At 51.8% G+C, this 57,671-nt stretch carries 50 protein-coding genes, 2 tRNA genes, 1 other RNA gene, 2 pseudogenes and 1 riboswitch (2 of these 56 running past the window's edge); of the genes and pseudogenes, 40 read left to right on the top strand and 15 right to left on the bottom strand.

Features of this window, described 5'->3' with window-relative positions:
* The 4 genes from purU to IB196_RS10095 all read left to right on the top strand — a co-directional run.
* Nucleotides 1-724 carry the 3' portion of a formyltetrahydrofolate deformylase gene (gene purU / locus IB196_RS10110; protein WP_005126391.1) on the top strand. It extends 119 nt beyond the left edge of the window, so the window shows 724 of its 843 coding nt (coding positions 120-843); its start codon lies off the left edge, out of view; its stop codon occupies nucleotides 722-724.
* Nucleotides 725-881: 157 nt separating this feature from the next.
* Nucleotides 882-966: transfer RNA gene (locus IB196_RS10105), tRNA-Tyr, on the top strand.
* Between the two features lie 43 nt (nucleotides 967-1,009).
* Nucleotides 1,010-1,141: non-coding RNA, RtT sRNA (locus tag IB196_RS10100), on the top strand.
* Between the two features lie 34 nt (nucleotides 1,142-1,175).
* A tRNA-Tyr gene (locus IB196_RS10095) sits at nucleotides 1,176-1,260 on the top strand.
* Between the two features lie 210 nt (nucleotides 1,261-1,470).
* Here the strand turns inward: IB196_RS10095 and narI are convergent.
* The 5 genes from narI to IB196_RS10070 all read right to left on the bottom strand — a co-directional run bounded on the left by narI (nucleotide 1,471) and on the right by IB196_RS10070 (nucleotide 10,040).
* Nucleotides 1,471-2,148 (bottom strand): respiratory nitrate reductase subunit gamma, encoded by a 678-nt coding sequence (gene narI / locus IB196_RS10090; protein WP_040233221.1) that lies wholly within the window; start codon nucleotides 2,146-2,148, stop codon nucleotides 1,471-1,473.
* Complete coding sequence (gene narJ, locus IB196_RS10085) at nucleotides 2,148-2,858, bottom strand: nitrate reductase molybdenum cofactor assembly chaperone (RefSeq protein WP_005126387.1); 711 nt, start codon at nucleotides 2,856-2,858, stop codon at nucleotides 2,148-2,150. The genes narI and narJ overlap by 1 nt, the downstream gene beginning before the upstream one ends.
* Entirely contained in the window at nucleotides 2,855-4,393 is a 1,539-nt protein-coding gene (gene narH / locus IB196_RS10080; RefSeq protein ID WP_040233224.1) for a nitrate reductase subunit beta, read from the bottom strand. The genes narJ and narH overlap by 4 nt, the downstream gene beginning before the upstream one ends.
* A complete protein-coding gene (locus IB196_RS10075; protein WP_188231662.1) occupies nucleotides 4,390-8,133 on the bottom strand; it encodes a nitrate reductase subunit alpha in 3,744 nt (1,247 codons plus the stop codon). Before IB196_RS10075 ends, narH begins: the two co-directional genes overlap by 4 nt.
* 515 nt (nucleotides 8,134-8,648) lie before the next feature.
* The gene (locus IB196_RS10070; protein WP_005126378.1) at nucleotides 8,649-10,040 is read right to left on the bottom strand and encodes a NarK family nitrate/nitrite MFS transporter; all 1,392 of its coding nucleotides are present in this window, start codon (nucleotides 10,038-10,040) and stop codon (nucleotides 8,649-8,651) included.
* Nucleotides 10,041-10,379: 339 nt separating this feature from the next.
* On the opposite strand from IB196_RS10070, the gene narX reads away from it, so the two are divergent.
* Nucleotides 10,380-12,176 (top strand): nitrate/nitrite two-component system sensor histidine kinase NarX, encoded by a 1,797-nt coding sequence (gene narX, locus IB196_RS10065; RefSeq protein WP_040233228.1) that lies wholly within the window; start codon nucleotides 10,380-10,382, stop codon nucleotides 12,174-12,176.
* Nucleotides 12,169-12,819, top strand: a complete 651-nt coding sequence (gene narL / locus IB196_RS10060; protein WP_005126375.1) for a two-component system response regulator NarL — start codon at nucleotides 12,169-12,171, stop codon at nucleotides 12,817-12,819. The genes narX and narL overlap by 8 nt, the downstream gene beginning before the upstream one ends.
* 11 nt (nucleotides 12,820-12,830) lie before the next feature.
* Here narL and IB196_RS10055 read toward each other — a convergent pair whose 3' ends face one another.
* Nucleotides 12,831-14,216 (bottom strand): YchO/YchP family invasin, encoded by a 1,386-nt coding sequence (locus tag IB196_RS10055; protein WP_188231663.1) that lies wholly within the window; start codon nucleotides 14,214-14,216, stop codon nucleotides 12,831-12,833.
* 175 nt (nucleotides 14,217-14,391) lie between these two features.
* Between IB196_RS10055 and IB196_RS10050 the strand changes: the two genes are divergently transcribed.
* Nucleotides 14,392-14,745: a DsrE/DsrF/TusD sulfur relay family protein gene (locus IB196_RS10050; RefSeq protein WP_005126372.1), complete on the top strand. Its 354-nt coding sequence runs from the start codon at nucleotides 14,392-14,394 to the stop codon at nucleotides 14,743-14,745.
* A gap of 263 nt (nucleotides 14,746-15,008) precedes the next feature.
* On the top strand, nucleotides 15,009-15,254 hold the full coding sequence (locus tag IB196_RS10045; RefSeq protein WP_003020763.1) for a DUF1883 domain-containing protein: 246 nt from the start codon (nucleotides 15,009-15,011) through the stop codon (nucleotides 15,252-15,254).
* Between the two features lie 60 nt (nucleotides 15,255-15,314).
* Here the strand turns inward: IB196_RS10045 and IB196_RS10040 are convergent, their stop codons facing one another.
* A complete protein-coding gene (locus tag IB196_RS10040; RefSeq protein WP_188231664.1) occupies nucleotides 15,315-16,010 on the bottom strand; it encodes a gamma-glutamylcyclotransferase in 696 nt (231 codons plus the stop codon).
* 403 nt (nucleotides 16,011-16,413) lie between these two features.
* Between IB196_RS10040 and chaA the strand changes: the two genes are divergently transcribed.
* A complete protein-coding gene (gene chaA, locus IB196_RS10035; protein WP_188231665.1) occupies nucleotides 16,414-17,514 on the top strand; it encodes a sodium-potassium/proton antiporter ChaA in 1,101 nt (366 codons plus the stop codon).
* Nucleotides 17,515-17,612: 98 nt separating this feature from the next.
* On the opposite strand, the gene kdsA is transcribed toward chaA, so the two are convergent.
* The 6 genes from kdsA to hemA are packed head-to-tail and all read right to left on the bottom strand — an operon-like array spanning nucleotide 17,613 to nucleotide 22,918.
* Nucleotides 17,613-18,467 carry a 3-deoxy-8-phosphooctulonate synthase gene (gene kdsA / locus IB196_RS10030; protein WP_003020772.1) on the bottom strand — a complete coding sequence of 285 codons (855 nt, stop codon included), beginning with the start codon at nucleotides 18,465-18,467 and terminating at the stop codon, nucleotides 17,613-17,615.
* Between the two features lie 35 nt (nucleotides 18,468-18,502).
* The gene (gene sirB1, locus IB196_RS10025; RefSeq protein WP_005126366.1) at nucleotides 18,503-19,312 is read right to left on the bottom strand and encodes an invasion regulator SirB1; all 810 of its coding nucleotides are present in this window, start codon (nucleotides 19,310-19,312) and stop codon (nucleotides 18,503-18,505) included.
* A 3-nt stretch (nucleotides 19,313-19,315) separates the two neighbouring features.
* Entirely contained in the window at nucleotides 19,316-19,708 is a 393-nt protein-coding gene (gene sirB2, locus IB196_RS10020; protein WP_040233231.1) for an invasion regulator SirB2, read from the bottom strand.
* The gene (prmC, locus tag IB196_RS10015; RefSeq protein ID WP_005126364.1) at nucleotides 19,705-20,538 is read right to left on the bottom strand and encodes a peptide chain release factor N(5)-glutamine methyltransferase; all 834 of its coding nucleotides are present in this window, start codon (nucleotides 20,536-20,538) and stop codon (nucleotides 19,705-19,707) included. The genes sirB2 and prmC overlap by 4 nt, the downstream gene beginning before the upstream one ends.
* The gene (prfA, locus tag IB196_RS10010; protein WP_005126363.1) at nucleotides 20,538-21,620 is read right to left on the bottom strand and encodes a peptide chain release factor 1; all 1,083 of its coding nucleotides are present in this window, start codon (nucleotides 21,618-21,620) and stop codon (nucleotides 20,538-20,540) included. Before prfA ends, prmC begins: the two co-directional genes overlap by 1 nt.
* Nucleotides 21,621-21,661: 41 nt before the next feature.
* Entirely contained in the window at nucleotides 21,662-22,918 is a 1,257-nt protein-coding gene (gene hemA / locus IB196_RS10005; protein WP_040233235.1) for a glutamyl-tRNA reductase, read from the bottom strand.
* A 304-nt stretch (nucleotides 22,919-23,222) separates the two neighbouring features.
* Here hemA and lolB point away from each other — a divergent pair, with 304 nt between their 5' ends.
* From lolB to IB196_RS09945, 12 genes are all read left to right on the top strand, one after another.
* Entirely contained in the window at nucleotides 23,223-23,846 is a 624-nt protein-coding gene (lolB, locus tag IB196_RS10000) for a lipoprotein insertase outer membrane protein LolB (protein ID WP_005126359.1), read from the top strand.
* Entirely contained in the window at nucleotides 23,843-24,694 is an 852-nt protein-coding gene (gene ispE / locus IB196_RS09995; RefSeq protein WP_005126358.1) for a 4-(cytidine 5'-diphospho)-2-C-methyl-D-erythritol kinase, read from the top strand. Before lolB ends, ispE begins: the two co-directional genes overlap by 4 nt.
* A 264-nt stretch (nucleotides 24,695-24,958) precedes the next feature.
* Entirely contained in the window at nucleotides 24,959-25,906 is a 948-nt protein-coding gene (gene prs, locus IB196_RS09990) for a ribose-phosphate diphosphokinase (RefSeq protein ID WP_001518537.1), read from the top strand.
* Nucleotides 25,907-26,057: 151 nt separating this feature from the next.
* Nucleotides 26,058-27,710, top strand: coding sequence for a C4-dicarboxylic acid transporter DauA (dauA, locus tag IB196_RS09985; protein ID WP_040233237.1), 1,653 nt, complete (start codon nucleotides 26,058-26,060; stop codon nucleotides 27,708-27,710).
* A 108-nt stretch (nucleotides 27,711-27,818) separates the two neighbouring features.
* On the top strand, nucleotides 27,819-28,334 hold the full coding sequence (locus IB196_RS09980) for a GNAT family N-acetyltransferase (RefSeq protein ID WP_005126340.1): 516 nt from the start codon (nucleotides 27,819-27,821) through the stop codon (nucleotides 28,332-28,334).
* Between the two features lie 241 nt (nucleotides 28,335-28,575).
* A riboswitch (cobalamin riboswitch) is annotated at nucleotides 28,576-28,806 on the top strand.
* Nucleotides 28,807-29,016: 210 nt separating this feature from the next.
* Nucleotides 29,017-30,069: an ABC transporter substrate-binding protein gene (locus IB196_RS09975; RefSeq protein WP_040233263.1), complete on the top strand. Its 1,053-nt coding sequence runs from the start codon at nucleotides 29,017-29,019 to the stop codon at nucleotides 30,067-30,069.
* A 65-nt stretch (nucleotides 30,070-30,134) separates the two neighbouring features.
* The gene (locus IB196_RS09970; RefSeq protein WP_149692012.1) at nucleotides 30,135-31,199 is read left to right on the top strand and encodes an iron ABC transporter permease; all 1,065 of its coding nucleotides are present in this window, start codon (nucleotides 30,135-30,137) and stop codon (nucleotides 31,197-31,199) included.
* The gene (locus tag IB196_RS09965) at nucleotides 31,196-31,975 is read left to right on the top strand and encodes an ABC transporter ATP-binding protein (RefSeq protein ID WP_005122340.1); all 780 of its coding nucleotides are present in this window, start codon (nucleotides 31,196-31,198) and stop codon (nucleotides 31,973-31,975) included. The genes IB196_RS09970 and IB196_RS09965 overlap by 4 nt, the downstream gene beginning before the upstream one ends.
* An 18-nt stretch (nucleotides 31,976-31,993) precedes the next feature.
* Nucleotides 31,994-32,434 (top strand): pseudoazurin, encoded by a 441-nt coding sequence (locus IB196_RS09960; RefSeq protein WP_005122339.1) that lies wholly within the window; start codon nucleotides 31,994-31,996, stop codon nucleotides 32,432-32,434.
* Between the two features lie 24 nt (nucleotides 32,435-32,458).
* Nucleotides 32,459-33,010, top strand: coding sequence for a ubiquinol-cytochrome c reductase iron-sulfur subunit (gene petA / locus IB196_RS09955; RefSeq protein ID WP_005122337.1), 552 nt, complete (start codon nucleotides 32,459-32,461; stop codon nucleotides 33,008-33,010).
* A gap of 1 nt (nucleotide 33,011) precedes the next feature.
* Nucleotides 33,012-34,184 (top strand): cytochrome b N-terminal domain-containing protein, encoded by a 1,173-nt coding sequence (locus tag IB196_RS09950; protein ID WP_188231666.1) that lies wholly within the window; start codon nucleotides 33,012-33,014, stop codon nucleotides 34,182-34,184.
* Between the two features lie 4 nt (nucleotides 34,185-34,188).
* Nucleotides 34,189-34,998, top strand: coding sequence for a cytochrome c1 (locus tag IB196_RS09945; protein ID WP_005122331.1), 810 nt, complete (start codon nucleotides 34,189-34,191; stop codon nucleotides 34,996-34,998).
* A gap of 46 nt (nucleotides 34,999-35,044) precedes the next feature.
* Here IB196_RS09945 and ychH read toward each other — a convergent pair whose 3' ends face one another.
* Entirely contained in the window at nucleotides 35,045-35,323 is a 279-nt protein-coding gene (gene ychH, locus IB196_RS09940) for a stress-induced protein YchH (protein ID WP_005122329.1), read from the bottom strand.
* A gap of 274 nt (nucleotides 35,324-35,597) precedes the next feature.
* Between ychH and pth the strand changes: the two genes are divergently transcribed.
* A complete protein-coding gene (pth, locus tag IB196_RS09935; protein WP_003020814.1) occupies nucleotides 35,598-36,182 on the top strand; it encodes an aminoacyl-tRNA hydrolase in 585 nt (194 codons plus the stop codon).
* A gap of 115 nt (nucleotides 36,183-36,297) precedes the next feature.
* On the top strand, nucleotides 36,298-37,392 hold the full coding sequence (ychF, locus tag IB196_RS09930; RefSeq protein ID WP_005122324.1) for a redox-regulated ATPase YchF: 1,095 nt from the start codon (nucleotides 36,298-36,300) through the stop codon (nucleotides 37,390-37,392).
* 81 nt (nucleotides 37,393-37,473) lie between these two features.
* Here the strand turns inward: ychF and IB196_RS09925 are convergent.
* Nucleotides 37,474-37,833, bottom strand: a pseudogene (locus IB196_RS09925) (transposase); the annotation flags it as partial.
* Between the two features lie 307 nt (nucleotides 37,834-38,140).
* On the opposite strand from IB196_RS09925, the gene IB196_RS09920 reads away from it, so the two are divergent.
* The 17 genes and pseudogenes from IB196_RS09920 to IB196_RS09840 form a co-directional block, all read left to right on the top strand.
* Nucleotides 38,141-39,049 carry a WYL domain-containing protein gene (locus IB196_RS09920; RefSeq protein WP_052463783.1) on the top strand — a complete coding sequence of 303 codons (909 nt, stop codon included), beginning with the start codon at nucleotides 38,141-38,143 and terminating at the stop codon, nucleotides 39,047-39,049.
* 3 nt (nucleotides 39,050-39,052) lie between these two features.
* On the top strand, nucleotides 39,053-40,630 hold the full coding sequence (locus IB196_RS09915) for a hypothetical protein (protein WP_005122312.1): 1,578 nt from the start codon (nucleotides 39,053-39,055) through the stop codon (nucleotides 40,628-40,630).
* 16 nt (nucleotides 40,631-40,646) lie between these two features.
* Entirely contained in the window at nucleotides 40,647-41,219 is a 573-nt protein-coding gene (locus tag IB196_RS09910; RefSeq protein ID WP_188231667.1) for a hypothetical protein, read from the top strand.
* Nucleotides 41,220-41,231: 12 nt separating this feature from the next.
* A complete protein-coding gene (locus tag IB196_RS09905; RefSeq protein WP_005122305.1) occupies nucleotides 41,232-42,260 on the top strand; it encodes a hypothetical protein in 1,029 nt (342 codons plus the stop codon).
* Between the two features lie 50 nt (nucleotides 42,261-42,310).
* The gene (locus IB196_RS09900) at nucleotides 42,311-42,598 is read left to right on the top strand and encodes a YkgJ family cysteine cluster protein (RefSeq protein ID WP_072041497.1); all 288 of its coding nucleotides are present in this window, start codon (nucleotides 42,311-42,313) and stop codon (nucleotides 42,596-42,598) included.
* Between the two features lie 127 nt (nucleotides 42,599-42,725).
* A pseudogene (locus IB196_RS09895) lies at nucleotides 42,726-42,854 on the top strand (spore coat protein U); the annotation flags it as partial.
* Between the two features lie 322 nt (nucleotides 42,855-43,176).
* Entirely contained in the window at nucleotides 43,177-44,451 is a 1,275-nt protein-coding gene (locus tag IB196_RS09890) for a Glu/Leu/Phe/Val dehydrogenase (protein WP_005122303.1), read from the top strand.
* Between the two features lie 396 nt (nucleotides 44,452-44,847).
* Nucleotides 44,848-46,707, top strand: a complete 1,860-nt coding sequence (locus IB196_RS09885) for an STY4199 family HEPN domain-containing protein (RefSeq protein ID WP_182290395.1) — start codon at nucleotides 44,848-44,850, stop codon at nucleotides 46,705-46,707.
* A 38-nt stretch (nucleotides 46,708-46,745) separates the two neighbouring features.
* Nucleotides 46,746-48,857: a hypothetical protein gene (locus IB196_RS09880; protein ID WP_182290393.1), complete on the top strand. Its 2,112-nt coding sequence runs from the start codon at nucleotides 46,746-46,748 to the stop codon at nucleotides 48,855-48,857.
* Nucleotides 48,858-49,133: 276 nt separating this feature from the next.
* Nucleotides 49,134-50,204 carry a dihydroxyacetone kinase subunit DhaK gene (gene dhaK / locus IB196_RS09875; RefSeq protein WP_005122294.1) on the top strand — a complete coding sequence of 357 codons (1,071 nt, stop codon included), beginning with the start codon at nucleotides 49,134-49,136 and terminating at the stop codon, nucleotides 50,202-50,204.
* Between the two features lie 11 nt (nucleotides 50,205-50,215).
* Entirely contained in the window at nucleotides 50,216-50,848 is a 633-nt protein-coding gene (gene dhaL / locus IB196_RS09870; RefSeq protein WP_188231712.1) for a dihydroxyacetone kinase subunit DhaL, read from the top strand.
* Nucleotides 50,849-50,858: 10 nt separating this feature from the next.
* Nucleotides 50,859-52,289 (top strand): dihydroxyacetone kinase phosphoryl donor subunit DhaM, encoded by a 1,431-nt coding sequence (dhaM, locus tag IB196_RS09865; protein WP_188231668.1) that lies wholly within the window; start codon nucleotides 50,859-50,861, stop codon nucleotides 52,287-52,289.
* A 172-nt stretch (nucleotides 52,290-52,461) separates the two neighbouring features.
* The gene (locus IB196_RS09860; protein WP_040232316.1) at nucleotides 52,462-54,174 is read left to right on the top strand and encodes an alpha,alpha-trehalase; all 1,713 of its coding nucleotides are present in this window, start codon (nucleotides 52,462-52,464) and stop codon (nucleotides 54,172-54,174) included.
* Between the two features lie 208 nt (nucleotides 54,175-54,382).
* A complete protein-coding gene (locus IB196_RS09855; protein ID WP_040232317.1) occupies nucleotides 54,383-55,405 on the top strand; it encodes an ABC transporter substrate-binding protein in 1,023 nt (340 codons plus the stop codon).
* On the top strand, nucleotides 55,405-56,391 hold the full coding sequence (locus IB196_RS09850; protein ID WP_040232319.1) for an iron ABC transporter permease: 987 nt from the start codon (nucleotides 55,405-55,407) through the stop codon (nucleotides 56,389-56,391). Before IB196_RS09855 ends, IB196_RS09850 begins: the two co-directional genes overlap by 1 nt.
* On the top strand, nucleotides 56,388-57,149 hold the full coding sequence (locus tag IB196_RS09845) for an ABC transporter ATP-binding protein (RefSeq protein WP_188231669.1): 762 nt from the start codon (nucleotides 56,388-56,390) through the stop codon (nucleotides 57,147-57,149). The genes IB196_RS09850 and IB196_RS09845 overlap by 4 nt, the downstream gene beginning before the upstream one ends.
* Nucleotides 57,150-57,158: 9 nt before the next feature.
* On the top strand, nucleotides 57,159-57,671 hold the 5' portion of the coding sequence (locus tag IB196_RS09840) for a class I SAM-dependent methyltransferase (protein ID WP_005122277.1). It continues 300 nt past the right edge of the window; the window shows 513 of its 813 coding nt (coding positions 1-513); it begins with the start codon at nucleotides 57,159-57,161; the stop codon falls past the right edge of the window.

The following is a 57,671-nucleotide window of genomic DNA, read 5'->3' as shown; positions in this document are numbered from 1 at the left end:
CGTGGACCATCGTACCGGGCGTTTTTTCATGCGTACCGAGCTGGAAGGCATTTTTAACGATGTCACACTGCTGACCGATCTGGACAGCGCGCTACCAGAAGGTTCCATTCGCGAGCTTACGCCAGCGGGACGCCGCCGCATCGTTATTTTAGTCACCAAAGAAGCCCACTGTTTGGGCGATCTGTTAATGAAGGCCAATTACGGCGGACTGGATGTTGAAATTGCCGCGGTTATCGGCAACCACGACACGCTACGTTCCCTGGTTGAGCGTTTTGATATTCCTTTTGAGCTGGTCAGCCATGAAGGTTTAACACGTGATGAGCATGACCAGAAAATGGCGGATGCCATCGACGCACATCAGCCAGACTATGTCGTGCTGGCAAAATATATGCGTGTCCTGACGCCGACATTTGTTTCTCGCTTCCCAAATAAGATCATCAATATTCACCACTCATTCCTGCCCGCCTTTATTGGCGCGCGCCCGTACCATCAGGCGTATGAGCGCGGCGTGAAGATCATCGGAGCGACAGCCCACTATGTAAATGACAATCTCGACGAAGGTCCGATCATCATGCAGGACGTGATTCATGTGGATCATACCTATACCGCAGAGGATATGATGCGTGCCGGTCGTGACGTTGAGAAAAATGTATTAAGCCGCGCGCTGTATCAGGTTCTCGCTCAGCGTGTCTTTGTTTACGGTAACCGAACGATTATTCTGTAATCGATTGATAATTTTATTGGTTACCTTTACATCTTTACGCGTAAAAATCAGGCAACCAGTTCTTTTTTATCAACGGAATGCTTTACAGGGGCGCATCATTTGATATGATGCGCCCCGCTTCCAAAGGAAGCAGGCCAGTAACATAGCATTACCCCGTGGTGGGGTTCCCGAGCGGCCAAAGGGAGCAGACTGTAAATCTGCCGTCATCGACTTCGAAGGTTCGAATCCTTCCCCCACCACCATTATTCACTACAGCAATGTAGTTACCCCAATGAGCCATGCTGAAGTTTGCACTCACTGGGAAGGGTGAGAACCTTCGACCAAGGTTCGAGTCGAGCGAAAGCGAGACAACGTTGCCGCAGGCAACGGCCCGAAGGGTGAGGAGCGAAGCGACGAATAATCTTTCCCCCACCACCATTATTCAGCTAGTTCACAAAATCAGTATACCCCTGGTGGGGTTCCCGAGCGGCCAAAGGGAGCAGACTGTAAATCTGCCGTCATCGACTTCGAAGGTTCGAATCCTTCCCCCACCACCATCACTTCATATAGCACTAACACCAAGTCCATCTGCAATACCCCATATTCTGCCCTCAATACGTGCCAGCAATTTGCCTGATGCGCTACGCTTATCAGGCCTACAGAGAACTGACGTCTGCGTAGGCCTGATAAGGCGGTTACGCCCCCATCCGGCGTGCACAATACAAAAAACCCCGCCGTAGCGGGGTTTGGTGCGTTACAACGCGAAATTAGTGACGCGCACGAACAATCTGATATTTACGTGTCAGATACTCAACTGGCACGCTCCAGATATGCACCAGACGCGAGAACGGGAACAGCAGGAACAACGTCATACCGAGCACCAGGTGCATACGGAAAATAAACGCCACACCGTCCAGATACTGAGACGCGCCGCCGTGGAAGGTCACCACGGACTGTGCCCAGTTCACCAGCTTCATCATCTCGCTACCGTCCATATGCTGGGCGGAGAATGGAATAGTCAGCAGACCCAGCGCACACTGGATAACCAGAATGGACAGCACCAGAATGTCGGCTCCCGTGGTCGTTGCACGTACGCGTGGACTGAACAGACGACGTTTCAGCAGCAGTACGCCCCCCACCAGGCACATCACGCCGGACGCCCCGCCCGCAAACATCGCCATCTTCTGCTTCACTTCGAGCGGCAGCCACGCTTCATACATCCAGTGCGGCGTCAGCATCCCCAGGAAATGACCCGCGAAGATGCCGAGGATCCCAATGTGAAACAGGTTTGACGCAAGGTTCATCCCTTTGCGATCCAGCATCTGGCTGGAAGCCGCACGCCAGGTGTACTGACCGTAGTCGTAACGTAACCAACTGCCAATCAGAAAGACAGAACCCGCAATATACGGATAGATGTCAAAGAAGAACGTATTCAGGAAGTGCATTATTGCTGTCCTCCGGTGGTGATGTTCAGGTACTGCGGCGCAACGGCTCCGGCAAAACGACGTTGGTGAGCAGAAATTTCAGATTCACCGCACCCCTGGTCGGCAAAGAATTTCACCTGCTCTTCTTCCCAAACAGCATCCAGTGCCTGCGGCGTGTCGTCACGCGCTTCATCCGCAATCTTTTCTGCCACTTTATCGCTGTCGATAACGGTATTCGCCAGTTTTAACAGCAGATCAAACAGCACCGCGTAACGGCTTTCGCGCTGTTGCAGACGCGCACTGAGCAGCGCCAGAATCGGGGCGATATCCTGCAAGCCACCTAACGCTTCGCTTTTTGGCAACTGTGCGAGGTACTCCAGATACAGCGGCAAGTGATCTGGCAATTCGCGGCTATCGAGTTGTAGTCCGTGCTGCTCATACTGGGCCATCAGGTCAACCATCGCCTGACCGCGATCGCGGGATTCACCGTGAACATGTTCAAACAGCAGTAGCGAAGTCGCACGACCGCGGTCGAACAGTTCGCTATAGCTTGCCTGCGCATCCAGCATGTCCTGTGCAGTTAAATCGCGCAGGAAAACGCCCAGCGTCTGGGCATCCTCTTTGTCTAGGTTTTCAGATGACGCGAGTGCATCGAAAAGTTCCTGCTGATGCTGCCACAAGGCAGAATCCGGGTACTCGAGCAGACGCGAAACAATGACGAGTTCAATCATTGGTGCGGCTCCGTTTTGCTGGTCACATCGACAGCATCGATGCGGCGACTGTTGAACAGATTGAATTTAGTATCAGAACCGTGGCAACCATCACCGAAGGTGAAACCACAACCACTCTTCTCCGGGAATGCTTCACGCGCCAGTTCGCGATGGCTGCTCGGGATCACAAAACGATCTTCGTAGTTCGCGATCGCCAGATAACGATACATCTCTTGCGCCTGAGCTTCGGTCAGCCCGACCTCTTCCAGCGCGCGGGTATCAACTTTACCGTCTACGGTTTCTGCGCGTTTGTAGTGACGCATCGCCAGCATACGTTTCAACGCCCGCAGTACCGGCTGGGTATCACCCGCAGTCAGCAGGTTCGCCAGGTATTGAACCGGGATACGCAGGCTGTCCACGTCCGGCAGAATACCGTTGCTACCCAGTTCACCCGCGTCAGCGGCAGACTGAATCGGAGATAAAGGTGGCACATACCAAACCATCGGCAATGTGCGGTATTCCGGATGCAGCGGCAGCGCCAACTTCCAGTCCATCGCCATTTTATAAACCGGAGACTGCTGTGCGGCATCGATAACGCTCAGCGGAATACCATCTTTCAGCGCCTGTTCAATAACAGCCGGATCGTTCGGATCGAGGAACACGTCCAGTTGACGCTGGTACAGATCTTTCTCATGCTCGGTGCTTGCCGCGCTTTCAATCGCATCCGCGTCATACAGCAGTACGCCGAGGTAACGGATACGACCCACGCAGGTTTCGGAGCACACGGTCGGCTGACCGGCTTCGATACGCGGATAGCAGAAAATGCACTTCTCAGATTTACCGCTCTTCCAGTTGAAGTAGATCTTCTTGTACGGACAACCGGTGATGCACATACGCCAGCCGCGGCACTTGTCCTGGTCAATCAGCACGATGCCATCTTCTTCACGTTTGTAGATGGCGCCGCTTGGGCAGGTCGCCACGCACGCCGGGTTCAGACAGTGCTCGCACAGACGGGGCAGATACATCATGAAGGTGTTTTCAAACTGACCGTACATCGCCTTCTGCACATTTTCGAAGTTCTGGTCTTTCGCCAGCTTCTCAAACTCGCCGCCCAGGTCATCTTCCCAGTTCGGACCTTTGGTGATTTTGTCCATACGCTGACCGGTAATCAGCGAGCGCGGACGGGCGATCGGCTGCGCCTTGCTATCAGCAGGCGCGTTGTGCAGCGTCTGGTAGTCGAAATCAAACGGCTCGTAGTAATCATCAATGCCCGGCAGATGCGGGTTAGCAAAGATTTTACCCAGCAGCAGCGCTTTGTTACCCATGCGCGGCACCAGCTTGCCGTTGATTTTACGGATCCAACCGCCCTTCCATTTTTCCTGGTTTTCCCAGTCAGTCGGGAACCCCGTACCTGGCTTCGTTTCAACGTTATTGAACCAGGCATATTCGGCACCTTCACGGCTGGTCCAGACGTTTTTGCAGGTTACTGAACAGGTGTGGCAACCGATGCATTTATCGAGATTCAGCACCATGCCGACTTGTGAACGAATTTTCATTTTACGCTCTCCTGTACCTGGTCATTGCCTTCACCATCCAACCAGTCAATGTTCTTCATCTTACGTACCACCACGAACTCATCACGGTTCGAGCCTACGGTACCGTAGTAGTTAAAGCCGTAGGCCAGATGTGCATAGCCGCCGATCATGTGGGTCGGTTTCGGCGTAATACGCGTTACCGAGTTATGGATCCCGCCACGCTGCTGGGTAATTTCTGAACCTGGTAGGTTCACAATACGTTCCTGCGCGTGGTACATCATGGTCATCCCGGCCGGCACACGTTGGCTGACAACGGCACGGGCAGTTAAGGCACCGTTACTGTTGAAAACTTCGATCCAGTCGTTATCTTCGATACCCAAATCTTTCGCATCGGCTTCACTCATCCACACAATCGGACCGCCGCGACCTAACGTCAGCATCAGCAGGTTGTCACTGTAGGTAGAGTGGATACCCCACTTCTGGTGCGGCGTCAGGAAGTTGAGTGCTTTTTCAGGGTTGCCATTGGATTTCTCGCCCATCACCTCTTTCACCGAACGAGTGTCGATTGGCGGACGATAGACCAGCAGGCTTTCGCCGAAGTCACGCATCCACTGGTGATCCTGATACAACTGCTGGCGACCAGACAGCGTGCGCCATGGGATTAGCTCATGAACGTTGGTGTAACCGGCGTTATAAGAAACGTGTTCATCTTCCAGGCCTGACCAGGTCGGGCTGGAGATGATTTTGCGCGGTTGCGCCTGAATATCACGGAAGCGAATCTTCTCGTCTTCTTTGTTCAGTGCCAGATGCGTATGGTCACGACCGGTAAATTCACTCAGCGCAGCCCAGGCTTTGACGGCAACCTGACCATTCGTTTCCGGTGCCAGGGTCAGGATCATCTCTGCGGCATCAATTGCTGTATTAAGACAAGGTTGGCCTTTCGCCGGACCTTCTGCCTTGGTGTAATTGAGCTTACGCAGCAGATCCATTTCGCTCTGGGTATTCCAGGCAATCCCTTTACCACCGTTACCGACTTTATCCATCAACGGACCGATAGAGGTGAAGCGCTCGTAAGTTGCCGGGTAATCACGCTCAACGGTCATGATGTGCGGTGCTGTTTTGCCCGGAATCAGGTCGCATTCGCCTTTTTTCCAGTCTTTCACATCCAGCGGTTGCGCCAGTTCAGCGGCGGAGTCGTGTTGGATAGGCAGCGTCACCACATCAGTTTCTTTGCCAAGGTGACCGACACAGACTTCAGAGAATTTCCTGGCGATGGCTTTGTAGATTTCCCAGTCGCTTTTCGATTCCCAGGCTGGGTCAACAGCAGCAGACAGCGGATGAATAAACGGATGCATATCCGAGGTATTCATGTCGTCTTTTTCATACCAGGTAGCCGTTGGCAGCACGATGTCGGAATACAGACAGGTGCTCGACAGACGGAAGTCCAGCGTTACCACCAGATCCAGCTTGCCGTCGAGACCATTATCCTGCCATTCCACTTCTTCCGGTTTCACGCCGCCCTGTTTCCCCAGATCCAGCCCCTGGATACCGTGCTCAGTACCCAGCAGATACTTCAGCATGTATTCATGACCTTTACCGGATGAGCCCAGCAGATTAGAGCGCCAGATAAACAGGTTACGTGGATGGTTTTTACCGTTTTCTGGTTGTTCTGCCGCAAAGCGAATAGAACCTTCTTTCAGAGATTTAACGGTGTAATCGACGGGTGTCATCCCTGCTTTTTCCGCCTCACGCGCAATGTACAGCGGGTTAGTACCCAACTGCGGTGCAGACGGCAACCAGCCCATACGCTCGGCGCGCACGTTGAAGTCAATCAAATGACCGCTGTAGCGGGATTTATCCGCCAGCGGAGACAGCAGTTCCTGCGCGGTGACCGTCTCATAGCGCCATTGGCTGGAGTGGTTATAGAAGTAGGAGGTGCTGTTCATGTGACGAGCCGGACGCTGCCAGTCGAGGGCAAACGCCAGGGGCTGCCAGCCGGTCTGAGGACGCAGTTTTTCCTGGCCCACATAGTGTGCCCAGCCGCCGCCGCTCTGACCAACACAGCCGCAGAAAATCAGCATGTTGATCAGGCCGCGATAGTTCATATCGAGGTGATACCAGTGGTTCAGACCCGCACCGACGATGATCATCGAACGTCCGTGGGTTTTATCGGCGTTATCGGCAAATTCACGGGCAATACGCACGATTTGAGAACGTGAAACACCGGTGATTTTTTCTGCCCACGCAGGGGTATACGCTTTTACGTCATCGTAGCTGGTCGCGCAGTTTTCATCGTTCAAACCACGTTCCAGGCCGTAGTTAGCCATGGTCAGGTCATAAACGGTGGTCACCAGCGCGGTAGAACCGTCCGCCAACTGCAGGCGTTTCACCGGCAACTTATGCAGCAGAACGTTTTCCAGTTCGACTTTATTGAAGTGTTCAGTTCCTTCGCCACCGAAGTACGGGAAACCGACTTCCGCGATGTCATCCTGGCTACCCAGCAGGCTGAGCTGCAGTTCGGTTTCATTACCGGATGTGCCGTCGCGCTGCTCCAGGTTCCATTTACCTTTTTCACCCCAGCGGAAACCGATTGAACCGTTCGGCGCAACCATCTCACCGTTGCTGTTAATCGCGACAGTTTTCCATTCCGGGTTGTTTTCCTGACCCAGAGAATCGACCAAATCCGCCGCACGCAGCATACGACCGGCGGCATAGTAACCGTCACGCTCTTCAAGCACGACCAACATTGGCATGTCGGTGTAACGGCGCACGTAATCGGTAAAGTACTGGCTTGGGTTGTCGAGATGGAACTCACGCAGCATAACGTGGCCCATCGCCAGCGCCATTGCGGCATCAGTCCCCTGCTTCGGTGCCAGCCACAGGTCGCAAAGCTTGGCGATTTCTGCGTAATCCGGCGTAATCGCGACAGTTTTGGTGCCTTTGTAGCGAACTTCTGTGAAGAAGTGCGCATCCGGGGTACGGGTCTGCGGTACGTTAGAACCCCAGGCGATGATATAGCTGGAGTTGTACCAGTCAGCAGATTCCGGTACGTCAGTCTGCTCGCCCCAGGTCTGCGGAGAGGCAGGCGGCAGATCGCAGTACCAGTCGTAGAAGCTCAGGCAGGTACCGCCAATCAGTGACAAGTAACGAGCACCGGAAGCATAAGAAACCATCGACATTGCCGGGATCGGCGAGAAGCCAGCGACGCGGTCAGGGCCATAGGTTTTCACGGTATAGACGTTAGATGCCGCAATCAGTTCGTTTACTTCCTGCCAGGACGAACGGACAAACCCGCCACGACCACGCGCTTGTTTGAAGCTTTTTGCTTTATCGGCGTCTTCGATGATGGAGGCCCAGGCGTCAACGGGATCGCTGTGCAGTCTTTTCGCTTCACGCCACATCTTCATCAGACGTTTACGCATCAGCGGATATTTGAGGCGGTTTGCGCTGTAGAGATACCAGGAATAGCTCGCGCCACGCGGGCAGCCGCGAGGTTCGTGGTTTGGCAGATCAGGACGAGTACGCGGGTAGTCAGTTTGCTGGGTTTCCCAGGTTACCAGACCATTTTTCACGTAGATTTTCCAGCTGCATGAGCCGGTGCAGTTTACGCCGTGGGTTGAACGCACGACTTTGTCATGCTGCCAACGCTGGCGGTATCCATCCTCCCAGTCCCTGTTGGTATTGAGAAGCTGGCCGTGCCCATCGGCAAAGGTTTCGCCCTTCTGTTTGAAGTAGCGAAACCGGTCCAGGAATTTACTCATCGGTTCTCTCCTGTAGGAGCCTGACGGCTCTCTGATAAATCGACATTGCTTGATTGGGAGTGAAGGTAACGCTCTGAAAGGGCGTGATAATTGATAACGATCAAGGCAGACAGGGATGAAAATAGGTGGTTAATTTTCGCATACCCCTTAAGTAGGATATTGATATTTAATATAATTAATTGATTTATAAATGGATTTTAAAAACAACTTCTCGTGCAAATGTTAAATTCTTTACAAGTGGGTATTAAGGGGTATCCCCCCTGCCTGGCATAGTGAGAGCACTGTTCTCACAGGCAGTTGTTGTGTCATAACACAAAAGTATGTTGTAACTAATTACAAGCAAAAAAAAGCGCGGTATAACGCCGCGCAATGGATAATCAACCTACACTTCATCCTTCAAACTGCTTCTGCGTTGGCTGCGCTCGTTCTCCCCAGTCACTTACTTCAGTAAGCTCCTGGGGATTTCTCACTTGCCGCCTTGATGCAGTTAGAATGATTTTGTGTATACCTCTTTTTTACTTTTTAGAATGACGTCCGTATACCACCCAGGTGATGACCACACAGGCGACATAGAAGATCAGAAATACTTTCATCGCACCGACCGGAGAACCGGTTAATGCCAGAGATGTACCAAACGCTTTCGGAATAAAGAAGCCGCCAATCGCGCCAATCGCAGAGATAAAGCCCAGCGCCGCTGCCGTGTCAGTCGCTGCTTCACGCATCGCTTTCTCTTCAGAGCCGCCTTCCGCTTTCACCCTGTCCATTGTCAGTTTACGGAAGATGACAGAGATCATCTGGAAGGTTGAACCACTACCCAGACCGGCCGTCAGGAACAGCGCCAGGAATACCGCGAAGAAGGCAATAAAGTTACCACCTACCCCATCGGTTGGCAGGGTCAGGAACAGCAAGGCACTGAAGACTGCCATCAACACGAAGTTAACCAATGTCACACGCGTCCCGCCCAGACGGTCGGAGATTGCTCCCCCGGCAGAACGCGCCAGTGCACCAATCAGCGGGCCAAAGAAGGCGTAATGCAGGATCTGCACTTCCGGGAACTGCGTTTTTGACAGCATCGCGAAACCTGCGGAGAAGCCGATGAAAGAGCCGAAGGTTGCCAGATACAGCAGGCTCATTATCCACAGATGCCCGCGTTTCAGCACCGGCAATTGCTCTTTTAACGACGCTTTCGACGTTGCCAGTTCGTTCATACCGAACCATGCGGCCAGCGTGAAAATTGCGAGGAACGGTACCCAAATCCAGGCGGCATTGGCCAGATACAGCTGCGTGCCGTCCGGTTGTTCAACGCCGTGGCTGCCAAAAGCGGCGAAGATGGACAGTGAGACCACCAGCGGCGCAACCAACTGCATCACGCTGACGCCCATATTGCCCAGACCACCGTTCAGCCCCAACGCACCACCCTGCTTCTGCTTAGGAAAGAAGAAGCTGATGTTTGCCATGCTGGAAGCAAAGTTTGCACCGGCAAAGCCGCACAGCAGGGAGATAATAATGAAGGTACTGAACGGCGTGGTGGTATCCTGCACAGCAAAGCCTAACCACACGCAGGGGATTATCAGGATACCTGTGCTGAATGCCGTCCAGCGGCGACCACCGAACAGAGGAACCATAAAGGAGTACGGTACGCGCAGCAGTGCGCCGGAAACTGAAGGCAATGCCGTCAGCATAAACAGCTGCTCAGTGGTAAAATTGAATCCCACTTTCGGTAAGTTCACCGCCACCGCGCTAAATAACATCCATACGCAAAACGCCAGCAGCAAGCAAGGGACTGAAATCCACAGGTTACGGCTGGCAACTCGTTGACCACGCTGTTCCCAGAAGGCGGGATCTTCCGGCCGCCATTCTGTGATTACAGATCCAGATGCCCTTTCCGGGGCAGATGAGTGACTCATAGACACCTCTGATACTTGTTTCGATGCCTGCAACATTAGGGTTTACAGCGGGGGGTAAGTTGATATAAATCAAAGGAAAAGGTGTCATTATTAACGCCTAAAATTTATCATTACCCTAAATGAGTACATAACTTCGGTAAAAAAGATGTGGTTTTTCACGCTTCTGTCGCACCCTACTCCCCGACGTCCGGGATCTCTCCCCCTGTCGGCAATTAAGGGGTAGCCCGTTTGAGGTATGGGTATACTCCAGTGTATCGCTGAGAATAGCGGCACTGCCTGCAGCAGAATCGTCATTCAATAAGGTTTTCTGCTCTCTGAAAACCCGAAGGAAGAAGTCACATGTTTAAACGTTGTCTTTCCCCGCTTACGCTGGTCAACCAGGTGGCGCTGATTGTTTTACTGTCTACCGCGCTTGGCGTGGCGGGTATGGCTGTCTCCGGCTGGCTGGTACAAGGCATTCAGGGTAGCGCTCACGCGATCAATAAAGCCGGCTCGCTACGTATGCAGAGCTACCGTTTGCTGGCTGCCGTACCGCTGGACGCCAGCGATCAACCGCTGCTGGATGAAATGGAACAAACAGCGTTTAGCCCTGAACTGACTCGTGCTGCACAGCGCGACGGCCAGCAGACCCAGTTAAAGGCATTGCAGGATTACTGGCACACCGAACTGGCACCTGGGCTTAAACATGCCCAAACGGGTGATGCGGTCGCCGACGACGTTTCACGCTTTGTGACCGGACTGGATAAACTGGTTACCGCCTTTGATCATACTACCGAATTACGTATCGAACGCGTCGTCCTGCTGCATCGCCTGATGGCCATATTTATGGCACTGCTGCTGGTATTCACAATCATCTGGCTGCGCGTACGCCTGCTGCAGCCGTGGAAACAACTGCTGGCGATGGCGCGCGCCGTCAGCCAGCGTGATTTTACGCAACGTGCGCATATCAGCGGACGTAATGAGATGGCGGCACTGGGTTCGGCGCTGAACAATATGTCCGAAGAATTGGCCGAAAGTTACGCCGTACTGGAACAGCGGGTGCAGGAAAAAACCGCGGGTCTGGAACATAAAAACCAGATCCTCTCTTTCCTGTGGCAAGCCAACCGCCGTCTGCACTCACAGATACCGTTGTGTGAGCGGCTTTCACCGGTACTCAACGGGTTGCAAAATTTAACGCTGCTGCACGATATTGAGTTGCGGGTTTATGACCTGGAAGATGAAGATAATCATCAGGAATTTACCTGCCAGTCGAATACCAGTTGCGATGAAAAAGGTTGTCATCTGTGCCCACGAGGCACACTGCCCGCCATTGAAGGTGGCACTACGCTGAAATGGCGGCTGACCGATGCGCATACCCAGTACGGTATTCTGCTCGCCACCTTGCCGTACGGGCGTCATCTCAGTCACGATCAGCAGCAACTGGTCGATACTCTGGTTGAACAACTCACCGCAACACTGGCGCTGGACAGACACCAGGAACGTCAGCAGCAGTTGATCGTGATGGAAGAGCGTGCCACCATTGCTCGCGAACTCCATGATTCTATTGCACAATCGCTCTCCTGTATGAAGATGCAGGTCAGTTGTTTGCAGATGCAGGGCGACGCGCTCCCGGAAAACAGCCGTGAGTTGCTAAGTCAGATTCGTAACGAGCTGAACGCCTCCTGGGCACAGCTACGTGAATTATTGACGACCTTCCGTTTGCAGTTGACTGAGCCTGGGTTGCGGCCTGCGCTGGAAGCCAGTTGCCAGGAATACAGCGCTCGCTTTGGTTTTACGGTGAAGCTGGATTATCAGTTGCCGCCGCGCCTGGTCCCTTCACATCAGGCGATCCACCTGCTGCAGATTGCCCGTGAGGCCCTGAGTAATGCGCTTAAACACTCTCAGGCCAATGAAGTCATCGTGACGGTGGTGCAAAATGGCAAACAGGTCAAACTGACAGTTCAAGATAACGGCTGCGGCGTACCGGAAAACGCCGAACGCAGTAACCACTACGGCATGATTATAATGCGCGACCGTGCGCAGAGCTTGCGCGGCGACTGCCGTGTACGCCGTCGCGAGACGGGCGGTACTGAAGTTGCTGTCACTTTTATTCCCGAAACAAACTTCACAGAAGTCCAAGGAGATACCCATGAGTAATCTGGAACCGGCAACCATCCTGTTGATCGACGATCATCCGATGCTGCGCACCGGTGTAAAACAGCTTGTCAGCATGGCGTCCGATATCACCGTGGTCGGCGAAGCCAGTAATGGCGAGCAGGGTATCGAGCTGGCTGAATCCCTTGATCCCGATCTGATCCTGTTAGATCTCAACATGCCGGGTATGAACGGTCTGGAAACGCTTGATAAGCTACGAGAGAAATCTCTGTCCGGACGCATTGTCGTTTTCAGTGTTTCCAATCATGAAGAAGACGTAGTGACCGCCCTGAAACGCGGTGCTGACGGCTATCTGTTGAAAGACATGGAGCCAGAAGATCTACTGAAGGCGTTGCAACAGGCTGCCGCCGGTGAAATGGTGCTGAGCGAAACCTTAACCCCGGTTCTGGCCGCCAGCCTGCGCGCTAACCGTGCGACCTCCGATCGTGATGTAACTCAGTTGACGCCACGTGAACGCGATATTCTTAAGCTCATCGCCCAGGGTCTGCCTAACAAGATGATTGCTCGCCGCCTCGACATCACCGAAAGCACGGTAAAAGTGCATGTGAAGCATATGCTGAAGAAAATGAAGCTTAAATCACGCGTTGAAGCCGCGGTATGGGTGCACCAGGAACGCATCTTCTGATAACGCGAGTATTAACGAGGATCATTTCCTGAAACGGCATTAAACGGTTCGGCCAGTGATAGCGTGATCTCATTGGAAGAGACACGCTGGCCCTGCTCGTCTTCCACGACGACGGACAGCCGCCAACGGTTGGTTGCTCCTTCACTGCTATCCCACTTCGGCATAATAATCGTCCAGCCCTGCGCACTGCGAGGATGGCTCCCGGCCGTTAAACTCAATGCTTTCGTGTCTCCTTGCCATGTCAGATGACGGATGCCATACTGACTACGCACCTGTAATTTCAACGCTACCGTCTCGCCGGGTTTCAGATCCCACGGCGGTGTTGTCAAAAATACAGATAAGGTTTTACGCTGGCGATACTCAAGCGTTGGCACGCTGTTACGCTGAGGATCGTCATAACGACTCCCGCCCAGCGATCGGCTGTTTGCGACTTCACTCACCATTAACTGTTTTTTTAGCGCAACGCCAAAACGATAATTGAGGGTCAATCCCAGATTATTTTGGCTTATCCCGCTTTCGCCCTGTTTATGCTGCGCGGTCACCGTAATCAGCGGTACTGGCGTATAGCTCAGTCCCAGGTTTACCGCCACCGGGTTGCGGTAGCCCGTTCCCGAGTGGAAAAGGTCTACCCGATCGCCAAAATATTGCTCGACGCTGACGCTGGTATTGAGATGCTCGTAAAAAGGTAACCGCATCAACGCAGTAAGATCGTAGCCCCGCGCCATCCTTTGTTCCTGTGTTGAAGAACGATTCTGCCACGAGGAAAACGGCTGGTAGTAGTTGGCGGATAGCCGCAGATACTCTCCCCACGCCTCGGCGCCAAACCCGCCACGCGGCAGATTTTCATCCAGCAGGTTATCGTAAAAGGTGTTGTAGCCCAGCAACCAACCATCGCGTATGAAGCGTTGTCCAATCCCCGCATTACTCACCAGCCCTTCGTCACGTTGCGTAAGCCCCAACTGACTCCAGGTCAGAAAGCGTTGATTATCCTGCCACGGAATAAACCAGCTTCCCCGACTGCCGGTAAAGCTGCCTTCTTTATCCACCTGCAGCCCAACGCTGGCATTCCCCCACGGAGAAAGCCAGGATTCAAGCTGTTGATTCACCTGCTCACTGACCGTGTCACGCACCTGACCAAATGCAAACTGTTTTGCTTGCTCGCCAGTATCAAGTCCGTTATCGACCATGCTGGCTTCACCAAAGGCTTTGACCACTTCAGCAAACTGTTTTTCGCCCGCGCGGGATTCTGGCGCCATACCGAGGTCTGGCAAGCCATCATTGTTGTTATCGAAAGGATTTTCCGCCTGGTGAATAAAAGACGATTGCGCGCTGGCAGTACCGCCTGCAAACGGCAAGAGTGAGAATACTGCGAGAGATAAATAAATATTACGGCTCAAATCGTTAGTGGTTTCTTACATCAATTAGCCACAGCGGCATACTTATCTTAAACCATAACGTCTTCAGCATTGATTTTCAGCCCTTCCTTCCTTTTTCGGCATTATCCTAGCATCGGGAAATAGGTGTAACATACGTGTCAGTTATTAACGTTCACATGCAGCAACAGGAGTAAAAATGCAAAAGATAGTGATCATCGCCAACGGTGCAGCCTATGGAAGCGAGTCGTTATTCAACAGTCTGCGTCTGGCCATCGCTCTGCGCGAGCAGGAGGGCAGCCTCGACCTGCGTCTGTTTTTAATGTCGGATGCCGTCACTGCAGGGCTGCGCGGGCAGAAACCGGGGGAGGGTTATAATATTCAGCAAATGCTGGAAATCCTGACAGCACAAAACGTTCCGGTAAAACTCTGCAAAACCTGTACCGATGGCCGCGGGATCACCGCACTGCCGTTAATTGATGGCGTTGAAGTCGGTACGCTGGTGGAACTGGCTCAGTGGACGCTGGCAGCAGATAAGGTTTTGACCTTCTGATGCCAACACTTTCAGGCAAGCGTACTGAAAGTGCCGGTAATTTCCCGATTTAATCTCAGATGGGCGCGGTTTCGTTAAACGTAAGCTCGCCCTTTCAACCCTTTTAAGGGATTTTGTCATTTTTGTTTAATCGTTATGCCATTTTTTGATCAAAATCAGCATCCTGCCCCCTCCCCTTTGGTGTTATGCAATGAGTGAAATGTGAACAACATCACGCAGCACTTTCAACAGAAAGTACGTTGTTTTCAAGAACGGGGTGAAAAATGGCATTAGTGAAGGCAAGTTTGAAATTATTCGGTGGAGATACGGTGGTGGTACGCTGTTCTGAGCGCTGTCATATCCATCTGATGAGCGAGAAAAATCACGTCAAAGACACGCAGTCTGACATCTTAAGCGTGCAGGATCGTGATAACGCATGGCTTACCGTGCCCTATACCGGCATCTGGAATGTGCTGATCGACAGCCACAGCCAGTCTCTGGAGCATTCAATCAGTTATATTGCAGCCTGATGATGTACTGCCCGAAAGCATCTACGCTTATCGGGCACACAACAGATAACCCGGCAACGCTTAGGCAAATCCGGGTCGCATGACGCCTTCCGGCAGGTTCTCTCCCAACAACCTTCTGACCGTAATCACCAGATCGCTAAGACAGTCATCCTGCATCCCCAACTTCACCAATTCCTGTTCCAGCGAGAACAGATATTGCGCGTTGGTTCCCAATGGCCCACTGGCAGAAGCAATAAGCGGTGCGATAACCTGAGCACGGGTATCGGACTCAAACAATGGATGTCGCGGATCCATAATAAAGACCAGCGCACTCACCGTTCGGCCATCATCAAGCGCCAACTGGCACCAGGTGGGCAGATAGCATCCGGTGATCATTTCACGCTTCCACAGCAAAGAAAGCTCTTGTTCCAGCGACGCGTTCGGCAGACGGTAGGCTACACCAGTAGTGCGTCCGCCCTCTTTTAAGGCCAGCATACGTCCTGGCTGACCGGCCGTTCCTCGCCCTGCCGTCAGGCGCAAACAAAATGCGCGATGCCAGCCGACTAACGTCCCGGTACAGGACTCTTCAAACTCTAACGCCGGATTCCACATCAACGATCCATAACCAAAGATCCACACCGGTCCATCATCTGGACGGCAGGCAAGCGTGGCGGCCAGTGAGGCTGCCCGTTGTTCCGCCGACCAGAGTAGTGATTCTTCAATATCACCAAATGCCGTCTTACAGTCAGCATTCAATAAAAAATCACGCGTTAACACCTTACACCTCCGCCACTGCGACTTCCCTGCAACAACTTTTTTGACGCCTTCCAGGCTTTTTTACTGCTCATTTTGAAACCAATACCAGGACAATAGGCAATTCACCGCCTGCATGCAAGGCAACAAAGGCTCAACGGCACTTTATATCCTCTTTTTATGTCCCGGCCTGGCACGACCGTCAGCATATCATCGTGTGCTATTTTGATTGATTTAGAAACCTAACATCTTGTTATTCAAATGCTCTCTAAACAAGACACACCATTTTGCTCGCTTTGATGCAAAAAATGGTCCATGCCGTAAAATTACGTAAAATCAGATCGGAAATACCGAAAGATCTGTTATTTTTTACATTCTTTAATACATTTATAATTATAAGCACCTGCAGAGATGGAGAATTAATTACATGACACATGCACATGAGGCGGTAAAAACCCGCCACAAGGAGACCTCACTCGCCTTTCCGGTTTTGGCGCTGGTAGTACTGTTCTTTTGGGGGAGCAGTCAGTCACTACCAGTGGTCATCGGCATTAACGCACTAGCCCTTATTGGTATATTAAGTAGCGCATTCAGCGTTGTCCGTCATGCAGACGTATTAGCTCACCGACTTGGTGAACCCTATGGCTCGCTGATCCTCAGCCTTTCGGTGGTTATTCTCGAAGTCAGTTTAATTTCCGCATTAATGGCAACCGGTGACGCCGCGCCCACGCTAATGCGCGATACGCTCTATTCAATCATTATGATCGTAACCGGTGGGCTGGTCGGGTTTTCATTACTGTTGGGTGGTCGCAAATTTGCTACCCAGTATATGAACCTGTTCGGTATTAAGCAGTATTTAATTGCTCTATTCCCGCTGGCCATTATCGTGCTGGTATTCCCGATGGCATTACCGGGAGCGAATTTCACCACCGCGCAGGCACTGCTGGTAGCCTTAATTTCAGCAGCAATGTACGGCGTATTTTTGCTGATCCAGACCAAAACACACCAGAGCCTGTTCATTTACGAACATGAAGATGAGGGGGACGGCGATGACCCACATCACGGTAAACCTTCAGCGCACAGCAATCTGTGGCACGCCGCCTGGCTTGTCATCCATTTGATTGCCGTTATTGCCGTCACCAAAATGAATGCCAATCCGCTGGAAACATTACTTACCGAGCTGAATGCACCAGTGGCATTTACCGGTTTCCTGGTGGCGTTGCTTATTCTCTCCCCTGAGGGTTTAGGTGCGTTGAAAGCAGTACTGAACAATCAGGTGCAGCGAGCGATGAATTTATTCTTCGGCTCAGTACTTGCCACCATTTCACTGACCGTACCCGTCGTCACACTGATTGCCTGGGCAACAGGGAATGACCTGGTGTTCGCGCTGGGCGCACCAGAGATGATTGTCATGCTTTCTTCGCTGGTGCTGTGCCATATCTCCTTCTCCACCGGACGCACCAATGTGCTCAACGGTGCAGCACATCTGGCACTGTTTATCGCCTACCTGATGACAATATTCGCCTGATAAAAAAAGCCGGACACCGACACAACTTGTCGGGTCCGGCTTCTTATTTCCTTTCGTAGACCTGATAAGCGCAAGCTCTGTCAGGCACACAAAATGAATTAGTTCTCAGTATCCAGCTCGTCGAAGCTTTTCACCAGGTCATCTATGGCTTTAATCTGCGTCAGGAACTGTTCCAGTTTCGCCAGCGGCAGCGCGGATGGGCCATCGCATTTCGCATTGGCTGGATCCGGATGCGCTTCAATAAACAGACCTGCCAGGCCTACCGCCATACCGGCACGCGCCAGTTCGGTAACCTGCGCGCGACGACCGCCGCTTGCTGCGCCAAACGGATCGCGGCACTGCAGCGCATGGGTCACGTCAAAAATCACCGGTGAGTTGCCGGAGACTTTCTTCATCACGCTGAAGCCCAGCATATCCACAACCAGGTTGTCATAACCAAAGTTCGCGCCACGGTCGCAGAGAATAACCTTATCGTTACCGCCTTCATGGAATTTATCCACGATATTACCCATCTGACCAGGGCTTACGAACTGCGGTTTCTTCACGTTGATAACGGCACCGGTTTTCGCCATCGCTTCTACCAGATCGGTCTGACGAGCAAGGAATGCCGGCAGTTGAATCACATCCACCACATCGGCAACAGGCTGTGCCTGGCTGGCTTCATGAACGTCGGTGATCACTTTTACGCCAAACGTCTGCTTCAGTTCCTGGAAGATTTTCATCCCTTCTTCAAGGCCCGGTCCACGGTAAGAGTGGATGGAAGAACGGTTGGCTTTATCAAAGGAGGCTTTGAACACGTAAGGGATACCCAGCTTTTGAGTAACGGTTACGTAGTGCTCACAAATGCGCATCGCCAGATCGCGGGATTCCAGCACGTTCATTCCGCCAAACAGCACGAACGGCAGGTCATTTGCCACGTTGATGTCGCCAATGCTAACCACTTTTTGTTTCATAGGATCGCCTTAAACGGTAGGTAAAGTGTCATTAATCAATGCAATACAATTTGTTTGTGCGAAATAGTATTAATCTGCGCACGGATCATTTCGCTGATCGGGTCTTCCGGACACTGTTCAACGAAATAGCTTAAATCTGTCAGCGCAACATGTTCACATTCCAGCTGCGCGTAAATCAATCCACGATCGCGTATTTCATACGGATCCTCAGGATTAAACTGCAGTAATGCTTCGCTGGCTCGCAGCGCCAGTTCCATTTGCCGCTCTTCCATCAGTGATGATTTCAGCGTATCGAGCAGTTTGCGGATCACTTCCGCGTTATCCGCTTCATCCAGGTCCTCGTTAAATAACTCCGCAACCGGGCTGATATTCCCCTTCAACCACACTTCCAGCGTGTGTTCATTTAATGTTTCGCCATTGAACGGATTGATTAGCCACATTTCGCCATCGAGCGATTCAATACGCAGGATGAGTTGTGTCGGGAAAATCACCGGTACCAACGGCAGTTCCAGTCGGTTGGCAATCCACAATAAGATCGCCCCCAGCGACACAGCGCTGCCCTGACGGTTTTTCAGAACCTGGTCAAGCCATAGTGCATCAGAAAGACGATAGACGCCGTGGGTGTCCGTAAAACCCCATTCGCCGTAAAAAAGTGCCAGCAGTTTTTCCAGTTGCTCATCCTGAGACAGGAGCTGGCTAATTTCTTCTTGCGCCAGACCAACCAGACGTTCCAGTTCGTCATAGACAGTTTGTGTTGGAAAATCCAGACGGATAGACTCCGACGCCAGGATCATCCCATCACACAACGGCGCTTTATTAAATTCGAAATCAGCTAACGACCTCATGACTTACCCCAGTAACGGTATTTTTGTGGTGGCGAGTTTAATGATGATGTACAGCACCACCAGCGCCAGCGGAAATGCGATTAATCGCGCCTGCTGGCTGCGCGCCCGACGGTAATCGAGCGCAATAAAACCCAAAACGATGTAAATGATAACCCCAAACAGCTTTTCAGTCAGCCATGTCCCCTGTTCGGTGAATGGCAGGATGTGCGTTTTAGCGATCAACGCCACGCCGCTGAGAAGTAAAACGGTATCAATGATCGGTGGCAGAATACGCGTCCAGCGCGATGATGCAAGGCGCGTATTGGTAGAACGCCACCAAAAACGCAACGTGAGTAGCCCGACAGAAAGCGCGATGCTAACGAGATGAATAGTAAGTAGTGTGCTGAACGAATTCATGATGGGATGCGCCCAAGCGTAATCCGCTCGTTGCCGCCATAGTCACGACAGGTTTCAACCGCCTGGTAACCTGCGCGGGTAAACGCGTCGCGTACCGCCTCACCCTGCTGCCAGCCATGTTCCAGCAACAGATAACCGCCGGGCGTTAGCATGTGTCGAGACTGGTCAATGATATGCACAATATCCGCCATACCCTGCTCGCCCGCCACCAGTGCCGATAGCGGCTCAAAACGTACATCGCCCTGCGCCAGGTGCGGATCCTGCTCATCGATGTACGGCGGGTTACTAACGATCATCTCAAACTGCTGCCCCTGCAAAGCACTAAACCAGTCGCTTTGCAACACACGCACATTGTCGATGGCCAGATGCTGTTTGTTGCGGTTTGCCAGGTCTACAGCATCCGGCATGCGGTCAACCGCGGTCACCGTGCAATCCGGACGCTCAGACGCCAGCGCCAGCGCAATGGCGCCCGTACCGGTTCCCAAATCGAGAATACGACACGCAGAGGCAGGCAGACGAGCCAGCGCCTGCTCAACCAGACACTCGGTATCCGGGCGTGGAATAAGCGTAGCCGGAGACACAAACAGCGGCAGCGACCAGAACTCGCGCACGCCGGTCAGATGTGCCACCGGCTCACCCCGCTGACGGCGTTCCAGTAATGTATCGAGCCGTTGACGCTGCGCCTCAGTTAACACCGTTTCGCCGAACGCCAGAATATAGGTTCGCCCTTTGCCTGTGACGAACTCAAGTATGATCTCGGCGTCACGACGCGGGCTTTCGCTTGCCTGTAATTGGCTTATCGCTTCACGCAGCCAGTGCTGATAGTCCATTAATCCTGCTCGGACAACGCCGCCAGTTGGTCGGCCTGGTATTCCTGGACGATTGGCTCAATAAGCATATCCAGTTTACCTTCCATCGCTTCATCCAGACGGTAGAGCGTCAGGTTAATGCGGTGATCGGTCACACGCCCCTGCGGGAAGTTATAGGTGCGGTTGCGATCGCTGCGATCGCCGCTGCCCAGCAGGTTGCGACGTTCGGAGGCTTCCGCCTGTTGACGCCTGGCCACTTCGGCGGCACGAATACGCGCCCCCAGCACCGACATCGCTTTCGCTTTGTTTTTATGCTGCGAACGTTCGTCCTGACACTCCACCACGATGCCGGTTGGCAAGTGGGTAATACGAATAGCGGAGTCGGTGGTGTTAACGTGCTGACCCCCAGCGCCGGATGAGCGGAAGGTATCAATACGCAGATCGGCTGGGTTGATATCCGGCAGTTCTGCTTCCGGCAGTTCCGGCATCACCGCGACCGTACAGGCAGAAGTATGGATACGTCCTTGAGATTCGGTCGCCGGTACGCGCTGTACGCGATGGCCGCCGGACTCGAATTTCAGTCGACCATACACGCCATCACCGCTGACTTTGGCAATAATTTCTTTGTAGCCACCATGTTCGCCTTCGTTGGCGCTCATGATCTCTACCCGCCAGCGACGCGATTCAGCGTAACGGCTGTACATGCGGAACAGATCGCCGGCAAACAGCGCCGCTTCATCACCACCGGTTCCCGCACGCACTTCGAGGAAGGCGTTACGTTCATCATCAGGATCGGTTGGCAGCAGCAGAACCTGCAGATGCTGTTCCAGTTGTTCACATTTTTCTTTTGCTTCGCGCAGTTCATCCTGCGCCATTTCACGCATTTCAGGATCGTCGAGCATCATCTGTGCCGTTTCGATATCGTCCTGAACCTGTTGCCAGTCCGTAAAACAACGGGAAACATCACTTAATTGCGCATATTCGCGCGACAATGCACGAAAGCGTTCCTGGTCTGCGATAGTTCCCGCATCACCGAGCAGCGCCTGAACTTCTTCATGGCGTTCATGCAGGGCTTCCAGTTTGGCAACGATAGAAGGCTTCATAGGCGTAAATGCACCCTGTAAAAAATGAGATTGGTGTACTGCTACTCCAGCCCGAGGCTGTCGCGCAGAATATTCAGGCGTTCACTGTCCCCGTCACGGGCGGCCTGTTGAAGTGATTTGGTTGGTGCGTGGATCAGGCGGTTAGTCAGCTTCCACGCCAGGTCCTGCATAATGGCTTGCGCATCACCGCCCTGTTCCAGAGCAGCCAACGCTTTGGCGGTCAGTTCATCACGGATTTGTTCAGACTGACTGCGATAATCGCGGATGGTCTCGCTTGCGCTTTGTGCTCGCAGCCAGGCCATAAACTCGCTGGTTTCCTGCGCAACGATGGTTTCCGCTTCCACGGCGGCCGCTTTGCGCTGCGCCAGGTTATGCGAAATGATGCTTTGCAGGTCGTCAACACTGTACAAATAGGCATTGGACAGTTTGCCCACTTCCGGTTCAACGTCGCGTGGTACCGCAATATCGACCAGCAGCATAGGCTGATTACGGCGATTTTTTAGCGCACGTTCGACCATCCCCTTGCCAATAATAGGCAGCGGGCTGGCGGTAGAGCTGATAATAATATCGGCATCCTGTAAGCGGGCATCAATATCGCTCAGCGAAATCACCTCGGCACCGACTTCATCGGCCAGCACCTGCGCACGCTCACGTGTGCGGTTAGCGATGATCATCTTCTTCACTTTGTGCTCACGCAGATGTCGCGCCACCAGCTCGATGGTCTCGCCAGCACCCACTAACAACACGGTTACCGTGGAAAGGGATTCAAAGATCTGCCGCGCCAGCGTACAGGCAGCAAAGGCGACTGAGACCGCGCTGGCACCGATATCCGTTTCTGTGCGTACACGTTTCGCAACGGAGAATGATTTCTGGAACATACGTTCCAGCGCACTGGCGTTCAGGTGGCCTTTTTGCGAGTCCGCAAAGGCTTTTTTCACCTGCCCCAGAATTTGTGGCTCGCCGAGCACCAGTGAATCCAGACCGCTGGCAACGCGCATCAGATGGCTGACAGCATCGTTGTCCTGGTGCCAGTAGAGGCTACTGCGCAGATCTTCTTCGTTCAGATTGTGGTACTCACACAGCCAGCGAATCAGCGCTTCCTGCAGGTTATCCTGCTCTTCTACGCTGAGATACAGCTCTGTGCGGTTACACGTCGACAGCACTACCCCGCCCTGCACCATTGGCTGCGCAAGCAGGCTGTCCAGCGCCTGATCGAGCGTGTCCGGCGAAAACGTTACGCGTTCTCGCAGCGATACAGGTGCCGTTTTATGGTTAATACCAAGCGCTAAAAGGGTCATGTGTGCGGGAATAGTACCAGCGTTGATAAGGTTAGACTGCGTGCATCATACAGGATGCGTGCGGCCAATAAAAGAGACTGCCCCCTTTTGGAGTAATAGCTTACGGTTTAAATTAAGATAACGTGACCGTAGACGATATTCACGGTCGGCGCTAGCATTAAGGGATATAACTGCAACCGCTGGCATGATTTTGCCGGATGGCGAAAAACGTGTCTTTTCCAACCTGCGGATTCAGTTTGTAGGCCTGATAAGCGCCGCGCCATCAGGCAATTAATGCACCGTATTACAAGGATTTGTCATCATTATGACCCTGCCTGATTTTCGCCTGATCCGTCTGTTGCCGCTGGCAAGCCTGGTTCTTACCGCCTGTACGCTCAACGCGCCGAAAGGTCCCGGTAAAAGCCCCGATTCTCCGCAATGGCGCCAGCACCAGCAGGAAGTGCGCGCACTGAACCAATATCAGACACGCGGTGCGTTTGCCTATATTTCCGACCAGCAGAAAGTGTATGCCCGCTTTTTCTGGCAGCAAACTGGCCAGGATCGCTATCGCCTTCTGCTGACCAATCCGTTGGGTAGTACCGAACTGGAACTGAACGCGCAACCGGGCAACGTCGAACTCGTCGATAACAAAGGGAAGCACTACACCGCTGACGACGCCGAAGAGATGATTGGCAAACTGACCGGCATGCCTATTCCATTGAACAGCCTGCGCCAGTGGATCCTGGGTCTGCCGGGAGACGCCACCGATTATAAACTCGATGACCAATATCGTCTGAGTGAAGTGAATTACAGTAAAGACGGTAAAAGCTGGAAAGTCGTGTACAGCGCCTATGACAGCAAAACGCAGCCAGCGATGCCGGCGAACATGGAACTGTCCGACGGCTCCCAGCGCATTAAGCTAAAAATGGATAACTGGATTGTGAAATGATGACCCACTGGCCCTCTCCGGCGAAACTGAATCTGTTTTTATACATCACCGGACAGCGTGCGGACGGTTATCACACGCTACAAACGCTGTTCCAGTTTCTCGACTATGGCGACGAGATTAGTATCAACGTACGCAGCGACGGTGAAATTCACCTGTTAACGCCCGTTGATGGTGTTGAGCATGAAGACAACCTGATTGTGCGCGCCGCACGCTTGCTCATGAAAACCGCCACGGAACGTGGTCGCCTGCCAGCCGGCAGCGGCGCAGACATCAGCATTCATAAGCGCCTGCCGATGGGCGGTGGTCTGGGCGGTGGCTCATCGAATGCAGCCACCGTTTTAGTGGCACTGAATCATCTGTGGCAGTGTGGGTTGTCTGTAGATGAACTGGCAATAATGGGTTTAACGCTGGGCGCCGACGTACCGGTATTCGTACGCGGTCACGCAGCCTTTGCTGAAGGCGTAGGAGAAATCCTGACGCCGGTCAATCCAGCAGAAAAATGGTACCTGGTCGCCCATCCGGGAGTCAGTATTCCAACGCCGGTGATTTTTAAAGATCCTGACCTCCCGCGCAACACGCCAAAAAGGTCAATAGAAACGTTACTAAAATGTGAATTCGGCAATGATTGCGAGGTTATCGCAAGAAAACGTTTTCGCGAGGTTGATGCGGCGCTTTCCTGGCTGTTAGAATACGCGCCGTCGCGCCTGACTGGTACAGGGGCTTGTGTCTTTGCTGAATTTGACACTGAGTTCCGTGCTCGCCAGGTGCTTGAGCAAGCCCCGGATTGGCTCAAAGGCTTTGTGGCGAAAGGTGTAAACCTCTCCCCATTGCACAGAGCGCTACTCTAAATCATTTGGGTTTCAGGAAGATGGCGAGATGACGAACCGCCAGACACATACAAAAATATGTGACTGGTGCGAGAAATTGATGCCAGCACATGAAACGTGACTGATGACGAGTAAGCCGGGCAAGCTGAGTTGCGGTGACAACGTCACCCCGTTCCAGACGTTGCATCGCGCTCTTTAATACACCGCCTGGAGAGGATACTGCCTGGCCCGCACAGTTTTCGGCAGATTCTTTCCACCAATGGACGCATGCCTGAGGTTCTTCTCGTGCCTGATATGAAGCTTTTTGCTGGTAACGCTACCCCGGAACTAGCACAACGTATTGCCAACCGCCTGTACACTTCACTCGGCGACGCCGCTGTAGGTCGCTTTAGCGACGGCGAAGTCAGCGTACAAATTAATGAAAATGTACGCGGTGGTGATATTTTCATCATCCAGTCCACTTGTGCCCCTACTAACGACAACCTGATGGAATTGGTCGTTATGGTTGATGCGCTGCGCCGTGCTTCCGCAGGCCGTATCACCGCCGTTATCCCTTACTTCGGCTATGCACGTCAGGATCGTCGCGTACGTTCTGCTCGTGTTCCGATTACCGCTAAAGTCGTCGCGGACTTCCTGTCCAGCGTTGGCGTTGACCGCGTCCTCACCGTTGACCTGCATGCTGAACAGATCCAGGGCTTCTTTGATGTGCCGGTTGATAACGTATTCGGTAGCCCGATTCTGTTAGAAGACATGCTGCAGCTGAATCTGGACAACCCGATTGTGGTTTCTCCGGATATCGGTGGCGTCGTGCGTGCCCGCGCTATCGCTAAACTGCTGAACGATACCGATATGGCTATCATCGATAAACGTCGCCCACGTGCGAACGTTTCTCAGGTGATGCACATCATTGGTGACGTTGCAGGCCGTGACTGCGTGCTGGTTGATGACATGATCGATACCGGCGGTACGCTGTGTAAAGCAGCTGAAGCGCTGAAAGAGCGTGGTGCTAAACGCGTATTTGCTTATGCAACTCACCCGATCTTCTCAGGTAATGCGGCAAACAACCTGCGCAATTCAGTAATTGATGAAGTCGTTGTCTGTGACACCATTCCACTGACCGACGAAATCAAAGCACTGCCAAACGTGCGTACGTTGACTCTGTCGGGTATGCTGGCCGAAGCGATTCGTCGTATCAGCAACGAAGAATCCATCTCTGCTATGTTCGAGCATTAATCGAGCCAGGCTCAAAAACCCGCTGCGGCGGGTTTTTTTATCTGTAATATTTATTTGTATGACTTTTGCCTCCTTCACCTGCCATTCAGTTGACAGATGATGCGCCCATGGATGAAACATTATTGTGAACAGATTATTTTCCTCACATGTGATGCCTTTCCGCGCCCTCATCGACGCTTGTTGGAAAGAAAAATATACCGCTTCTCGCTTTACCCGCGACCTGATCGCCGGGATAACGGTTGGGATAATTGCCATCCCACTGGCGATGGCGCTGGCAATCGGTAGTGGCGTTGCACCACAGTACGGCTTGTATACCTCAGCCGTGGCTGGGATTGTTATTGCCCTCACCGGGGGCTCACGCTTTAGCGTATCAGGCCCCACCGCCGCCTTCGTGGTGATTCTGTATCCGGTGTCGCAACAGTTTGGGCTGGCAGGTCTGCTGGTCGCCACGCTCATGTCCGGGATATTCCTGATCCTCTTCGGCCTCGCTCGCTTTGGCCGCCTGATCGAATATATTCCGGTGTCCGTTACGTTAGGTTTTACCTCAGGTATTGGTATCACCATCGGTACCATGCAGATTAAAGATTTTCTTGGCCTGCAGATGGCTCATGTGCCAGAGCACTATTTGCAGAAGGTTGGCGCGCTGTTTATGGCCCTGCCAACCATCAACGTGGGTGATGCCGCGATTGGCGTGGTAACGCTGGGGATCCTGATTGTCTGGCCGCGTCTGGGTATCCGATTACCGGGCCACCTTCCAGCACTACTGGCAGGCTGTGCGGTAATGGGTATCGTGAACCTGACTGGCGGCCATGTCGCCACCATCGGATCTCAGTTCCACTATATTCTGGCTGACGGCTCACAGGGCAATGGTATCCCACAGCTGCTGCCGCAGCTGGTTTTACCGTGGAATATGCCGGAGTCAAACTTTACCCTGAGCTGGAGCTCGTTACAGGCGCTGTTACCGGCAGCCTTCTCGATGGCAATGCTCGGGGCAATCGAATCTCTGCTGTGCGCCGTCGTCCTCGATGGGATGACCGGCACCAAGCATAAAGCCAATAGCGAACTGATTGGTCAGGGTCTGGGTAATATTGTCGCCCCATTCTTTGGTGGTATTACCGCCACCGCCGCGATTGCCCGTTCAGCAGCTAACGTTCGTGCCGGCGCAACGTCGCCAATTTCTGCGGTCATTCACGCGATTCTGGTGATCCTCGCCCTGCTGGTTCTGGCACCGCTGCTCTCCTGGCTACCCCTTTCGGCGATGGCTGCCCTGCTACTGATGGTGGCATGGAACATGAGCGAAGCGCATAAAGTTGTGGATCTGCTGCGCCACGCGCCAAAAGACGACATCATCGTCATGCTGATGTGTATGTCTTTGACGGTGCTGTTCGATATGGTTATCGCCATCAGCGTCGGTATTGTTCTCGCTTCGCTGCTGTTTATGCGCCGTATTGCACGCATGACGCGTCTGGCTCCGGTCAACGTAGACGTACCAAACGATGTACTGGTACTACGCGTTATTGGCCCGCTTTTCTTTGCCGCAGCAGAGGGACTCTTTACCGATCTCGAATCTCGCCTTGAAGGCAAACGCATTGTGGTGCTGAAGTGGGACGCAGTACCGGTGCTGGATGCCGGCGGTCTGGACGCCTTCCAGCGTTTTGTTAAACGCCTGCCGGAGGGTTGTGAGCTGCGTATCAGTAATCTGGAGTTCCAGCCGCTACGCACCATGGCGCGCGCGGGTATCCAACCCATTCCTGGTCGTCTGGCGTTCTTCCCGAACCGTGATGCCGCGCTGGCAGATATTTAATCATACTATGTTACCGGCTTGCGCAGGCTTGCCGGTAACACTTCTCTTCTGTAAACGCGTCTGAGTTGCTATTATCCAGTTTCCCTTGTTCTGATGATATCTGCAACGATGAACGCTGATACTGCATTTATATTCCGTGAAATAACTGAGGCTGATATTTCGTCCGTTCAGTCGTTTATTATCCACCATTTAAATCTCTATTTTAACGCTAACCGACCAGCACCTGAACCGCATGCAGATGTATTAAATCTGCGCTCACACTACCTCCATCAACCGCGAAATCTGTTGCTCGGCGCATGGAATAACCGACAGCAACTTATCGCTACGCTGGCGGTTTGCCAGTACGATGACCGAATACCGGCACTGCGTGGACGCTATCAATTATCCTCAACCGCGGAAATTTGTCGCTGCTACGTCGCACAGGAATATCGTCGGCAAGGCATAGGCAGTCAACTTGTTCTGCTGGCGGAACAATTTTGCGACCAGCAACAATATAAAACACGCTATCTGCACACCCACCATTTTTTACCTGGTGGCTATCAATTCTGGTTGCGAAATCACTTTACCGTCTATTTTGATGAAGGTGGCGAGCAGCAAATCGTGCACATGGAAAAACATCAATAAAATGTGACGCCGCGCAAATAATTAAATATCACAGTAAATTTCGCTATTAATCGTGGTCAGCCCGGCAAAGAAAACATTAATTGATCAACATCAAACAATTCTCATTTAGTTTATCGACTTTTGTGCTTTCCACATAATTAATGTCACAAGCACAAAAGCAACAAATTGATTTTATTGAATTAAAAACAAAAAGCGGCATCAACCCTACTTATTCAAGCGGTTGACGGAGCTATTCGATACCGATAAAGTCCCCACCGACAGTATTTCAGAATCTATTTATCATTTTGAAACGGAATATGGTGCGGATTATTTTAATCTTATGCCATAGCTGCCCCCGCAACTGTAAGCGGAAACTGAATATCACTGTGTCGTGGATTATCCACGACAGGTCACTGTAAAGAACGCATTTATGGGAAGGCCGATATTCAGATTGCCGCGAGCCAGGAGACCTGCTGTCAAGGTTGTATACATTGAGTGGACGGGATGGTCCATGGGGTGATTTATTTGACGAATGAGTAATATAATTTCTGAACAAATTGGCAACAATATGTTTTATTTTCATATTATCTTGCCCGCAGTTCACGATTAGATGTCATCTATCGTCATGTGCCTGTCCCGAATTTATGGAACGAAATGAACCATGACCAGACGTTCAGATTCTGGCATGAACGGGACAACGCTAATGCACGCAAAATTAACCTCTGCTTATTGCAAACTTTCACTTCTGGCACTGACTGGCGCAGCACTCTTCCTGACCAGCAATATGGCTTCTGCGGCTAAAACAGAATATCCACTAACGATCAAAAACTGTGGTAGGGATATTACGTTTAATCATGCGCCAAAACGCGTGACTACCGTTGGACAAAACAGTACTGAAATCCTCTATTCCCTGGGTCTGGCCGATCGTGTTGTTGGGACATCACTGTGGTTTAGCCCGGTACCTGAACAATACAAAGCGGCGAATGACAAGATTGCGGTCATTGCGCAAAACATCCCGAGTTTCGAAGGGATTATTGCGAAAAAACCGGATCTGGTGGCCAGTCAGTTTGAATGGCAGATTGGCCCTGCGGGCACAGTTGCTTCTTACGAACAATTTAGCGAATTACACGTTCCGGTTTATACCGCCCCAGCCGACTGCGCTAAAGACAACGAAGACGGCGGTGACGGCGTGCGTAAGAGCATGTTTGATATCGCCATGGTCTATCAGGAAATTGCCGACCTGGCGAAAATTTTTGATGTACAGGACAAAGGCGATGAGCTGATTGCCAGCCTGAAAGCACGTGAAGCCGCTGCGAAAGCTAAGATTGCCGGTATGGACAACCACGTATCTGCCGTCTTTTGGTTCTCCAGCGCCGACCTGCAGCTTGACCCTTATGTCGCCGGGAAATTTGGTCCCGCGGCGTGGATAGCGCAATCTCTTGGGGTGAAAAATGTCATTGATTCCGCTGAAGAGTGGCCAACGGTAGGTTGGGAAACCATTGCCAAAGCCAACCCATCGGTCATCGTCCTCGGCGAGATGGGCCGTCGCCGCTTCCCGGCCGATGACTGGAAAGTCAAAATGGAATACCTCACGTCCGATCCTGTTACCCGCCTGATCCCGGCAGTGAAAGAAAACCACCTGCCGGTGATCGACGTGCAGACCATGAACGCGGGTATCAGAACCATTGACGGGCTGGAAAAACTCGCCGATGCGCTGGTGCAATATGGTCTGGCGCACCCTCAGACGACTCACTAACTCTCGTCGCGCGTTATGCCTTATGCGGGCATAGCGCCCTTTCGTATTCCGGGAAGTCGTAAACAATGAGCGAATTACGCAGGACGCGTCATGCCATGAGCCAACTTGCCAGCCGGACGCTGTTCCACGCGCTGTGGGTCAGCATGGTGATGTGCGGCGTCCTTCTGGCGGGCATTTCAATCGGTGAGACGGTTATCCCGTGGCGGCATGTCAGCCATACGCTGGCAAACCGCTTGTTTGATACACAGTATGCGGTGGATGCGCTTGATGCCGGAATTATCTGGAACTACCGCCTGACTCGTGCGCTGGTTTCCGCCTGCTGCGGAGCCTGTCTGGCGGTTTCAGGCGTGGTTCTCCAGTCGTTGCTGCGCAATGCGCTGGCCGAACCTTACCTGCTGGGTATTTCTGCCGGAGCCTCAACGGGCGCGGTGCTCATCGCCCTGACCGGACTTGGCGCAGGGATCATTTCCATGTCGCTTGGCGCGTTTATTGGCGCGCTGACGGCATTTCTGTTTGTCGCGCTATTGGCGATGGCGGCAAGGGGCAAAAGCGGCTCGGCCACCACGCAAATCATTCTCGCCGGGATTGCCAGTTCGCAGCTCTTCAATGCCATTACCTCGCTCATCATTACGCGTTCAGCCAATGCCGAACAGGCTAGAGGCATCATGTTCTGGCTGCTGGGCAATCTCAGCGGGGTACGCTGGCCGGATGTCGTGCTGGCAATCCCTACTGCGCTGATAGGCATCATCGTTTGCTTTTGCTATGCCCGCCACCTGGATGCTTTCTCGTTTGGCGCGGAATCGGCGGCATCGCTGGGCATTCCCGTAAAACGCACCCGTGGCGTACTGATTGCCGCCGTGACAGGGATGACGGCCATCATGGTGTCAATCGTCGGCGCTATTGGCTTTGTCGGACTGGTCATTCCCCATGCTGCGCGATTACTGGTGGGAAATCAGCACCATCGCCTATTGCCCGTTAGCGCACTTATTGGCGCCATTTTCCTCATCGTCGCGGATGTTATTTCACGCACCTTACTTCCAGGACAGGTCTTGCCGATCGGCGTGATTACCGCACTGGTCGGCGCACCTGCATTTGCCATCATTTTGATACGAGGGAATCCGGGGAAATGACCGCTAATCCTGTGGTAAACGCCCAGCATCTGTACTGGGAAGTCAAAGGCAAAGCCATCGTCAATGATGTCTCTTTTCAGGTCTCACGCGGCGAGTTTGTCGGCATTATCGGCCCCAATGGTTCCGGGAAAACGTCGCTGATTTCGCTCCTGGCAGGTTTACTGAAACCGTCTTCCGGGCACGTTACGCTAAACCATCAGGATATTCGTCGTTATTCACGCCGCCATCTGGCGCAAAAGGTGGCACTGGTTGAACAACAGGCTGAAACCAGCGAGCGTCTTACCGCCATTCAGGCGGTTTCGCTTGGTCGCACGCCATGGCTGAGCCTGCTGTCACCGTGGTCGAGGAAAGACGACGATATTGTGCAGACGATGCTGGAGAAAGTCTCCCTACAAAACATGCAGCATCGCTGCTGGCATACCTTCTCCGGCGGAGAGCGTCAACGTCTGCACATCGCCAGAGCGCTGGCACAACAGCCGCAGGTACTGCTGATGGATGAGCCGACAAACCATCTTGATATCCAGCATCAGATTGGCCTGCTCAATCTGGTTAAACGTGAAAAACTCACCGTCATCGCCGCCCTACACGACCTGAATCATGCGGCGATGTTCTGCGATCGCATCATGGTGATGAAAGCCGGACAGCTGGCGATGCAGGGGCGTCCTGCCGCCATTTTTACCCGTGAAAATCTTAATAGCTGGTTTGGGATCGATGCGATTGTCGAACATGCCCCCGACGAAGCGAACTGTTTTATCCGTTACCAACGCCCCGCGTAAACACCGAAAGGAACCGCAATGAAACGTGTTAAGCAAAGTTTACAAATCTTATGCCTGTTAGCCTTCACCTCGACGGCTTTTGCACAAACCTACGAAGTGCTGATGAAAAACCGCGGTACAGGCGGCCCGATGGTTTATGAGCCGGACTATCTGGCGATCCAGCCAGGTGATAGCGTGAAGTTTATCCGCAAACATAAGAGCCACAATGCCGCGTCGATTGCCGAACTCTCTCCCGCCGGATATCCCGGTTTTATCGGCAAAATCGATGAAGAGATTGAAGTGAAATACGACAATGCAGGTTTCTACGGCATCAAATGTTCACCGCACTACGCACAGGGCATGATCATGCTGATTAAAGTCGGCGATGCCGTGTTACCCGACAGCTACCGCGCGTTCAAAGCCCCTGGTCTTGCCGATAAGCGTTTTCAGGAAATTTATACCCGCATCGATAAACAGTAACGCCGTCATAAAGGGAGAATAACGGTGGTGGATAAAAAAACGCTTAGCGAAACAATCCAAACTCAGCGACGCGATTGCCTGTGCAAGCTGACAAAATTTGTCGGCGCAGCGGGCGTGACCGCCGCCGTCTGGCCACTCATTTCCGCGCTGGGTCCGGATGATAAAACTGTGGCGGAAAATGAACCCGTTGATGTCTCCCTCGCTGGCGTAACCGCAGGCCAGACGGTGAAGCGTATCTGGCAGGGAAAACTGATCCTGATTCGCCACCGCACGGCGGAGGAGATCGCCGCGGCGCGGCAAGCTGATCTGCGTCTACTGGCCGATCCACAGGCGGATAGCGAGCGGGTGGCAGCGGCACATCCACAGTGGCTGGTTGTACAAGGTTACTGCCCCCACGCGGGTTGTGTACCCAATGCCAACCCCAACGGACAGGGCTGGGTTTGCCCGTGTCATGGTTCCGAGTTTGATACCTCCGGGCGCGTGACGCGAGGCCCGGCCACGGCGAATCTGGCCATCCCTGACTTTAGCGTGTCGGCTGACGGCCTGAGTCTGCGTATTGGTACGAAGGATGCCTGAGATGAAATCCGCTTATCCGTCCCCCCCGTGGTATCACCTGCAGTTTCGTCTTCCTGTCCCCCGCTCAGTCGCTGGCGTGTGGATTTTTGCTATCGGTCTCATATTGCTGGTCATGCTGGGCGTGCAAATGCTCTCCGGTATCGTGCTGGCTATGTTCTATGTGCCTACAGCAGGATCCGCTTTTGACTCTATTGTTCATATTCTGCGCGCGGTCAAACACGGTGAGTTGGTGCGCAATCTGCATGCTATTGGCGCATCGCTTTTTTTCTTCGCCTGTTATCTGCATATTTTCCGGGCAATGTATTACAACGTCTACCGCAAACCCTATCTGAAGATGTGGGCAATCAGCGTGACGCTGTATGTGCTATTGATGATCACCGCGTTTCTCGGCTATAGCCTGATTTGGGGGCAAAAAAGCTACTGGGCCGCTACGGTCATCACCAGTTTCGCCCGCGCGGTACCGTTTATTGGCGATACGCTATATACCTTTTTGGTCGGTGGCTATATGCCCGGCACACCGACATTAGGCCGTTTTTATGTCCTTCACTTTATCATCCCCTTCGCCATTGTCGCGGTTACGATATGGCACGTCCGTACCGTCCAGTCGGCTTTTGCCCACGCGCGGAAGAAAACATTTTCACCCAAAGAGTCTCAGCGTGTGTTGTTCGATTTTCGCATCACCGAAAACGATGCTATCAAACTCACCCTCTTTTTAATGCTGTTCGCCTGGTTTCTGTTTTTCGCGCCGCACTATCTCAGCAGCGCCGATAACTTTATCCCGGCAGACCCGACACTCACACCGGCTATCGTCGCGCCTGAATGGTACTTCCTGCCTTTCTTCTCCATTCTGCGCTGCTTCCCCAATGAACTGGCAGGCATCACTGCGATGTGCGCGGCGGTACTGATTTTCTATTTTCTCCCCTGGCTGGATACGTCACACGCACGGTTTCGTAATAACAGTCGGCTGGTTAAAGCCATTTTTTGGTTTTGGGTCGCCAATGCGCTCTTTCTGGGTTGGTTGGGCTCAAAAGCATTGGTCGGGCCGGACTTAGTTGATGGTTTTAGCGATGACGATGGCTGGACACGCGCGGCGTCTCAGCTTTCAACACTTATTTATTTTGCATGGTTTCTGCTTGTGCTGCCGTGCCGACGTTTACTGGAACGACAGGGCTGACATCATGGCGCGATTTTTAACCACTGTAACTCTGACTCTGGCTCTTTTCTTGAGCAACGCGATTGGCGCACAGCTACCCACCGCGCAGACGTGGTCGTTTAGCGGCGTGAGCGGTAAACACGATAGCGAACAACTGCGACGCGGGCTGCAGGTCTATGAAGAGAAATGCCGGGCCTGCCACGGTATGAAATATCTCACTTTCAAAACGTTAACTAAAGCTGGAGGGCCGCAACTCAGTGAGGCGGAGGCCAAAACACTGGCCAGCGGCTACGTCTTCGCGACAATTGAAGACGACGGTCAACCCGGCGAACGGGAAGGCAATCTGAACGATGTTTTCGCGTCACCTTATCTGAATGAACAGGAAGCAAAATACCTTAATAATGGCGCGCTGCCGGTTGACCTGAGCTATATCGTTCGAGCGCGAACCTACGACCGCGGGTTTCCGCGATTTTTACTGGATGCGTTCACCCCCTACACCGAGCAAGGCGCTGATTACGTTTATGCGCTGCTGACCGGGTATGCAACCGATGACCCGGAGATGAAAACCAACCGTTTTTTCCCAGGCGGGATAATTAATATGCCTAAACCGCTGGCTGACAATGACATCACCTGGGCTATGCAAACGCATGCTCCCCAAACAGAAGAGCAGTACGCACGAGATGTCACCGCGTTTCTGGCGTGGGCCGCTGACCCGCAGCTTGAGAGCAGAAAACACCAGGGAGCGATCGTGATGGGATATCTGGCGAGTATGCTGGCGCTATTAGCACTGTTACAGCGCATGCGATCCCGCTCGCGCAGCAACGAGAAAAACTAACGACCAGTCAGCGAAACGCTGGCTGGTCTGCAGGTTATGTCAGCACTTAGCTGTGGCGTTGGCTATTATTACGACGGCAACGTTTGTCGTAATGGCGAACCCACCAGTAGCGGTCACTGATTTGTTCATGTCCGCCGACGCGGGCACCCGCCAGCCAGAGGACGCCACCAACAAAAATACTGAGCACGGCACCATGTGCGAAAAACTGTGGCAGATTAAATTGCGGTAACTGGTTTAAAATAGAGTAACCAACACCACCAACCATCACCACCAACCCTAAAGCCATGAGCACGTTACCGAGTAACGAAGCGTTTTTGCGTTTCATGTGTCACCTCCGGAACTTTGGGTTGTTACAGGGAATACCCCTAATCCTTATGTGTAAAGTATAGACAACACTGCCATTCGCAAGTGCGCCTGTGATCACAAATACAAACACCAACGCAACAAAACTTTACAAATAAGCTACTGAACACCCTCAATTTCCAATAGTCCATTCCTGCAATTATTCAGTTTTCGGTGCGACCCACGCAGTTTTTTGTCAAGCGCGTCGGCAAACAGTAAACTACACGCCGGTTATAGACACACTCAGGACAAATAACGTGGCGATTAAATTGATTGTCGGCCTGGCGAACCCCGGCGCAGAGTATGCGGCAACGCGACATAATGCAGGCGCATGGTACGTCGATTTACTGGCAGAGAGACTCCGTGCCCCGCTGCGCGATGAGCCGAAATTCTTCGGTTACACCTCCAGAGTCACGCTCGAAGGTGAAGATGTCCGCCTGCTGGTACCGACCACATTTATGAATCTGAGCGGCAAAGCCGTTGGCGCGATGGCCAGCTTTTATCGCATTAACCCTGATGAAATTCTGGTCGCCCACGATGAATTAGATCTGCCGCCCGGCGTCGCCAAATTTAAGCTTGGCGGCGGTCATGGCGGGCATAACGGCCTGAAAGACATCATCAGCAAGTTAGGCAATAACCCTAACTTTCATCGTTTACGCGTTGGAATCGGCCATCCGGGCGATAAAAATAAAGTTGTCGGTTTTGTTTTAGGCAAACCGCCTGTTTCAGAACAGAAGTTAATTGATGAAGCCATTGACGAAGCGGCACGTTGTACCGAGATTTTATTCAAAGATGGACTCACCAAGGCAACGAGCCGGTTACACACCTTTAAAGCGCAATAAGCAGCGATGTGCGGCATTTTTCTCGCGTGCTGTGTATAATAGGCAAAGTTATTTACATTTCTACAATCTGTTTTCCATAACAGGTTGAATATCAAAAGATTAAGGTGATTTAAACATGGGATTCAAATGCGGTATCGTCGGTTTGCCAAACGTAGGCAAATCCACCCTGTTCAACGCGCTCACAAAAGCGGGTATTGAAGCGGCAAACTTCCCGTTCTGTACTATCGAGCCGAACACGGGTGTTGTTCCGATGCCCGATCCTCGTCTGGATCAACTGGCCGAAATCGTCAAACCGCAGCGTATCCTGCCAACCACAATGGAATTTGTGGATATCGCGGGCCTGGTAAAAGGCGCATCCAAAGGCGAAGGCCTGGGTAACCAGTTCCTGACCAACATTCGTGAAACCGAAGCTATCGGTCACGTTGTTCGCTGCTTCGAAAACGACAACATTATCCACGTTAACAACAAAGTGGATCCGGCTGACGATATCGACGTTATCAACACCGAACTGGCACTGTCCGATCTCGACACCTGCGAGCGTGCTATCCACCGCGTACAGAAGAAAGCCAAAGGCGGTGATAAAGACGCGAAAGCAGAACTGGCTGCACTGGAAAAATGCCTGCCGCAGTTGGAAAACGCCGGTATGCTGCGAGCGCTGAAAAACCTGACCGATGAAGACAAAGCAGCCATCAAATACCTGAGCTTCCTGACGCTGAAGCCAACCATGTATATCGCCAACGTGAACGAAGACGGTTTTGAAAACAATCCGTACCTCGATAAAGTTCGCGAAATCGCCGACGCTGAAGGATCTGTCGTGGTTGCCGTTTGTGCCGCTGTTGAAGCTGACATCGCTGAACTCGACGATGCTGATCGTGACGAATTTATGGCTGAACTGGGTCTGGAAGAGCCTGGCCTGAACCGCGTTATCCGCGCAGGCTACGAACTGCTGAACCTGCAGACCTACTTCACCGCGGGTGTGAAAGAAGTCCGTGCATGGACCATCCCTGTCGGCGCAACCGCTCCGCAGGCAGCCGGTAAGATCCACACCGACTTTGAGAAAGGCTTTATCCGCGCACAAACTATCGCGTTTGAAGACTTCATCACCTATAAAGGTGAGCAAGGCGCGAAAGAAGCCGGCAAGATGCGTGCAGAAGGTAAAGATTACATCGTTAAAGATGGCGATGTGATGAACTTCCTGTTCAACGTCTAAGTTGCTTCTGCTGTCTGATCAGGCTTTCCGGAGCTTTGTCAGATCAATGAACGCGAAAAAAATCCACGCTGCTGCGTGGATTTTTGTCAACGATAACGTCCTGCAGGCCTGGCGTAAACTCATGGCAAATTGTGCCGTCAGATAGCTGACGAGCTCACGCTTTATCGCTGGTTTTAAAGCTTTTTTTTCGATGACGTCTTTTAACGTGAGATTTTCCAGACTCAGGTCGGCAAACATTTGTTTCAAACGTCGATTCTCATCCTCAAGGTCTTTGATTTTTTTAATATCGGCCACTTCCATCCCGCCATACTTTGCCTTCCAGTTGTAATAACTGGCCTCCGAAATAGCGGCCTCACGGCACACATCCTTGACGGTACGTCCGGCTTCGACGGACTTCAGTACGGCGATGATCTGGTGTTCAGTGAATCGGATCTTACGCATAGTGATCTCCCCAAGGGATATAATCAGTATGTTGGAAGATCTCTAAAAGTGAATGGGCCGTTTTACCGGGATGCTTACACCCCCACCACTCTTCACAAACTTGATTTGCTCAACAAGGTTTTTCTTGGATTTCAACTGAAATAGATGTGGATCAGTGTGCATGGAAAATATGGTTGACGCTTCTTAAAAAAAACTCAGAGTTCATTGCAAAGCATGTATGATAAAAAACTGAGCCTCCTTAAACACACTGACATGACCTGTCAGTTATGAGGGGTAATATTAGGGAAAATTACAGAGGGGCGTATGCATGAGCGGACACGAAATCATGGCACAAAGGATAACCACTATTGTGGCGGAACTGTATCAGCATGGTTTCGTATCACGACTGAAATTAATGGATGAATTCAACATCAGCGAACGTACACTGTATCGTGATCTTAATCGTCTTGGAGATCGCATAATCCATGACGGAAACGGCATTTATAGACTGGCCCCTGCTTACGTCAAGCCTATTTCTCTGAATAATTTACAAAGCCTTGTTAGAATCTTTGATATGGAGGATGTATTCCCTACAAAAAAAATATTATCACAGCCTGATTTCACCTCATTGAATATACGTTCATTACCAGGTGATCCTCAAGCGAAGCGTATGCTTGAATGCAATTATGGTTTGTTTGATAAAGCTATTCGTGAGAATCAAATTTGTGAGTTCCACTATAAAGAAAAACAGCGGAGCGTTGCACCCTATAAACTCATAAACACGAAGGGTGTTTGGTATCTGGGGGCTGTAGAGAACGGGAATGTCAAGGGATTCCAACTAGCTAAAATTCACTGGCTTAAACTGAAAAATGAATACTTCACACCAGAGCCTGGCATTATTCAATATTTTATCGAGGAAGATGATGTCTGGTTCTCTATGAATAAACAGATTGTGCATGTCAAAATCGCAGCTGATGTAAGCTATTATTTTCAACGTCGAAGAATACTTCCCGCACAAAAAACAATCAGCCAAGAATCTAACGGCGACTTAATCGTGCAAACGGAAATGGCGCATGAAAATCAATTATTTCCACTGTTACGCTACTGGTTACCAAATCTTATTATTATTTCTCCTGTTGAGATACAACGGCGTTTCTATCAAAAACTTAACCAGCAAATAACAGAGTTAAAAAAACAATGCAATGGAACTACTTTTGACAACCAGCAGCAGGAGTGAATTATGCTACATAACCCAGAAAAAAAAGAACCGTTATCTCCTTCTAATGTAGATAAGCAAAAACATAACAGAGAGCAAATTGAGCTCGAGCAGAACCGTGCTGCTATTGCCCTTGCACAGGATGAAATCGTTAAACGTTATGGGAGCGCTAGTGCTGAATTTATTAAAGGCCATCGAGGTGTTGATAATGAAACAGGGCATCGCTTTACTAAAGGTCTTGCAGACGTCGCTGCACATAAGGTAAATCCTGATTACGCCACACAGAATATTAAACAACAAGCTGGCTTCTCTGCCGAAATTGCAACTACCAGTCGTGATAACGCAGAAGCAATTATAAATGGCGATACTGCACGAACGTGGCGTAGCGATGATTTACCTGAGTTTGGCCGTAACCATAACGTTGTTGATCGTGTGATGATTCAGGATGGTGTGATTGTAGAAGGGTCTCAGAGCCAGATGAAATTTGTAGGTGACCGCGACCAACTTTTTAAAGATATCACAAAAGATGACGGTAAATTTTCCCGCTATCGAGGAGTTAAGCTAGAACTCCCTTCTGAACAATATAAAGGAGCAGCAGAACACTGCCGTAAGAAAGCCTCTGAACTACGCGAGCAGGCGGGTAAGGTTGAGGCTTCAGGAAAACATGATATTGCAGATAAGCTCCGCCGGGAAGCAGATAATTACGAGCAACTGGCTGACAATGTGATTGATAGCGGTTTAACAACAGAACAAGCCATTTTTTACCGTGAGCATCCTAAGATAGCAACAGCAATGGATATTACGCGTACCAGTCACAGAGCAGGTATCGAAGGGGCTAAAACAGGAGCTGTTGTTGGCGGTGCGATATCATTGGTTATCAATATTTTTAATGTCGCTCAGGAGAAGAAAGCACTGGGTGAAGCAATTGAAGACATCACTTTTGACAGCGCGAAAGCAGCGGTGATGGGCTACGGTACTGCATTTGCAGGATCAGCGATAAAAGCAGGTTTGCAGCAATCAGAGAAGCAGGCATTACGGGCGATAGCCGGAACAACAGCCCCGGTTCTGGCGGTCAATATTTGCCTATCGCTTGGCATATCTATTAAGCGTTACATTAATAATGAAATTAATGAAGCTGAACTGCTTGATGAGATAGGTGAAAAAGGTTCCGGTATGCTTTCTAGCGGAATGATGGCGGCGCTAGGACAAATTGCGATTCCTGTTCCGGTTGTAGGGGCGGCAATTGGCGGTATGATTGGTTACACGCTCTCATCTATGTTTTATCAAAGTGCTCTTGAGGCCGCACGTGAGGTGACACTTTCACGTGAGCGCCTGGCGCATATTAGTGCTATTGAGAGTGAAGCTCGAGCACAAATCAAGCAGCAACAAACATTGCTTGATGAGTTTACTGCTCGGGAAATCCCACAACTTTGTAAAGACACCCAACATTTCTTTAACATTATTTCACGTGGAACCGATAATATTGACGATCTGGCCTTTGCTGTTAATGATTTTGCCACTTTACTCGGTGCACAATTACAGTTTCAGACTATGCCTGAATTCGAAGAATTCATGGATTCAGACAAACCATTAGTGTTGTAAACAGTGAGGGAACACCATGCTAATTAGAATGCTGCCTGATGAGAAAAAGGTCCTACTCGTGGAGCTTGCCAGGCTTATAACGTTATCTGACAACCAATTAATATGGAATGGAAAATCGAAGGATGAACTAACATCCGACTCTGATCTAAATAGTCTAACAATTCAGAAGAATTCGCTGGAAACAGAGTTACTGGAACAAATGGAACAGAGCTTTTCAGGTGGATTTTTCGGAGACGTATTAGATGGATTATATGGTCATTCTACTGAACATCAATTAATTGAGAAACTGAAAACCTATCCACTTTCTCAAATTGATGCGCCCGAGACTCGTATTCAGGCGGCGACCTCAGTATTAAAACTACTGCTTAATAATCAAAAAGTTGATAATCCCGCAACAGCAAAAATCATCATTTTCCAGCTTTTTTTAGTTGCTCTGCGAGATGGCCATATTTCCAGCATTGAATGGAACCTATTGAAAGAGATCCAGTTACACTTCAAGATCCCTGATTTTATTTTTAAAGATCTCCTGGATCGTGCCGAAGCCTTGAACATTGAAATGAGTAAAATACTCGCTCTCGTACTTGAATGAAGGAGTTATGATATGCCTATCCCTATTATTATCGGAGCAGTGGCCGCTGCCGCTGGAATTTATGGTATTGCTAAAGGTGTTGGTGGTGCCAAAGATCACAGCAATGCAAAAAACATTAATGAAAGTGCTCAAAATATGGTTGACGATATTAGTTCGCAAATCGAGTCAGGCCGCGAGCTAACAAATAACGTTATTGAAGACTATGGACAGCGCAAGCTTCGTGCGTATAACGGCGTTATTAATGATTTCATTGTTAATTTTGGACGCCTCAAAAATGTTGAACTAGCTAACAGTGCTGAACTGGAAAAACTCAACGCGGGCGATTTTACCAGTACTACCTTGTCAGCGCTGAAACAGGATTACCAGATTCTGAAAGATGCCGGTTTGGGTATTGGAGCAGGCATGGGAAGCGGCGCAGCGCTAGCTTTTGGTGCCTACAACGGCACAATGCTACTGGCGACTGCAAGCACAGGAACGGCTATCTCCTCGCTATCAGGCGTCGCGGCAACTAACGCAACCCTGGCCTGGCTTGGGGGGGGGTCACTAGCCACAGGGGGTTTTGGTATGGCAGGGGGAATGATGGTGTTGGGGGGAATTGTTGCAGGCCCGGCACTGGCAATTTTCGGCCATATCATGGGAAATAAAGGTGAAGCAGCGTTGAACAATGCACGTAGCAACATGGAACAAGCGCAAACGATTTACGAAGAAGGCTTATTAATGGTAGGGAAACTCCAATCCATTGAAAAGGTAACAATACTCGCAAATAATGCATTCTCTCTGACGAGTGGCCTTCTTCGTAGCGCTGTTTATGATATGAAGAATGCGCTGGAAAGCTACGGTGAAAACTTCCCTGACTTCCCGCAGGAGTGCAAAGATGCCGTGTTCATGTCTGTTAAGTATGCCCAATTATTGAAAGCAATGATTGATACTCCGATCCTTGATCAAGAAGGAAACCTGGTACTTTCAACTGAACGAAGAATTATCAATATTACAGATGTTGCTGAAGGCAGAAAGGACAAACTGGACGATATCGACGCATAAGATAAAAACAGGCTCACGTATCATCGTGAGCCTTATAACGGGTGAAAGAAATGTCCTGCAACAGTGATCAACTACCATTCCCATGCATAAAGTGTGGTTTATGTTGTCAGCGCGTAAGTCTAGCAAAAGAAACGCTTTTTCTGGACAGAGGCGATGGTACGTGCCGCTATTATGACCCTGCAAGCAAGGGGTGTAGCATCTACAATGAGCGCCCCGATATATGTAGGGTTGATCTGCAATTTACGCTTCATTACACCCATCTCTACACATGGGAACATTTTGTTGAACTCAATCTAGTTGTGTGTCGCCAACTAATTGAGGCTGATGAAAGTGAGTGACAATGAAATTTTCCCGTCTAACCGAATCATTCACTTTTTAAAATCTTTCGACATACTGGCTATACCCTCCAGATGAGAGCGCTATGAGTATACGGTTCATTGGACACCACCATTTTGTACTAATTGCAACACCTCGCTCAATACCGTTACAGGCACCGGCTCCGCTACGCCATATTCGGTGTATGCCACCGTTCCCAGCGCGAACTACACGCCCGACAACTATACGGACACCGTCACTATCTCAGTGACCTACTGACGCGCCGCTAAAATGCAATCAAGAAAACACAAATAATTATCATATTGTTTACTTTTAGAGGTACATCATAAATCTGATAAATAGTCATTCTCATGCACCATGCATATTAAATGCCTGAATCGCTACTTGATCGCAAAAATTCGCAAAACAAATAGATAATTATTCACTTACCACTTAATTCACATACTTTTCATATGGCTAACAGGCATCTGGAGGACAGGCCGTTTCTTAAAAAAAATGTTAAATTTAAGTTTATATGGTGATATCCACTGTATACCACGGCCAAATTAAGAACATATTACTTTTATAACTAAGGTTTATCATGGATAAGTTATCTTACGCTTCAGATAGCAGCACATCTGCCTGGAATACCTACCTGCAACAAATCGAGCGTGTGGCCCCTTACCTGGGCGAACTTTCCCATTGGGTGGATACCCTGCGCCACCCGAAACGCGCGCTGATTGTCGATATTCCGGTGCAGATGGATGACGGCACTATTCGCCATTTTGAAGGATATCGTGTACAGCACAACCTCTCCCGCGGCCCGGGAAAAGGCGGTGTGCGTTATCATCCTGATGTTGATCTTAATGAAGTGATGGCCCTTTCCGCCTGGATGACCATCAAATGTGCCGCACTGAACCTGCCGTACGGCGGAGCCAAAGGTGGTGTTCGCGTCGACCCATTCTCGCTGTCTGAAGGTGAACTGGAGCGTTTGACCCGCCGCTATACCAGCGAAATCGGCATTATCATCGGGCCGCAAAAAGATATTCCTGCGCCGGATGTCGGCACCAACGGCAAAGTGATGGCATGGATGATGGATACCTACTCCATGAACCACGGCACCACCGTAACCAGCGTGGTCACCGGTAAACCTATCCACCTTGGCGGTTCGTTGGGTCGTGATAAAGCAACGGGTCGTGGCGTGTTCGTCAGCGGTCTGGAAGTGGCTCGTCGTGCCAACATCGACGTTGAAGGCGCGCGCGTAGCGGTACAAGGCTTTGGTAATGTCGGCAGTGAGGCGGCTCGCCTGTTCGCCAGTGCTGGCGCACGCGTCGTTGCCATTCAGGATCATACTGCCACCCTGTTTAACACCACCGGGATCGACATGACCGCGTTGACCGCCTGGCAGTTGGAGCACAAACAGATTGCCGGTTTCCCGGGGGCAGAAACTATCGCCAGCGAAGCCTTCTGGAGCGTAGAGATGGATATCCTGATCCCTGCTGCACTGGAAGGACAGATTACCCGTCAGCGTGCAGAAATACTGACCTGCAAACTGGTGCTTGAGGGCGCTAACGGCCCAACTTACCCGGATGCCGATGATATGCTGGCAAGCCGCGGTATCATCGTGGTACCTGACGTCGTATGTAACGCAGGTGGCGTCACCGTCAGCTACTTCGAATGGGTTCAGGACATGGCCAGCTTCTTCTGGAGCGAAGAAGAGATCAACAATCGCATGGATAAAATCATGACCGATGCGATGGTTCATGTGTGGGAGAAAGCGGCGGAGAAATCCTGCTCATTGCGCACTGCTGCCTATATTGTGGCCTGCGAGCGTATCCTGCTGGCACGTAAAGACCGTGGTATTTATCCGGGATAATACGACTGCAGATACGTCAACGTTTTTGACCGACGATAAACGCCAGTCGTGAGTTACGCCAATAATGCGGCATTATGTGTGGCATTATTGGCGCGTAGTCGCCTGATTAATCCGCCCCGCTTTCTGCGTTTTACTTACCTAATATCTGCGTATTTTGTTAGCCAATAAACATTAAATCTCATCGCAGCAACCATAATTTGCGTTAAGAACCCATAGCAACGCATTATTGGCCGCAATGTCTACTACCAATATTACGCCCGCCATATATATTGACGAACTGATTAAAAATCCCGAATAATTGTCGAATTATGGCATTCTGGCTGCAGGGAAAGTTGCCTGACACTGTGCGATTAGATCGGGCCGGGAAAACTCAGCGAATAACCACGTGAGAATATAATGGTCGATCATTCATCTGCTTCTGAGCACAACGATTTTACTCGTTGCCTGTCTCTTTTCGACAGCGCATTTCCACAAATCTTATCCCTGCTGGGTATGCCAGCCCCCACGCAACTCTCGCCTGATACGTTTTATGATTCACTTGATCGAGCCCGGGAGAAATTGGGCAACTGGAACAGTGTAGCGGCCCGCTTTAACTATAACGAGCAGGAAATGGCGAGCTTTCTTGCGGCACTACGAACCTTGAACAAATGGCTCGGCAGAAATACGCATGGCCAGCCTGCCGACAGAAATCTGACCATTGCCGCGTTGCGTTTTTTGTGGCAGCTCGAATATTTGCGAGAAAAACAGCCTCAATTAACTTATTCAACGACGCTGCATAACGAAGGCGAAGAAAAGCAGTTACGTAGTTTGCAGCAGGTACGGGCATTAGAGCTAACCATTCGTAGTTTAATTAATGAAGCGTACAATAACCAACAAGCTCTACTTGAGCACCTAAACAAATTATTTGGTCCGGAACGTGTCAAAAAATGGCTGAACGTTGCCGATCGTGATGACGTATTGAGCGGTACCCTTTTCAGTGAACTCGCCTCACTGTTTATTGATAAAGACGAATATCCCATCCACTATTCTCCACTTTATCAATATACCCCGTTGCTCAGCTTTGTTAACGATAAACGTCGAACACTGAATACCTTTCTTGACGATATTCGCGTAATTCGCAACCGTCTGGCGCATCATAAGCGGGTCACCTCCGTCCAAACAACATTGGTGAATTACTATTACCGAGAAATTACTGAGCCGGTACAGGAGGCCTTCGATGAAGGCCGGGTAAAAGTTAACCCTGATCGCTTTTTTGATGACAGCAATGCTGAAGTTGCTCGCTATTTCGAACGGACCAGCCAAAAAATTGACGATCTCGGTGGCGACGTTCAGGGAATAAAAGATGATCTGGTGGCTCAGGCTCAGGATATTGACGTAATCAAAACGGGTACGAACATCATTCGCAAGCGAGTAGCCTGGGTGCTGGGCGGTATCGTTGTCCTTATTGTTGGCTCGGTACTGACTTTCGGCACCTCAACCAAGACGCTGGTGAATACGGAGTCCATCCGTAGCGATCTCGGGGAAGTGGGTAAAACGGTTGCCGGTGCGAAAAAAGAAACCAGTAACGATCCGCGTAAAGAACTGGCGAATATCGGCATTGCCTGGGATGAAAAAAATCTTCGCGCCGCTATTGACCGCGGTGATACCCAGGTTGTCAACCTGTTTCTTGCCGGAGGCATGCGCTGGAAACTGTATTATGCCGAAGCCGCATTACAGGAAGATCGCGAGGAAACGTTGAATGCCCTATTACAATCAGCATCGTTGATGGATGAAAAAAACGGTTGCCTCAGAATGGCCGGTAAATTACGTCAGCCAGCGAACCACAATGGCACGCTGACCCCCATACAGATTCGTTATTTAAAAACATTCTGTTCTTCTGTCAAGGATGTTCAGGGTATTAAAGCGGAACTGGATAGAGCGCTTAATTTTGAGAAAGCCCAGAAGAAAGCTTACGATGAAGAAATGGCCAAAAATGAACCTGCGGGTCGCTGTGAACGCCGTCTGATGGCCGATAATGCGCGTGACTTACTGGCTGACGCGGCGCAGTTTTCACTGCTAAGACCTACCACCTATTCACTCCACGATGTGTTATTGAAAGAACTGAATACGCGTCTGATGTTCGGCACACTCAACGGGGCAGAGTTAAAAAGTCTGGTTAAGAACTACTGCGTAAAACAAGAAAACCATGAACCCAATATTGCGATTGACGATAACTGGAGTCGCTCGCAACGGGTCATTTATAACGTCGTCAAATAATGAGCGATACAACAACGCATTCATCGGAAGAGAATTATATGTTCGCATTCAACAATGCATGGCTGCAGTTTACTTTCGAGTTCAATCCGTCGCAGCGTGATGCACCGGCTGGCAGCCTGCTGATCGGATTGGGCGACGGGAATGATACTGAAAGCCAAAAGGGTGTCGCGCTCAATAACAAAGGATACCGTGCAGGTCACTACAATTCGGTGAGTAAGCTGGTGGCAAATGCCGACGATCGTCAATGGACTATATGGCGCAGTAAACTCTCAAGTGTCCAGGGAATACAACGAATCGTTATCGAAGATTTCTCTCTGGATACCTGTTTTACGCTGTTGCTGTTTTTGAACCATCTTGATGCTGCTGGTTCGCTGTCGCTATCAACACACCCGTGGCTGGAATACGTCGCCGCATGGGAAAGCGGTATTTATCTGGACGGGGATGATACGACGCGTTCTGCCGCGTGCTTGTTATCCGCACTCGCGCATAGCAGCCTGTACGAGCAATCCATGGATGATACTGACGTTGTTCGCCGCAACATGCTGGCCTGCCTGCGTCTGTTGAGCGATATGATAATAGCCAACCCAGACCCCACCGCAGGCATTTTGCCCATGCACACGCAATGTTATGCAAGTGCGGTCGCAAGTCTGGCGTATGAGCAACAGATTTACCAACACGTTATCAAGCGTTCGGTGACCTGCCAGCTCCTGCTGGACCTCGGCACAGGCCGGCGGCAAACGGTGGTTGATGCGCTGTTTATCACCGAAACGCACCCTTCCGGGATGCTGAAAATTCTTGCGCGCTGCGATAAAGAACGCAGTTGGACGCACAATGGATTTGGGCTGCTGGCCATTTATCGCCCACGAGAAGTGGGCACGGGCAATGATATCGTTATTTCGCTCAACCCCATTCAGGGGACACGCCTTGATGCCCTGTGGTCAGCTCTGGAACAGCGTGAAGATGCGGCCTGGCAAGGGTTACGCCCGCACGATACTCCGCGTTTTCTCGAAAGCTATCGCCTGGCCGGAGGCGATAAATTAATCCCAGGAGCACCGAACCAACCCTGGTACGACGATCAAGGCAGAATGACGCTAATTGCGGCACCGAAGCAACTTGCGCCAGGAGAGCCCGGCTCGAAACTGACCTGGCAAAAAGACGTTTTGCCCGCAATCTGGGATAATTATTTTACCCGTTACCTTGATAACGCCATTGTGCCAATAGCTTTACCCGAACCTGATTGCCGCACAAAGGGTAAATGCATTCGTGTCTATCAGCATCGTATCCCGGAGGGAGGTGATATTACGATCGTCCCGCTGATGCGTATGATCGACACCCCCACCTTCCATGCCTGGCTGGCAGCACAGAGCGATAGCACGCGCGTCATCCGGAGTCCTGCGGATCTGCCCCCCGCCAGCGAGTACAGCAGCCAGTGGTACAGCAATATTCTGGTCGTCGCTCACCGTCATGGCGTCACATTCTTCTGTCGCGAAGAAGAGGATAAACATCTGGCGATACTGATTAAAGCGGCCAATTCAGTAGCGAATGTCAGCTATGAATATGAAAATTTTCTGGCGAACTCTGCCCAACAGATTGAACAGTGGCTCAAAGATCTGCTCGAATCGCAGCAAATGCACAACCGAAAGGGAAAAATTCGTCGTCTATCTGACTGGTCCGAAATGATGCTGGAAACCAAAGCCCGGGCGCTAAAAGCCATAAATAAAGGTGCTTTGGTCGGCAACGATGCCCTGCATAACCAGCTGAGTGACGATCTCTCGCGGCAGTGGGGATTGTCTGAGCAACGCCAGGAACTCATGGCGCAAATAGAGCAATTGGATCAGCTCATGCGCCAGGCAATTAGTCAGCGTCAGGAAAAACGCCAACGTATTTACGGCGCACTGTTTTCCGCTTTAGCTCTCGGCGCGGCGGCTAACCATATTTGGGAACCGATTAAAGAGATAAAAACAACAAACCTTTATGAATGGCAACTCATGCTATTCAAAGAGCAGCCAGCCCCGGCAATGGACAAATTACAGGCGATTGCTGCGGATGCCGCACGATATGAAGTCTATACCCTGGCTATTCTGCTAATTTTTGGTTTTATTGGTTTTATCTTGTTCTGGTTTTTCGATTTTAATGGCAAGGAAGAGTAAGGAATAACGTTTTATTCACGATGCCGTCAGCATAAACCTTGCCGCATCTCTCACTTCCGCTGTTTTATGCACCAATACGTTTCAATACGGAACATTACCAGATACTAATGTTCCGTATTGAAACGCCAATCACATCAATTTTCTTTTGACTACCCGTGTGCAAAATTACCTTATCGGCAGCGAGAGGTCGCCGTGGCGCTGTACAAACCGATACCCTACATCAGATGTCTGCCTGATATGTGCAGCCATCTCAGGACTGTCTGCGGAGCATAAACAATGAAAAAATTGATCAACCGTGTTGAAGACGTACTGAACGAACAACTCGCCGGGCTGGCAAAAGCCTATCCTTCTCTGGCACTGCATCAGGACCCGGTGTATGTCACTCGCGCGGATGCGCCAGTGATGGGCAAAGTGGCGCTGCTTTCCGGTGGTGGTAGCGGCCATGAGCCAATGCACTGCGGCTACATTGGTCAGGGTATGCTCTCCGGTGCCTGTCCGGGTGAAATTTTCACCTCGCCAACGCCGGATAAAATGTTTGAATGCGCCATGCAAATTGACGGCGGCGAAGGCGTACTGCTGGTAATCAAAAATTACACCGGCGACATTCTTAACTTCGAAACGGCAGCCGAGCTATTGCATGAAAGCGGCGTCAAAGTCACCACGATGGTCGTGGATGATGACGTGGCGGTGAAAGACAGTCTGTATACCGCTGGTCGTCGCGGTGTGGCAAATACGGTATTGATTGAAAAACTGGTCGGTGCGGCCGCAGAACGCGGTGACTCACTGGATGCCTGCGCGGCGTTGGGGCGCCAGTTGAACAATCAGGGTCATTCCATCGGGATTGCCATTGGTGCCTGTACCGTTCCGGCGGCCGGTCAACCGTCATTCACCCTGCAGGACAATGAAATGGAGTTTGGCGTCGGTATCCACGGCGAACCCGGCATTGACCGCCGTCCATTCTCTTCGCTTGATCAAACTGTGGATGAAATGTTTGATACCCTGCTGGAAAACGGCAATTACAGTCGTACGCTGCGTCACTGGGATCACCTTCAGGGCGCATGGCAGGAAGGAAAAGAAAGCAAACGCGCGTTACAAAGCGGCGATCGCGTTATTGCGCTGGTCAATAATCTCGGTGCGACACCGCTGTCTGAACTCTTCGGCGTGTATAACCGCCTTGAAAGCCGTTGCCAGGATGCCGGCATTATCATCGAACGTAACCTGATTGGCTCTTACTGCACCTCTCTGGACATGACCGGTTTCTCAATCACCCTGCTACAAGTGGATGACGAAACGCTGAGCTTATGGGATGCACCGGTTCACACCCCTGCACTCAACTGGGGTAAATAAGGAGATTCATGATGTCCCTCACCAGAACACAAATTGTTAACTGGCTCTATCGCTGCGGCGAAATATTCACCACCGAAAGCGATTTTCTTACCGGCCTTGACCGGGAAATCGGCGATGCCGACCACGGTCTGAATATGCACCGCGGCTTCAGTAAAGTGGTCGAAAAGCTCCCGTCCATTGCGGATAAAGACATCGGTTTTATTTTGAAAAATACCGGGATGGTACTGCTCTCAAGCATCGGTGGTGCCAGTGGCCCGCTGTTCGGCACCTTTTTCATCCGCGCCGCGCAGGTCACTCAGGCCCATCAAAGCCTGACGGTTGACGAGTTGTATCAGATGATGCGTGATGGCGCGGAAGGTGTCATTAGTCGTGGTAAAGCCGAACCCGGTGACAAAACCATGTGCGACGTTTGGGTGCCTGTCGTCGAATCTTTGCGCCAGTCCAGCGAGCAAAAGCTGAGCGTACAGGCTGCTCTGGAGGCGGCAAGCGCCCAGGCAGAAGCCGCAGCGCAAAGCACCATCACGATGCAGGCGCGCAAAGGCCGCGCCAGCTACCTTGGTGAGCGCAGCATTGGGCATCAGGATCCCGGCGCAACGTCCGTTATGTTTATGATGCAAATGTTGGCTCAGGCTTCCAGAGAGTAAGGATAAAACGATGGTAAACCTGGTTATTGTGTCTCACAGCGCCCAACTGGGCGAAGGCGTCGGTGCGTTAGCCCGACAGATGTTAATGGGTGATGGTTGTAAACTCGCTATTGCCGCAGGCATTGACGATCCTGAGAACCCCATTGGCACCGACCCCATCAAAGTGATGGAGGCCATTGAGTCAGTGGCAGACACGGATCACGTGCTGGTGATGATGGATATTGGCAGCGCGCTACTGAGTGCGGAAACCGCGTTGGATCTACTCGATCCGGCGATCGCCGCCAAGGTGCGTCTGTGCGCTGCCCCGCTGGTTGAAGGTACGCTGGCGGCAACCGTCAGTGCTGCGGCGGGCGCTGATATCGATCGGGTCATCAATGATGCCATGAATGCCCTCGACGCCAAGCGTGAGCAACTGGGTTTACCTTCGTCGTCTGTCGCGAAGACAGCACCCGCTGAATTGTCACCCGACGCCGATGCCCGTTCGGTTGCCGTGACCGTAAAAAACCCCAACGGTATACATGTTCGCCCGGCATCGAGGCTGGTCTCCACATTGTCTGGCTTTAATGCCGACATGTGGCTGGAAAAAAACGGTAAGTGCGTCGTCCCTGACAGCCTGAATCAGATAGCACTGCTGCAGGTGCGCTGTAATGACACGCTGCGCCTGATTGCTAAAGGTGAACAGGCGGACGCGGCGCTGGCTGCGTTTAAACAGCTGGCGGCTGAGAATTTTGGCGAGTCCGTCGAAGAAGCACGCGCTGAAAGCATCGCAGTACCGGTGCCAGCGCTGGCAACGGGTACGGCATTTTGCCATACGCCGTTCTCACCGCAAGTCACCCATCGCCCCACCGCGGATGTGCAGGACGAGCAGCAGCGGCTAAAAGCGGCCATTCAACGCACACTCGACGACCTGAGTGATTTAACCGCGCTGGCAGAGGAGAAGTATTCCGCTGATATCGCCGCCATTTTCTCTGGTCATCACACGCTGCTCGACGATCCTGAGCTTTTCGATATGGCCTGTGATTTGATGCGCGAAGAGCAGTGTAGCGCAGCATATGCCTGGCATAACGTACTGCGCGATCTGAGTCAGCAGTATCTGCAACTCGACGATCCTTATTTACAGGCGCGATACATTGATATTGAGGATTTGCTGTCCCGTACGCTGCAACATTTGACCGGCGAAAGTGCCCGTATCCCCGCGTCTATTCGACCGACCATTCTGGTCGCCGATGTCATCTATCCGTCTACCGTGCTGCAACTCGACCCGCTCACGATCAAAGGGATCTGCCTGCGCGCCGGTAGCGAAGCCTCCCACTCGGCGATTATCGCCCGCGAGATGGGTTTGTGCTGGGTATGCCAACAAGGCGCAACCCTCGATGCTATCAAGATGGGTGACGCTCTGACTCTGGACGGTATAGCAAATCGGGTGATCCTCGCTGGCTGATACCCACAGCCCACCCTTTATCTGTAAAAGGTGGGCTATTTCACTCCCCCCGACAGGAAATGTCTGTTTAATCGCAAAATGGGGGGCCGATCACGCGCAACGGTCGATCCTGAACTAAGGTTTTCTCATGGTAAATGCCGCAACTTCGGCACGCCGCTAAGGAGATTAACCGATGATAACACCCGCAATTCGCCACCCTGGCCTGCTCTCAGTGGCGATAAAACTGACGCTCGCAAGCACCTTTTTTGCTCTGGCCTCTTTTACTGCGCACGCTGAGGATTCACCTGCCGCTACGCCTTCTCCTCCTGATATTCTGCTTGGCCCGCTGTTCAATGATGTACAGACAGCAAAGCTATTTCCCGATCAGAAAACCTTTGCCGACGCAGTGCCCAATAGCGATCCGCTAATGATCCTTGCCGATTATCGGATGCAGAAAAATCAGTCCGGCTTTGATTTACGCCATTTTGTGGAAGTGAATTTTACGTTGCCAAAAGAGGGTGAGAAATACGTGCCCCCGGCCGGACAATCACTCCGCGAGCATATTGACGGACTGTGGCCGGTACTCACTCGCTCAACCACCGATGTCGAAAAATGGGACTCTCTGCTGCCGCTACCAGAACCCTATGTCGTGCCGGGCGGGCGTTTTCGTGAAATTTATTACTGGGATAGCTATTTTACCATGCTGGGGCTTGCCGAGAGCAATCGCTGGGACAAGATCTCTGATATGGTAGCCAACTTCGCGTATGAGATTGATTCGTGGGGGCACATTCCTAACGGCAACCGAAGCTACTACCTGAGTCGTTCGCAGCCACCGTTCTTTGCCTTTATGGTTGAACTGCTGGCGCAGCATGACGGTAACGACGCGCTGAAAAAATACCTTCCACAGATGCAAAGAGAGTACAGCTACTGGATGGAAGGAGGCGAAACACTTCAGCCCGGTCAACAGCATAAACGTGTGGTCAAACTGGCTGATGGCACCCTTTTAAACCGCTACTGGGATGACCGCGATACGCCAAGACCTGAATCCTGGGTTGAGGATATTGCCACCGCGAAAAGCAATCCGAACCGCCCTGCCACTGAAATTTATCGCGACCTGCGCTCAGCCGCCGCATCCGGCTGGGACTTTAGTTCACGCTGGATGGATAACCCTAATCAGCTAAGTACCCTGCGCACCACCAGCATCGTGCCTGTCGATCTCAATGCATTGTTATACAAGATGGAGAAAATGATCGCTCTCGCCAGCAAAGCCGCAGGTGACGATGCCAAAGCAGCGCAGTACGAGGGCTTTGCCAATGCCCGCCAAAAAGGGATTGAAACCTGGTTGTGGAATGACAAAGAAGGCTGGTATGCCGACTATGATCTGAAGAGCCACAAAGTCCGTAATCAGTTAACTGCCGCCGCGCTGTTCCCCTTATTTGTGAATGCGGCGGCAAAAGATCGCGCCGGTAAGGTAGCCGCAGCTACTCAGGCGCATTTGTTGCAACCTGGCGGCCTTGCAACCACGTCGGTGAAAAGCGGCCAGCAGTGGGATGCGCCCAACGGCTGGGCACCGTTACAGTGGGTCGCCGCATCGGGATTACAGAACTATGGCCAAAATGATGTCGCCATGGATGTCACCTGGCGATTCCTCACCAATGTGCAGCACACTTACGATCGTGAGAAAAAACTGGTTGAGAAGTATGACGTGAGCAGTACCGGAACCGGCGGCGGTGGCGGCGAATACCCGCTACAGGATGGTTTCGGCTGGACCAACGGCGTAACGTTAAAAATGCTCGATCTGATATGCGCTAAAGATAACCCCTGCGACAACGTACCGGCAACGCGCCCCGCCCCCGCCAGTAACACGCCTTCCGAGGCCAAAAAGCAGACTCAACCGACGTCCTAATCTTCTTCTGGTGTCTTCAGCGTCCTCTAAATCCGCGCCTTGTCGCGGATTTTTTGGTGCCATATATCTCCATTTCAGGTGTATCCATTGCATCTAGCCCTTATGGGGTAGCCCCTGTTTTCATCCGTGTGAAATTGATTCTGAACATGTTTTTATTCGCTGTATATGTAAATATATAGCGATTTTATCACTGTTCAGGATCAACATAATGCCACTGACAAGAAGGATGTTCGCCCAACTCGTGGCATCTGCGCTGCTGTTACGCCATCTCCCTGCTTTGGCTCAAACCCCGCTGACCGTTACTGTGGGTTCACCGCCGTCACCCGAGGCAATCCAGCGCGTCGTCAGTGCCGGAGCACCTGCCGATATGCTATTGCTGGCTGTCGCACCGGAAAAACTGGTGGGATTTTCATCATTTGATTTTTCTCACCAGGCCGCAGTGCCATTCCATCATGACATTTTGGCGTTACCGAAATTGGGAAGAATGGCAGGACGCGCCAGCACCCTGCCACTGGAGGCCTTGTTAGCGCTGAAACCCGATCTGGTGGTGGACTGCGGCAATGCTGATGAAACCTGGCTTTCCCAAGCCCGACAGGTCAACGCGCAAACGCGCGTTCCGTGGCTGCTGATTAACGGCGAGCTCCGACAAACCCCGGCGCAACTGCAAGCTGCAGGGGCCGTGCTGGGTACGGCAACACGAGCCCTGGCGCAGGCCGCACTGGCCCGTCGATTTATTGATGACGCAGATGCGTTTTCGCACTCCCCCGCAGCAAAACTGCGCTTTTATGCCGCGCGCGGTGCCAGAGGACTGGAAACCGGTTTGCAGGGTTCACTGCATACCGAAGCACCAGAGTTACTGGGATTACACAATGTTGCGCAAATTCCGGGACGACATGGATTGACCCAGGTATCCATGGAAAATCTGTTGAGCTGGCAGCCCGATATTATTCTGGTTCAGGATGCAGTCACCGCACAGTACCTGCGAGAAGATCCCGTCTGGCAAGGAGTTAAAGCCGTTGCTGAGCAACGAATTCTGTTTCTCAGCGGACTGCCGTTTGGCTGGCTGGACGCTCCGCCGGGCATCAACCGGCTGCTGGGATTACGTCGCCTGCATGCCTGGCTTGACCCCAAAATTGAAACCCACTTTAAGACCGATATGCAGCGCTACGCAGAGTTGTTCTGGCACACTTCATTAAGCGATGCACAGTTTCAGCAGCTGGTGACACTCTGATGAGAATGACAACGCTGAGTGTCCTGATGATCGTAGCCATTGCCGTGTGTGTCATCGTCGCAACGGTTTCAGGTGCATACCGCCTGGATGTCCAGCAGGTGATGAACCTCATTGCTGGCCATCCAGACGTGCCACCCGAGGACAAAATCGTCTTCTGGCAGATTCGATTGCCGCGCATTCTGGCCGCATTGCTGCTGGGTGCGGCACTGGCGGGTGCAGGGACCACTTATCAGGGTATGTTCCGTAACCCACTGGTGTCGCCGGATATTCTCGGCGTGGCGGCCGGGGCGGGTTTAGGGGCCTGTACCGCCATCCTGCTGGGTTTACCGATCTTGTTTATTCAACTGTATGCATTTGTCGGCGGCCTGTTCGTGGTGGCGGGCGTGTGGCTCATCACCCAGCGGGTAAAACGCCACGATCCGGTACTCACCCTTGTACTGGTCGGCATTGCGCTGGGTACGCTGTGCGGCGCAGGGATTTCGCTCATTAAAACGCTGGCTGACCCGTATACCCAGCTACCGTCGATTACCTTCTGGCTACTCGGTGGTCTGTCGACCATCACCGCTCATGACCTGTGGTTGTCCGTACCGCCGATCGTGGCCGGTTTGGTACCGCTGTTGCTGCTACGCTGGCGTATGAATTTGCTCACCCTCTCGGATGATGAAGCCCGTTCTCTGGGCATCAACGTATCCCGGCTACGGCTCTGGCTGATTATCTGCGCCACGCTTATCACCGCCTGTACTGTGGCGATTGCCGGTATTATTGGCTGGATTGGGCTGGTGGTGCCACACATTGGCAGACTGCTTTGTGGGAACAACCACCAACGGCTACTGCCTGTTTCAATGGGGATCGGCGCTATTTTACTGCTGCTGACAGATACCCTTGCCCGCACCCTGAGCAGCACGGAAATCCCGCTGGGGATCCTGACCGCGTTTATTGGTGCCCCCTTCTTCCTGTTACTTCTGCTCCGGGGAGGCCGACAATGACGCTGCTGACCGTACAACATGCGTCTCTCGGCTACCATTCCCGACACCCTGTATTACGCGATGTCTCGTTTAGCGTCGCGCCAGGGTCAATTTGTTGCCTGATTGGCGCCAATGGCAGCGGGAAAACCACCCTGATGCGTACCATTCTTGGCGTTCTTCAACCGCTTGCTGGCCAGATTACGCTTGATGGTATTGCGGTGAATCATCTCAGCGACCGTGAACGCGCCGCCGCCATCGCCTGGGTTCCTCAGGCACATGACGGTGCGTTTGCCTTCACGGCTCTGGACATGGTGATGATGGGACTGGCCCCGCAAATGGCGGCATTTGCCGTTCCCGGCGTCAAAGAACGCGACATCGCCCTTGAACAACTGGACGTGTTGGCAATCCCGCATCTCGCGCTCCGGCGCTGGAACACTCTCAGCGGTGGCGAACGTCAACTGGTGTTAATTGTCCGTGCGCTGGCACAACGTCCACGTCTTTTACTGCTGGATGAACCTGCTTCCAGCCTCGATTTTGGTCACCAGATTCGTCTGCTCGACACCCTGGTCACGCTAAAAAATTCTGGCATGGCGCTGCTGATGTCGACCCACCATCCGTTGCATGCGCGCGCCATTGCCGACAGCGTGGTGCGCGTCGAGCCAGACTGTCTGGTGTCACAGGGGGAGCCTGAACACCAACTGGCTGCTGAACGTCTGGCCACGCTGTATCGGGTCACGCCCTCACAAATAGCCCATCACCTCTTTGGCTCACACGATTAAGGAATCACGATGCTCATTGACGACATTGATTTTGCTGACCTCTACCGCAAACAGTTACTTCTGGCGAAGCGAACCGAGAAAAAACCAGAACACTGGGACAAACGCGCGGAAAAAATGGCAGAGAATTGCGCCTCATTAACCGACAGCTACCTGCTCCAGTTATTGAGCAAGATTGACCTGAAAGGTGCTGAATCACTGTTTGATATGGGTTGCGGCCCCGGAACGGTTGCGCTGGCGCTGGCCAAAAAAATGCCAATTGTTTACGGCGTAGACTACAGCCAGGGAATGCTGAGCGTTGCCGCTCGCCGTGCCGGGCAGATGGGCGTGCGCCACGTGCAGTGGGTGCAGCGCGCATGGGAAGCGCACTGGGACGACTTGCCTCAATGTGATATTGCCGTTGCCTCACGTTCGACGCTGGTTGCCGATATGCGCCAGGCCATGACCAAACTGAATAATCAGGCACGGTTACGGGTTTACACCACCCATCTCGTCAGTTCCTCATTTGTATCGCCCACGATTCAG

It is taken from the genome of Citrobacter sp. C6_1 (genome assembly GCF_014596835.2).
Lineage (GTDB): Bacteria > Pseudomonadota > Gammaproteobacteria > Enterobacterales > Enterobacteriaceae > Citrobacter > Citrobacter pasteurii.
Note: the sequence above shows the minus strand (reverse complement) of the source record. Positions and strands in the feature narration are given on the sequence as shown.

Excerpts from the sequence above, each read along its gene's own strand:
- narI (WP_040233221.1), bottom strand. The coding sequence starts at position 2,148 with ATGCACTTCCTGAATACGTTCTTCTTTGACATCTATCCGTATATTGCG.
- narJ (WP_005126387.1), bottom strand. The coding sequence starts at position 2,858 with ATGATTGAACTCGTCATTGTTTCGCGTCTGCTCGAGTACCCGGATTCT.
- narH (WP_040233224.1), bottom strand. The coding sequence starts at position 4,393 with ATGAAAATTCGTTCACAAGTCGGCATGGTGCTGAATCTCGATAAATGC.
- IB196_RS10075 (WP_188231662.1), bottom strand. The coding sequence starts at position 8,133 with ATGAGTAAATTCCTGGACCGGTTTCGCTACTTCAAACAGAAGGGCGAA.
- IB196_RS10070 (WP_005126378.1), bottom strand. The coding sequence starts at position 10,040 with ATGAGTCACTCATCTGCCCCGGAAAGGGCATCTGGATCTGTAATCACA.
- narX (WP_040233228.1), top strand. The coding sequence starts at position 10,380 with ATGTTTAAACGTTGTCTTTCCCCGCTTACGCTGGTCAACCAGGTGGCG.
- narL (WP_005126375.1), top strand. The coding sequence starts at position 12,169 with ATGAGTAATCTGGAACCGGCAACCATCCTGTTGATCGACGATCATCCG.
- IB196_RS10050 (WP_005126372.1), top strand. The coding sequence starts at position 14,392 with ATGCAAAAGATAGTGATCATCGCCAACGGTGCAGCCTATGGAAGCGAG.
- IB196_RS10045 (WP_003020763.1), top strand. The coding sequence starts at position 15,009 with ATGGCATTAGTGAAGGCAAGTTTGAAATTATTCGGTGGAGATACGGTG.
- chaA (WP_188231665.1), top strand. The coding sequence starts at position 16,414 with ATGACACATGCACATGAGGCGGTAAAAACCCGCCACAAGGAGACCTCA.
- kdsA (WP_003020772.1), bottom strand. The coding sequence starts at position 18,467 with ATGAAACAAAAAGTGGTTAGCATTGGCGACATCAACGTGGCAAATGAC.
- sirB1 (WP_005126366.1), bottom strand. The coding sequence starts at position 19,312 with ATGAGGTCGTTAGCTGATTTCGAATTTAATAAAGCGCCGTTGTGTGAT.
- sirB2 (WP_040233231.1), bottom strand. The coding sequence starts at position 19,708 with ATGAATTCGTTCAGCACACTACTTACTATTCATCTCGTTAGCATCGCG.
- prmC (WP_005126364.1), bottom strand. The coding sequence starts at position 20,538 with ATGGACTATCAGCACTGGCTGCGTGAAGCGATAAGCCAATTACAGGCA.
- prfA (WP_005126363.1), bottom strand. The coding sequence starts at position 21,620 with ATGAAGCCTTCTATCGTTGCCAAACTGGAAGCCCTGCATGAACGCCAT.
- hemA (WP_040233235.1), bottom strand. The coding sequence starts at position 22,918 with ATGACCCTTTTAGCGCTTGGTATTAACCATAAAACGGCACCTGTATCG.
- lolB (WP_005126359.1), top strand. The coding sequence starts at position 23,223 with ATGACCCTGCCTGATTTTCGCCTGATCCGTCTGTTGCCGCTGGCAAGC.
- ispE (WP_005126358.1), top strand. The coding sequence starts at position 23,843 with ATGATGACCCACTGGCCCTCTCCGGCGAAACTGAATCTGTTTTTATAC.
- dauA (WP_040233237.1), top strand. The coding sequence starts at position 26,058 with ATGCCTTTCCGCGCCCTCATCGACGCTTGTTGGAAAGAAAAATATACC.
- IB196_RS09980 (WP_005126340.1), top strand. The coding sequence starts at position 27,819 with ATGAACGCTGATACTGCATTTATATTCCGTGAAATAACTGAGGCTGAT.
- IB196_RS09975 (WP_040233263.1), top strand. The coding sequence starts at position 29,017 with ATGCACGCAAAATTAACCTCTGCTTATTGCAAACTTTCACTTCTGGCA.
- IB196_RS09970 (WP_149692012.1), top strand. The coding sequence starts at position 30,135 with ATGAGCGAATTACGCAGGACGCGTCATGCCATGAGCCAACTTGCCAGC.
- IB196_RS09965 (WP_005122340.1), top strand. The coding sequence starts at position 31,196 with ATGACCGCTAATCCTGTGGTAAACGCCCAGCATCTGTACTGGGAAGTC.
- IB196_RS09960 (WP_005122339.1), top strand. The coding sequence starts at position 31,994 with ATGAAACGTGTTAAGCAAAGTTTACAAATCTTATGCCTGTTAGCCTTC.
- IB196_RS09950 (WP_188231666.1), top strand. The coding sequence starts at position 33,012 with ATGAAATCCGCTTATCCGTCCCCCCCGTGGTATCACCTGCAGTTTCGT.
- IB196_RS09945 (WP_005122331.1), top strand. The coding sequence starts at position 34,189 with ATGGCGCGATTTTTAACCACTGTAACTCTGACTCTGGCTCTTTTCTTG.
- ychH (WP_005122329.1), bottom strand. The coding sequence starts at position 35,323 with ATGAAACGCAAAAACGCTTCGTTACTCGGTAACGTGCTCATGGCTTTA.
- ychF (WP_005122324.1), top strand. The coding sequence starts at position 36,298 with ATGGGATTCAAATGCGGTATCGTCGGTTTGCCAAACGTAGGCAAATCC.
- IB196_RS09920 (WP_052463783.1), top strand. The coding sequence starts at position 38,141 with ATGAGCGGACACGAAATCATGGCACAAAGGATAACCACTATTGTGGCG.
- IB196_RS09915 (WP_005122312.1), top strand. The coding sequence starts at position 39,053 with ATGCTACATAACCCAGAAAAAAAAGAACCGTTATCTCCTTCTAATGTA.
- IB196_RS09910 (WP_188231667.1), top strand. The coding sequence starts at position 40,647 with ATGCTAATTAGAATGCTGCCTGATGAGAAAAAGGTCCTACTCGTGGAG.
- IB196_RS09905 (WP_005122305.1), top strand. The coding sequence starts at position 41,232 with ATGCCTATCCCTATTATTATCGGAGCAGTGGCCGCTGCCGCTGGAATT.
- IB196_RS09900 (WP_072041497.1), top strand. The coding sequence starts at position 42,311 with ATGTCCTGCAACAGTGATCAACTACCATTCCCATGCATAAAGTGTGGT.
- IB196_RS09890 (WP_005122303.1), top strand. The coding sequence starts at position 43,177 with ATGGATAAGTTATCTTACGCTTCAGATAGCAGCACATCTGCCTGGAAT.
- IB196_RS09885 (WP_182290395.1), top strand. The coding sequence starts at position 44,848 with ATGGTCGATCATTCATCTGCTTCTGAGCACAACGATTTTACTCGTTGC.
- IB196_RS09880 (WP_182290393.1), top strand. The coding sequence starts at position 46,746 with ATGTTCGCATTCAACAATGCATGGCTGCAGTTTACTTTCGAGTTCAAT.
- dhaK (WP_005122294.1), top strand. The coding sequence starts at position 49,134 with ATGAAAAAATTGATCAACCGTGTTGAAGACGTACTGAACGAACAACTC.
- dhaL (WP_188231712.1), top strand. The coding sequence starts at position 50,216 with ATGTCCCTCACCAGAACACAAATTGTTAACTGGCTCTATCGCTGCGGC.
- dhaM (WP_188231668.1), top strand. The coding sequence starts at position 50,859 with ATGGTAAACCTGGTTATTGTGTCTCACAGCGCCCAACTGGGCGAAGGC.
- IB196_RS09860 (WP_040232316.1), top strand. The coding sequence starts at position 52,462 with ATGATAACACCCGCAATTCGCCACCCTGGCCTGCTCTCAGTGGCGATA.
- IB196_RS09855 (WP_040232317.1), top strand. The coding sequence starts at position 54,383 with ATGCCACTGACAAGAAGGATGTTCGCCCAACTCGTGGCATCTGCGCTG.
- IB196_RS09850 (WP_040232319.1), top strand. The coding sequence starts at position 55,405 with ATGAGAATGACAACGCTGAGTGTCCTGATGATCGTAGCCATTGCCGTG.
- IB196_RS09845 (WP_188231669.1), top strand. The coding sequence starts at position 56,388 with ATGACGCTGCTGACCGTACAACATGCGTCTCTCGGCTACCATTCCCGA.